The 57,435-nt window shown below is 70.0% G+C and carries 50 protein-coding genes and 1 tRNA gene (2 of these 51 cut by a window edge); 16 read left to right on the top strand and 35 right to left on the bottom strand.

Annotated elements, in window-relative coordinates:
• Positions 1–373 carry the 3' portion of a putative RNA methyltransferase gene (locus tag ABZ795_RS18620; protein WP_357531246.1) on the top strand. Its footprint begins 509 nt before the window's first position, so the window shows 373 of its 882 coding nt (coding positions 510–882); its start codon lies off the left edge, out of view; the stop codon is at positions 371–373.
• Here the strand turns inward: ABZ795_RS18620 and ABZ795_RS18615 are convergent.
• The 11 genes from ABZ795_RS18615 to ABZ795_RS18565 form a co-directional block, all read right to left on the bottom strand.
• A complete protein-coding gene (locus ABZ795_RS18615; RefSeq protein WP_327022798.1) occupies positions 370–1,050 on the bottom strand; it encodes a DUF4272 domain-containing protein in 681 nt (226 codons plus the stop codon). The two genes, ABZ795_RS18620 and ABZ795_RS18615, sit on opposite strands and share 4 nt — an antisense overlap.
• Positions 1,051–1,158: 108 nt before the next feature.
• Positions 1,159–2,439, bottom strand: a complete 1,281-nt coding sequence (locus tag ABZ795_RS18610) for a thymidine phosphorylase (protein WP_357531245.1) — start codon at positions 2,437–2,439, stop codon at positions 1,159–1,161.
• Between the two features lie 136 nt (positions 2,440–2,575).
• Entirely contained in the window at positions 2,576–3,280 is a 705-nt protein-coding gene (locus ABZ795_RS18605) for a cytidine deaminase (RefSeq protein WP_357531244.1), read from the bottom strand.
• A 15-nt stretch (positions 3,281–3,295) separates the two neighbouring features.
• A complete protein-coding gene (locus ABZ795_RS18600; protein WP_357531243.1) occupies positions 3,296–4,576 on the bottom strand; it encodes an ABC transporter permease in 1,281 nt (426 codons plus the stop codon).
• A gap of 3 nt (positions 4,577–4,579) precedes the next feature.
• Positions 4,580–5,902 carry an ABC transporter permease gene (locus ABZ795_RS18595; protein WP_327022802.1) on the bottom strand — a complete coding sequence of 441 codons (1,323 nt, stop codon included), beginning with the start codon at positions 5,900–5,902 and terminating at the stop codon, positions 4,580–4,582.
• The gene (locus ABZ795_RS18590; protein ID WP_357531254.1) at positions 5,899–7,521 is read right to left on the bottom strand and encodes an ABC transporter ATP-binding protein; all 1,623 of its coding nucleotides are present in this window, start codon (positions 7,519–7,521) and stop codon (positions 5,899–5,901) included. The genes ABZ795_RS18595 and ABZ795_RS18590 overlap by 4 nt, the downstream gene beginning before the upstream one ends.
• Before the next feature lie 256 nt (positions 7,522–7,777).
• Positions 7,778–8,842 carry a BMP family ABC transporter substrate-binding protein gene (locus ABZ795_RS18585; protein WP_327022803.1) on the bottom strand — a complete coding sequence of 355 codons (1,065 nt, stop codon included), beginning with the start codon at positions 8,840–8,842 and terminating at the stop codon, positions 7,778–7,780.
• Between the two features lie 861 nt (positions 8,843–9,703).
• Positions 9,704–10,045: a hypothetical protein gene (locus tag ABZ795_RS18580; RefSeq protein WP_357531242.1), complete on the bottom strand. Its 342-nt coding sequence runs from the start codon at positions 10,043–10,045 to the stop codon at positions 9,704–9,706.
• 47 nt (positions 10,046–10,092) lie between these two features.
• Complete coding sequence (locus tag ABZ795_RS18575; RefSeq protein WP_357531241.1) at positions 10,093–10,947, bottom strand: sugar ABC transporter permease; 855 nt, start codon at positions 10,945–10,947, stop codon at positions 10,093–10,095.
• Positions 10,947–11,963, bottom strand: coding sequence for a sugar ABC transporter permease (locus ABZ795_RS18570; RefSeq protein WP_357531240.1), 1,017 nt, complete (start codon positions 11,961–11,963; stop codon positions 10,947–10,949). Before ABZ795_RS18570 ends, ABZ795_RS18575 begins: the two co-directional genes overlap by 1 nt.
• Positions 11,964–12,104: 141 nt before the next feature.
• Positions 12,105–13,406 carry an extracellular solute-binding protein gene (locus tag ABZ795_RS18565; protein WP_327022807.1) on the bottom strand — a complete coding sequence of 434 codons (1,302 nt, stop codon included), beginning with the start codon at positions 13,404–13,406 and terminating at the stop codon, positions 12,105–12,107.
• 331 nt (positions 13,407–13,737) lie between these two features.
• On the opposite strand from ABZ795_RS18565, the gene ABZ795_RS18560 reads away from it, so the two are divergent.
• Entirely contained in the window at positions 13,738–14,817 is a 1,080-nt protein-coding gene (locus ABZ795_RS18560; RefSeq protein ID WP_357531239.1) for a LacI family DNA-binding transcriptional regulator, read from the top strand.
• A gap of 153 nt (positions 14,818–14,970) precedes the next feature.
• Positions 14,971–16,602, top strand: coding sequence for a glycoside hydrolase family 13 protein (locus tag ABZ795_RS18555; RefSeq protein ID WP_357531238.1), 1,632 nt, complete (start codon positions 14,971–14,973; stop codon positions 16,600–16,602).
• A 78-nt stretch (positions 16,603–16,680) separates the two neighbouring features.
• Here the strand turns inward: ABZ795_RS18555 and ABZ795_RS18550 are convergent, their stop codons facing one another.
• From ABZ795_RS18550 to ABZ795_RS18530, 5 genes are read right to left on the bottom strand one after another with little or no spacing between them, the layout of a single operon-like run.
• Positions 16,681–17,115, bottom strand: coding sequence for a hypothetical protein (locus tag ABZ795_RS18550; RefSeq protein WP_357531237.1), 435 nt, complete (start codon positions 17,113–17,115; stop codon positions 16,681–16,683).
• Between the two features lie 60 nt (positions 17,116–17,175).
• Positions 17,176–18,099, bottom strand: a complete 924-nt coding sequence (locus ABZ795_RS18545) for a YhjD/YihY/BrkB family envelope integrity protein (RefSeq protein WP_357531236.1) — start codon at positions 18,097–18,099, stop codon at positions 17,176–17,178.
• Positions 18,100–18,154: 55 nt separating this feature from the next.
• Complete coding sequence (locus tag ABZ795_RS18540) at positions 18,155–18,724, bottom strand: 2'-5' RNA ligase family protein (RefSeq protein ID WP_327022812.1); 570 nt, start codon at positions 18,722–18,724, stop codon at positions 18,155–18,157.
• 35 nt (positions 18,725–18,759) lie between these two features.
• Positions 18,760–19,785: a tryptophan--tRNA ligase gene (gene trpS, locus ABZ795_RS18535; RefSeq protein WP_327022813.1), complete on the bottom strand. Its 1,026-nt coding sequence runs from the start codon at positions 19,783–19,785 to the stop codon at positions 18,760–18,762.
• A 33-nt stretch (positions 19,786–19,818) separates the two neighbouring features.
• On the bottom strand, positions 19,819–20,811 hold the full coding sequence (locus ABZ795_RS18530) for a CBS domain-containing protein (RefSeq protein WP_357531235.1): 993 nt from the start codon (positions 20,809–20,811) through the stop codon (positions 19,819–19,821).
• Positions 20,812–20,890: 79 nt separating this feature from the next.
• Between ABZ795_RS18530 and galE the strand changes: the two genes are divergently transcribed.
• On the top strand, positions 20,891–21,874 hold the full coding sequence (galE, locus tag ABZ795_RS18525; protein WP_357531234.1) for a UDP-glucose 4-epimerase GalE: 984 nt from the start codon (positions 20,891–20,893) through the stop codon (positions 21,872–21,874).
• The gene (gene galK / locus ABZ795_RS18520) at positions 21,871–23,040 is read left to right on the top strand and encodes a galactokinase (protein ID WP_357531233.1); all 1,170 of its coding nucleotides are present in this window, start codon (positions 21,871–21,873) and stop codon (positions 23,038–23,040) included. Before galE ends, galK begins: the two co-directional genes overlap by 4 nt.
• A gap of 147 nt (positions 23,041–23,187) precedes the next feature.
• Here galK and cysN read toward each other — a convergent pair whose 3' ends face one another.
• The 9 genes from cysN to ABZ795_RS18475 form a co-directional block, all read right to left on the bottom strand.
• The gene (gene cysN, locus ABZ795_RS18515; RefSeq protein ID WP_357531253.1) at positions 23,188–24,441 is read right to left on the bottom strand and encodes a sulfate adenylyltransferase subunit CysN; all 1,254 of its coding nucleotides are present in this window, start codon (positions 24,439–24,441) and stop codon (positions 23,188–23,190) included.
• Between the two features lie 80 nt (positions 24,442–24,521).
• Positions 24,522–25,433: a sulfate adenylyltransferase subunit CysD gene (cysD, locus tag ABZ795_RS18510; protein ID WP_327022817.1), complete on the bottom strand. Its 912-nt coding sequence runs from the start codon at positions 25,431–25,433 to the stop codon at positions 24,522–24,524.
• 74 nt (positions 25,434–25,507) lie between these two features.
• Complete coding sequence (locus tag ABZ795_RS18505; RefSeq protein ID WP_327022818.1) at positions 25,508–26,326, bottom strand: inositol monophosphatase family protein; 819 nt, start codon at positions 26,324–26,326, stop codon at positions 25,508–25,510.
• A 91-nt stretch (positions 26,327–26,417) separates the two neighbouring features.
• Entirely contained in the window at positions 26,418–27,008 is a 591-nt protein-coding gene (pth, locus tag ABZ795_RS18500; RefSeq protein ID WP_327022819.1) for an aminoacyl-tRNA hydrolase, read from the bottom strand.
• Positions 27,009–27,109: 101 nt separating this feature from the next.
• Positions 27,110–27,817, bottom strand: coding sequence for a 50S ribosomal protein L25/general stress protein Ctc (locus tag ABZ795_RS18495; protein WP_327022820.1), 708 nt, complete (start codon positions 27,815–27,817; stop codon positions 27,110–27,112).
• A 302-nt stretch (positions 27,818–28,119) separates the two neighbouring features.
• A complete protein-coding gene (locus tag ABZ795_RS18490) occupies positions 28,120–29,100 on the bottom strand; it encodes a ribose-phosphate diphosphokinase (RefSeq protein WP_013731491.1) in 981 nt (326 codons plus the stop codon).
• 63 nt (positions 29,101–29,163) lie between these two features.
• Positions 29,164–30,729, bottom strand: a complete 1,566-nt coding sequence (gene glmU / locus ABZ795_RS18485) for a bifunctional UDP-N-acetylglucosamine diphosphorylase/glucosamine-1-phosphate N-acetyltransferase GlmU (RefSeq protein ID WP_327022821.1) — start codon at positions 30,727–30,729, stop codon at positions 29,164–29,166.
• Between the two features lie 34 nt (positions 30,730–30,763).
• Positions 30,764–30,834 (bottom strand) — tRNA-Gln (locus tag ABZ795_RS18480).
• A gap of 155 nt (positions 30,835–30,989) precedes the next feature.
• Entirely contained in the window at positions 30,990–31,730 is a 741-nt protein-coding gene (locus ABZ795_RS18475) for a helix-turn-helix domain-containing protein (protein WP_357531232.1), read from the bottom strand.
• Between the two features lie 136 nt (positions 31,731–31,866).
• Here ABZ795_RS18475 and ABZ795_RS18470 point away from each other — a divergent pair, with 136 nt between their 5' ends.
• Both ABZ795_RS18470 and ABZ795_RS18465 read left to right on the top strand, forming a co-directional pair.
• Positions 31,867–32,820 carry an acyl-CoA desaturase gene (locus ABZ795_RS18470; protein WP_357531231.1) on the top strand — a complete coding sequence of 318 codons (954 nt, stop codon included), beginning with the start codon at positions 31,867–31,869 and terminating at the stop codon, positions 32,818–32,820.
• Positions 32,821–32,933: 113 nt separating this feature from the next.
• Positions 32,934–33,617: a TetR/AcrR family transcriptional regulator gene (locus tag ABZ795_RS18465; RefSeq protein WP_357531230.1), complete on the top strand. Its 684-nt coding sequence runs from the start codon at positions 32,934–32,936 to the stop codon at positions 33,615–33,617.
• A gap of 13 nt (positions 33,618–33,630) precedes the next feature.
• Here the strand turns inward: ABZ795_RS18465 and ABZ795_RS18460 are convergent, their stop codons facing one another.
• The 6 genes from ABZ795_RS18460 to ABZ795_RS18435 all read right to left on the bottom strand — a co-directional run bounded on the left by ABZ795_RS18460 (position 33,631) and on the right by ABZ795_RS18435 (position 39,833).
• A complete protein-coding gene (locus ABZ795_RS18460; RefSeq protein ID WP_327022825.1) occupies positions 33,631–34,104 on the bottom strand; it encodes a DUF4383 domain-containing protein in 474 nt (157 codons plus the stop codon).
• Positions 34,105–34,370: 266 nt separating this feature from the next.
• Positions 34,371–34,826 carry a DUF4383 domain-containing protein gene (locus ABZ795_RS18455; RefSeq protein ID WP_327022826.1) on the bottom strand — a complete coding sequence of 152 codons (456 nt, stop codon included), beginning with the start codon at positions 34,824–34,826 and terminating at the stop codon, positions 34,371–34,373.
• A gap of 137 nt (positions 34,827–34,963) precedes the next feature.
• Positions 34,964–36,766 carry an ABC-F family ATP-binding cassette domain-containing protein gene (locus ABZ795_RS18450; RefSeq protein WP_357531229.1) on the bottom strand — a complete coding sequence of 601 codons (1,803 nt, stop codon included), beginning with the start codon at positions 36,764–36,766 and terminating at the stop codon, positions 34,964–34,966.
• A gap of 202 nt (positions 36,767–36,968) precedes the next feature.
• The gene (locus ABZ795_RS18445) at positions 36,969–37,916 is read right to left on the bottom strand and encodes a 4-(cytidine 5'-diphospho)-2-C-methyl-D-erythritol kinase (protein ID WP_327022828.1); all 948 of its coding nucleotides are present in this window, start codon (positions 37,914–37,916) and stop codon (positions 36,969–36,971) included.
• Between the two features lie 103 nt (positions 37,917–38,019).
• A complete protein-coding gene (gene rsmA, locus ABZ795_RS18440) occupies positions 38,020–38,883 on the bottom strand; it encodes a 16S rRNA (adenine(1518)-N(6)/adenine(1519)-N(6))-dimethyltransferase RsmA (protein ID WP_357531228.1) in 864 nt (287 codons plus the stop codon).
• Between the two features lie 56 nt (positions 38,884–38,939).
• Complete coding sequence (locus tag ABZ795_RS18435) at positions 38,940–39,833, bottom strand: TatD family hydrolase (RefSeq protein WP_357531227.1); 894 nt, start codon at positions 39,831–39,833, stop codon at positions 38,940–38,942.
• Between the two features lie 271 nt (positions 39,834–40,104).
• Here ABZ795_RS18435 and ABZ795_RS18430 point away from each other — a divergent pair, with 271 nt between their 5' ends.
• Both ABZ795_RS18430 and ABZ795_RS18425 read left to right on the top strand, forming a co-directional pair.
• The gene (locus ABZ795_RS18430) at positions 40,105–42,954 is read left to right on the top strand and encodes a hypothetical protein (RefSeq protein WP_357531226.1); all 2,850 of its coding nucleotides are present in this window, start codon (positions 40,105–40,107) and stop codon (positions 42,952–42,954) included.
• A 129-nt stretch (positions 42,955–43,083) separates the two neighbouring features.
• Positions 43,084–43,935, top strand: coding sequence for an alpha/beta hydrolase (locus tag ABZ795_RS18425; protein WP_357531225.1), 852 nt, complete (start codon positions 43,084–43,086; stop codon positions 43,933–43,935).
• Positions 43,936–43,990: 55 nt separating this feature from the next.
• Here ABZ795_RS18425 and metG read toward each other — a convergent pair whose 3' ends face one another.
• Positions 43,991–45,793: a methionine--tRNA ligase gene (metG, locus tag ABZ795_RS18420; protein ID WP_357531224.1), complete on the bottom strand. Its 1,803-nt coding sequence runs from the start codon at positions 45,791–45,793 to the stop codon at positions 43,991–43,993.
• A 140-nt stretch (positions 45,794–45,933) separates the two neighbouring features.
• Here metG and ABZ795_RS18415 point away from each other — a divergent pair, with 140 nt between their 5' ends.
• Positions 45,934–46,827, top strand: coding sequence for a hypothetical protein (locus ABZ795_RS18415; RefSeq protein ID WP_357531223.1), 894 nt, complete (start codon positions 45,934–45,936; stop codon positions 46,825–46,827).
• A gap of 16 nt (positions 46,828–46,843) precedes the next feature.
• Here ABZ795_RS18415 and rsmI read toward each other — a convergent pair whose 3' ends face one another.
• Positions 46,844–47,695 (bottom strand): 16S rRNA (cytidine(1402)-2'-O)-methyltransferase, encoded by an 852-nt coding sequence (gene rsmI / locus ABZ795_RS18410; protein ID WP_357531222.1) that lies wholly within the window; start codon positions 47,693–47,695, stop codon positions 46,844–46,846.
• A gap of 192 nt (positions 47,696–47,887) precedes the next feature.
• Here rsmI and ABZ795_RS18405 point away from each other — a divergent pair, with 192 nt between their 5' ends.
• Positions 47,888–49,474: a phospholipid carrier-dependent glycosyltransferase gene (locus tag ABZ795_RS18405; RefSeq protein ID WP_357531252.1), complete on the top strand. Its 1,587-nt coding sequence runs from the start codon at positions 47,888–47,890 to the stop codon at positions 49,472–49,474.
• Positions 49,475–49,806: 332 nt separating this feature from the next.
• Here the strand turns inward: ABZ795_RS18405 and ABZ795_RS18400 are convergent, their stop codons facing one another.
• Positions 49,807–50,022, bottom strand: coding sequence for a hypothetical protein (locus ABZ795_RS18400; RefSeq protein WP_357531221.1), 216 nt, complete (start codon positions 50,020–50,022; stop codon positions 49,807–49,809).
• Positions 50,023–50,354: 332 nt separating this feature from the next.
• On the opposite strand from ABZ795_RS18400, the gene ABZ795_RS18395 reads away from it, so the two are divergent.
• From ABZ795_RS18395 to ABZ795_RS18375, 5 genes are all read left to right on the top strand, one after another.
• Positions 50,355–51,011 (top strand): 4'-phosphopantetheinyl transferase superfamily protein, encoded by a 657-nt coding sequence (locus tag ABZ795_RS18395; RefSeq protein ID WP_357531220.1) that lies wholly within the window; start codon positions 50,355–50,357, stop codon positions 51,009–51,011.
• A 109-nt stretch (positions 51,012–51,120) separates the two neighbouring features.
• Entirely contained in the window at positions 51,121–52,161 is a 1,041-nt protein-coding gene (locus ABZ795_RS18390) for a hypothetical protein (RefSeq protein ID WP_357531219.1), read from the top strand.
• 271 nt (positions 52,162–52,432) lie between these two features.
• Complete coding sequence (locus ABZ795_RS18385) at positions 52,433–54,109, top strand: extracellular solute-binding protein (RefSeq protein WP_357531218.1); 1,677 nt, start codon at positions 52,433–52,435, stop codon at positions 54,107–54,109.
• A complete protein-coding gene (locus ABZ795_RS18380; RefSeq protein ID WP_357531217.1) occupies positions 54,109–55,113 on the top strand; it encodes an ABC transporter permease subunit in 1,005 nt (334 codons plus the stop codon). Before ABZ795_RS18385 ends, ABZ795_RS18380 begins: the two co-directional genes overlap by 1 nt.
• Positions 55,110–56,033: a carbohydrate ABC transporter permease gene (locus ABZ795_RS18375; RefSeq protein WP_357531216.1), complete on the top strand. Its 924-nt coding sequence runs from the start codon at positions 55,110–55,112 to the stop codon at positions 56,031–56,033. Before ABZ795_RS18380 ends, ABZ795_RS18375 begins: the two co-directional genes overlap by 4 nt.
• Here the strand turns inward: ABZ795_RS18375 and ABZ795_RS18370 are convergent.
• On the bottom strand, positions 56,023–57,435 hold the 3' portion of the coding sequence (locus ABZ795_RS18370) for a DUF4132 domain-containing protein (RefSeq protein ID WP_357531215.1). 1,014 nt of this gene lie beyond the right edge of the window; only the last 1,413 of its 2,427 coding nucleotides appear in the window; the start codon falls outside the window, past its right edge; it ends in the stop codon at positions 56,023–56,025. The two genes, ABZ795_RS18375 and ABZ795_RS18370, sit on opposite strands and share 11 nt — an antisense overlap.

The raw sequence follows: 57,435 nt of genomic DNA, 5'->3' as shown, positions 1-57,435 counted from the left end.
GCTGCTGAACGTCTTCGCCCCCCGCAACGGGCCGGAGTTCCGCCGGGTCATCGACCCGGCCGGGCGGCTGCTGGTGGTCACCCCGACCGCCGAGCACCTGACCGAACTGGTCGACGCCCTGGGTCTGCTGCGGGTCGACCCGGCCAAGGTGGACCGGGTGGCGGCCAGCCTGGGGGACCACTTTGTCGAGGAGTCCAGCACTGTGCACCGGCAGGAGCTGACCCTGTCGCATGCGGAGGTGGCCACCCTGGTCGGCATGGGGCCGAGCGCCTGGCACGCCGACCCGGCGGGGTTGGCCGACCGGATCGGGGGCCTGGGTGAGCCGGTCCGGGTGCGGATGGCGGTCCGGCTGGGGGTGTACCGCCCCCGCTAGGTGGAGAGATCCACCTCTTCCCAACCCGGGGGTTCGTCGTGGTACGGCCCGCGCAGGATCACCGCCCACTCCAGGGCCCATCGTCGCTGGCCGATCGCGTTGGCGTCGACCAGGCCGGGCAGCACCCCACCGGCCCGGTCCACCTCCAGGTAAGCCCAGTCCAGGCAGTAGTGCAGGTCCAGCAGGGCCGCCGCGTCCGCCGGATGTTGCGGCGCGGTCAGGATGCGGGAGCGCCACTGCGGGAAGGTCTCCCCCTCGACGATGTTCGGCAGTCGCTCCACCAGCCGCTCGTCCACCGCCAGGGTGGGGTCCAGCTGCTTGGTCAGGCCGAGCACCCAGGCCAGCGAGAACACCGCGTCGTGGTGCAGGACGAACGAACGGTGGTCCCCCTTGGCCCCGGTGACGAACTGGAACTCCGGCGGGGTGACCATCTCCACCAGGTGCGAGGCCAGCAGCCAACTCATCGCCGCCCGGGCCGGCATGCCGAAGCAGCGGGCCAGGATCAGATGCAGTACCGCGATCCGCGCCTCGATCTCCACGGTGGGCCGCAGCTCGATCCGGTCGCCCGGCTCCCACACCAGCGGAAACTGCGGAGGTGGCAGCGGCAGCCCCAACCGGGACAGCTCCTCCAGGCTCGCCTCACGCACTTCCCGGGGGTCCGGGGCAGGAACGATCACAGCAAGATCCCTGTCTGCTAACGGCCTCGCGGCGCCGGCGGGCCCCCCTGGCCTGCGAGAGTAGCGGCCCGAATGGTCGGGCACCATGGGTCAAGAGGGCGGGTCGACTCACTCGATTCGTTCGATCACCAGCGGGGTCGATGCCGGTGGCTGCGCCGCCACGGTCACCGCCGAGGCCGCCTGCGCCAGTGCGGCCGGGATGCTCTCGGCCCGCTCGGCGCGCAACTCGTACAGCGGCTCGCCGGCCCGCACCGGGTCACCGGGGCGCTTGTGCAGCACCACCCCCGCGGGCACGCTGACCGGGTCCTCCTTGCGGGCCCGGCCGGCACCCAGTCGCCAGGCCGCAACCCCCATGGCGTACGCGTCGATCGCCGCCACGTACCCGTCGGAGTCCGCCCGGACCACCTCCACCTCGGGGGCCTGGGGCATCGGGGCGTCCGGGTCGCCACCCTGGGCGCGGATCATCGCGCGCCACACGTCCATCGCCCGCCCGTCCCGCAGGGCGGCGGCCGGATCGGCGTCGGTCAGCCCGGCGGCGTCGAGCATCTCCCGGGCCAGGGCCAGGGTCAGTTCCACCACGTCGGCGGGGCCGCCTCCGGCGAGCACCTCGACGGACTCGGTCACCTCCACCCCGTTGCCGATGGTCAGGCCTAGGGGGGTGGACATGTCGGTGAGCAGGGCCACGGTCTTCACCCCGTGCGCGCCACCCAGTTCGACCATGGTCCGGGCCAGTTCCCGGGCATCGTCGACGGACTTCATGAACGCGCCGGAGCCGACCTTCACGTCGAGCACCAGGGCCCCGGTGCCCTCGGCGATCTTCTTGCTCATGATCGAGCTGGCGATCAGCGGAATCGCCTCCACCGTGCCGGTGACGTCGCGCAGCGCGTACAGCTTGCGGTCGGCCGGGGCCAGCCCCGACCCGGCGGCGCAGATGACCGCGCCGATGTCGCGCAGCTGCGCGATGAACTCCTGGTTGCTCAGCGCGGCCCGCCACCCGGGAATGGACTCCAGTTTGTCCAGGGTGCCGCCGGTGTGCCCCAGCCCTCGGCCGGACAGCTGCGGCACGGCCGCACCGCAGGCCGCCACCAGCGGGGTCAACGGCAGAGTGATCTTGTCGCCGACCCCACCGGTGGAGTGCTTGTCGACGGTGGGCCGGGCCACCGAGGACAGATCAAGCCGCTCACCGCTGGCGATCATCGCGGCGGTCCACCGGGCGATCTCCGCCGGGGTCATCCCGTTGAGCAGGATCGCCATGGCCAGCGCCGACATCTGCTCGTCGGCCACCGCCCCCCGGGTGTACGCATCCACCACCCAGTCGATCTGCGAGTCGGAGAGCACCCCCCCGTCCCGCTTCACCCGAATAACATCAACCGCCGCAAACCCACTCATCAGACAGCTCTTCCCTAGTCGCATGGTGATACCGGTTCGCCCACCGCACCCACCGAGGGGATGGGCCGACCGGGACCGGCGGAGGGATCAAGCCTGACCGCCCGGAGCCGGTCCCGGTCGGCCCATCCCCCCAAGCTCAGCCACCCCAACGATCCGGAATCTCCGCCGGCGACTCACCCTCACCAGCCCAGAAGATCGCGCCGGAAGCGTCCACCACCACGACCCGAGGCGTCCGCGCCAACCCCCAGCTGATCGCCTCAGCCGGATCGCCCCAGCTCGGCCCCTCCTCCAGCACCCCGGTCTCGGCCCCCGCGTCCTCGCCGGAGGACCGTTCCCAGTACGCCGTCCAGATCTGCTGCCCGGCGGACAGGTCGGGGTGTACGAAGACGGTGCCCCGGCCACGCCAGGCGGCCAACCGGGCGGGTACCTCCGGCACCGACTGCTCGCCGGTCACCGCCTCCAGGTCGCCCACGTCGAAGGCGTGCGGCAGCAGTTCGGACATCGGCAGCGGGCCGCTCCTGGCCTCGATCAGGCAGTCCGGTCCACCCTGTTCCCAGAGCAGCTGCCGGCACCGTCCGCACGGCATCAGCGGCTCACCGGTGGCGTCGACGCAGGACAGCGCGACGATCCGGCCTCCCCCGGTGGCGTGCAGGGAGGAGACCACCCCGCATTCGGCGCAGAGCACCACGCCGTACGCGGCGTTCTCGACGTTGCAGCCGACCACGATCCGGCCGTCGTCGACAAGCGCCGCCGCTCCCACCGGGAAGTTCGAGTACGGCACGTACGCGTGCCGCATCACCTCGGTGGCCGCGGCCCGCAGCCGCCCCCAGTCGATCTCCATGGTCTGCTCCCTGGCTCAGCCCTTGATGTACGGCTTACCGTCCGCGGCCGGTGCCCGCACCCGGCCGACCAGTCCGGCCACCGCCAGGATGGTCGCAAGGTACGGCAGCATGGCCAGGAACTGGCCGGGGATGATGCTGTTGATCGCGCCCAGGTAGGTGGCCAACTGGTCGGCGAAGCCGAAGAAGAGGGCGGCGAGCAGCGCCCCGGTCGGACTCCACCGGCCGAAGATCAGCGCAGCCAGGGCGATGAAGCCCTTGCCGCCGATCATGTTCTTGGTGAACGAGTAGAGCGCCAGGGTGTACGAGGCACCGCCGATGCCGGCGATCGCCCCGGCCAGGATCACGTTGCGGTAGCGCAGCCCGAGCACCTTCACGCCGAGGGTGTCCGCCGCCGTCGGGTGCTCACCGACCGAACGGGTCCGCAGCCCCCACCGGGTACGGAACAGCGCGATATGGATGACGAGCACCAGCAGCAGGGCGAGGTAGAGGAAGATGTTGCCCCGGAACAGCGCCGGGCCCAGCAGCGGGATGTCCGACAGCAGCGGGATCTCCCAGTTGCTGAACCGGGGGGCGCTGTTGTAGCGCTCCGAGTTGGTCTGCATCAGCCGCTCGTAGAGGAAGCCGGTGATGCCGAGCGCCAGCAGGTTCAGCACGATGCCCATGACCACCTGGTCGACCAGGTATTTGATGGAGAAGACGGCCAGCAGCAGCGAGATGAAGGAGCCGCCGATCGCGGCGGCGACCAGACCGACCCAGACGTTGCCGCTGATGCTGCCGAACAGCGCGCCGCTGAACGCCCCCATCAGCAACTGCCCCTCGATGGCCACGTTCACCACGCCGGACCGCTCGCAGAGCACCCCGGCCAGCGCGCCGAAGATCAGCGGCAGGGCCAGCAGGAAGGTGCCCCGCACGATGTTCACCAGGGGCATGAAGTTCTGCCCGGCCGGCGCGGCGGAGACCTGCCAGCACAGGAAGGAGAGCACGAAGGCGACCAGGCCCACCGCGAGCACCGGGAGGAACCAGCGCTTCGGCAGCCGGGTGAGCATCGCCGCACCGGCGGCCAGGGTGATCAGCCCGAAGACGATCGCACCGACCGTGCCGTTGACCTCCAGCGCCGCTCCGGCGGCGTCCTCGCTGAGGGTGAAGTGGGCCTGCTCGCCGGTGGCCAGGGCACCGAACAGCACCGTGGCCAGCAGGCCGAGCGCCAGCAGCACCACACCGACCTTGCGGGTACGGGTCCAGAATCCCTCGTCGACCGAGGCGACCGCGACGTCGGGAACAGCCATGGTGGACATGCCTCACCAGCCCTTCGCGAGGCTCGTCTGGAGCCGGGCGGCGCGGGCGGCCCGGAGCTGGAAGATCGCCTTCACCAGGGCGGGGGCGGCGATGAAGATGACGATCAGCGCCTGAAGCACGGTGACGAGTTCCAGCGAGATCCCGGAGTACGACTGCATCCGGTTGCCGCCGGCCTGCAGTGCGCCGAACAGCAGCGCGGCCATTGCGACGCCCCACGGTTTCACCCGGCCGAGCAGGGCGATCAGGATGCCGTCGAAGCCGATCTGGGCGATCACCAGGGGGGTCAGCGCGGCGGCCGTGGTGCCGAGCACCATCTGCGAACCGCCGAGCCCGGCGAGGATCCCGGCGAAGACCATGACCAGGACGTAAGTACGGGTGACGCTGATGCCGGCGGTCCGGGCCGCATCCGGGTTGGCCCCCACCGCTCGCAGTTCGAAGCCGAGGGTGGAGCGGTTGAGCAGCCAGGCGACCGCCCAGGTGGCCAGCACCGCCAGGAAGATGCCGGCGTGCGCCCGCAGCGGCTCGCCGAAGAGGCGGGGCAGTTGGGCGGAGGCGTCCACCGGCCGGCTGATCGCGTCGGTGCGGTTCGGGTCCTGCACCCCGTTCTGCAGGATCAGCCAGGTCAGGAAGTAGACCGCGATGTAGTTGAGCATGATCGTATTGATCACCTCGTGGGCGCCGGTTCGCGCCTTGAGGATGCCCGGGATGAAGCCCCAGATGGCGCCGCCGAGCGCGCCGGCGAGCACCGCGACCAGCAGGTGCAACCCGGGCGGCAGCGGCAGCAGGAAGCCGGCCAGGGCGGCCAGCACGACGCCCATGACGGCCTGCCCCTGGGCCCCGATGTTGAACAGGCCGCCCCGGAAGGCGAGCGCCACCGACAGGCCGGTGAAGACCAGGGGGGCGGTGTACGTGAGGGTCTCCGAGATCGGATGCAACGCGGCGGTGAGGGTGGTCGCTCCCGGATCGAAGACGGAGCCCTTGAACAGGTTCGCGTACGCCTCACTGACCAGGGTCCAACTGGAGTTGATCGCGTCCGAGGGGCGGGCCGTGATGTAGGCGTAGGTGGCCAGCACGTCCGGATCGGAGATGATCATCAGGATGGCGCCGACGACCATCGCCAGCACCAGCGACAGCACGGTCACCGTGAAGGTGTTGGCGGCCCACAGGTTCTCCAGGAACAGCCGTCCCAGGGTGGGCCGCGGCTCCGGGCTGGTCGGCGTGGTGGCGGCCTCGGCCTGCTCGGTGTTGTCGAGCGCGCTGTGGGCGGCCTGCTCCGGGCTCGCCGGCTCCTTGTCCGGGGAGCCGGGCTGAAGGTTGTCGGTCATGCCTTCTCGTCCTCGTTGCCTGGCCCCTCGGGACCGGAAGCCACCTCGTCCGTGGTCGCCGTGACGTCGCGGTCGGTGGTCGCGGTGACGCCCCCGCCGGAGACAGTGTCGGCATCGGTGGTCGCGTCCCGGCCGTCGGCGACCGGGTCGGCCCCGGGTGCTTCACCCTCGGTGCCGGGCATGATGCCGGCCATCAGCAGGCCGATCTCCTCGCGTGGGGTGTCCGGGCCGACGATGCCGATGACCCGGCCGCGATACATCACCGCGATCCGGTCGGCCAGCCCGATCACCTCGTCGAGTTCGCTGGAGACCACCAGCACGGCGGTGCCGATGTCCCGCTCGCGGATGATCCGGCTGTGGATGAACTCGATCGAGCCCACGTCCACCCCCCGGGTGGGCTGGGCGGCGATGAAGAGCTTCAGAGGCCGGGACAGTTCCCGGGCCACGATCACCTTCTGCTGGTTGCCGCCGGAGAGGGTGCCGACCGGCGCCTGGGCAGACGAGGTACGAACGTCGAACTGCTCGATTCGCTCCTTGGCCGACCTGGCGATCGCCTCCGGCTTGATCGACAGGCCCCGGCCGAACGGGGGCCGGTCGTAGATGTCCAGGACCAGGTTCTCCGCCACGGAGAACTCCTTGACCAGACCGTCCACGCTGCGGTCCTCCGGGACGTAGCCGACGCCCGCCCGCAACACCTTCTTGGTCGACCAGCCGTCGACGCGCTTCCCGTCGAGGCTCACCGTGCCGGCGAGCACCGGACGCAAGCCCATGATCGCCTCGACCAGTTCGGTCTGACCGTTGCCCTGCACTCCCGCGATGCCGAGCACCTCGCCTGCGCGTACCGTCAGGTCGACACCGTCCACCGCGCGGATCTGCCGGTCGTCGTCGACGACCAGGCCGGCGACCTCCAGGACCGGCTCACCGGCGGTGGCCGGGGCCTTGTCCACGGTTAGTCGGACGGTACGGCCGACCATCAGGGCGGCCAACTCGTCGCGGCTGGCCTGCGGGGAGGCCGTGCCCACGGTCCTGCCGCGCCGGATCACGGTGATCCGGTCGGCGATCGCCTTCACCTCGCCGAGCTTGTGGGTGATGAAGACGATCGACTTGCCGGCGGCCTTGAGCGACCGCATCACGGCGAGCAGTTCCTCGGTCTCCTGCGGGGTTAGCACCGCGGTCGGCTCGTCGAGGATGAGCAGGTCCACGTCGCGGGTCAGCGCCTTGACGATCTCCACCCGCTGCTGCACACCCACCGGCAGGTCCTCGATCACCGCGTCCGGGTCGACCCGCAGGTTGTACCGCTCGGACACCTCGGCGACCTCGCGCCGGGCCCGGCGCCGGTCCAGGAAACCGGCGATGCCACCGCGCACCTGCTCGGCACCGAGCATGACGTTCTCGGTGACGGTGAAGACCGGTACGAGCATGAAGTGCTGGTGCACCATGCCGATGCCGGCCGCGATGGCGTCGGAGGGGCCGCGCAGCTTCAACGGCTTGCCGTCGACCAGAATCTCGCCCTCGTCCGGCTGGTAGAGCCCGTAGAGCACGTTCATCAGGGTCGACTTGCCGGCACCGTTCTCGCCGAGCAGGGCGTGAATCTCTCCAGGCTCCACCGTCAGATCGATGTGGTCGTTGGCGACCAGATCACCGAACCGCTTGGTGATGCCGCGCAGTTCGAGTCTCAGCGCAACCTCCTGGAGTGCGAAGCGATGGTGCAGCGTAGCCGCTGACGACCGGGGTGTGACGCCGACCCGGACCGGGGTGCGCCACCGGCCGCCCCGGCAGCGGGGGTTACCCGCCGCCGGGGCGGCCGGATCATGCTGTGGCTCGGCTGGCCGCCCGCCTGCGGTGATCGTCCCATCGCAGGCAGGCGACCAAGGGTCACTTCGGCTGGGCGGCCGACTCGACCTTGACGGTGCCGGCGACGATGTCCGCCTTCAGCTTCTCGACCTCGGCCTTGAGCTCGGCCGGGACCTTGCTGTCGAACTCGTGGAACGGGGCGATCGAGACGCCGTTGTTGGCCAGGGTGCCGACGAAGCCCTCCTCGGCGTTGAGCTTCTCGCCACCGGCGGCCTTGAGCACGGCGTCCTTGACGGCGTCCGGCATGTTCTTCACCACGGTGGTCAGGATCGCCGCGCAGTTCTGGGTGCTCTCGCAGCCGTCGACGTCCACCCAGATGGCGGTGTACTTGCCGCCCGAGGCCTGGGCCGCGGCGGTGGTGCCGAGGCCGGCGCCACCGGCGACCGGCATGATGATGTCCGCGCCCTGGGCGACCAGCGCGTCGCTGACCTTCTTGCCGTCGTCCTGCTTCTCGAAGGTGTTGGCGAAGGAGCCGTTCTGGGTCGCCTTGTTCCAACCGAGGGCCTGGACGTTGGCGCCCTTGGCCTTGTTGTAGTGGGCGACGCCGTCGACGAAGCCGTCCATGAAGATGGTCACCGGCGGGATCTTCACGCCGCCGTAGGTGCCCACCTTGCCGCTCTCGCTCATGCCCGCGGCTACGTAGCCGGCGAGGAAGGCGGCCTGCGCGGTGTCGAACTCCATCGGGAAGACGTTGGTCACGCCCGGGTTGGCGTCGACGATGCCGAACTGCTGGTCCGGGTTCGCCTCGGCGATCTTCTTGGTGGCGTCGCCCATCAGACCGCCGACGGCCAGGATGAAGTTGCAGTCCTGGTTGACGTACTGGGTGAGGTTCGGCTCGTAGTCCGCCTCGGCCTTGGAGGCCACGTACTTGATCTCGATGTTGCTGTTCGCGGCCTTGGCGGCCTCGAGGCCCTTCCAGGCCGAGGTGTTGAACGACTTGTCGTCGATGCCGCCGACGTCGGTGACCATGCAGGCGCTGAACTTCTCGCCGCCGGAACCGGCGTTGTTCTCCTCATCCGGAGCCTCGCCACAAGCGGCGGCGCTCAGTACGAGCCCACCCGCCGCGATGACCGAGGCAATCCGCATCCCACGCACCGAGCGCAAGACGTCTCCCTTCCCATTGCACACCGCGTGGTTGCGGTGGCTGCCCTTGAACCGGCCTGCGCTGTGCTGCCGGCATCCCACGTTACGGACGCAGAGCGTACGCCCACGCCCGCCTACCCAACGACAATCGTGCAGGACTGTTGGAGCCCCGTTACCCAGGCGTAATTCTCGGGTGGGGAACATCACGGGTTCGGCGGTCTCCGTCGGAGGTCTACAACGCGCGACAGTCGCGGACCCCTGATTCGGGCAGTTGACTGGTCGGTGGGACACGGGGCGTGCGGATGAGCCGGACGGCAGTCGGCTTCCAGGGGAATCGTCCCTGGTAGAAGCGGGTATGAACCGGTCGGCGACCCCAGCGGACAACTCCGGCCCACCACCGGTCGCCCCGGCGTGGCCCCGGCGACCGCTAACGACGAATCGGAGATAATTCCCCTGCCGCCCATTGAAGGGTATGTCGCGATATCGGGGGCTGCGACACCGACTTCAGGGGGTCGACGACGATCTGCGACGCCGGGTTCGAGGCTATCGACGTACGCTTACCGGTCTGCGCGTAGCGCCAATTATCGCTGGATGTGTCCCGCCCGAATGCGGAATTCGACTATCTGCGAAGCGGGCATTCACCGCCGCTCTCACCCCGACCGGGTTCACCGGGCCGGCACAAGCGCCGCCGACCGGGCGCGAGGCCCCATCCGGCACAAAATCCCAGGCCACACCGGCAGGTACTGCCGCACGGCAAGGGACACCATCGGGCGGTCGGGGTCCGGGCCGCCCTCGGGAATGAGTGATGCGAAGTCAAATGGGATCGGTCGGCCGACCCCTGCGGGCCGGCCGACCGATTTTCGATCAGCGCCAGAAGACCGCCACTGCCGCGTTGACCAGAGTCAGTGCCACGATGGCGAGGAAATGACCACGGTTGACGTCGGCCCGCTTGCGGGAGAAGAAGACCATCACGAAGATCGCCAGAGAGATCACGAACTTGACGACGAGCTTCGCCGGATCCGGCTCGTCACCGTCGCGCAGCGGGGCCGCCAGGCCGGTGCCGCTCAGCAGCTGGATCACCGCGCCCCAGAGCATGGCCGCGTTGATCCGGAGCTTGCCGCTGATGTATTGCGCGATCGCACCACCCAGCAACAGCGCGAACCCGATGAGGTGGATGTAGAGGAGGATGAGTCGGAGTGCTTCCATCCGCCTATCCTGCCCTATCAACGACGGTTCGTAGTAGAGCCACCTGGTCAGCCCTTCGTGCCACCGGCCGTCAGGCCGGAGACCAGGTGCTTCTGGGCGAAGAAGAAGACCAGCCCGGCCGGGACGGTCACCAGGACGGCGGCGGCCGTCAGGTACTCCCACTGCGGGTTGAACTGCGGCACGAACTGCTGCAACCCGTACGCCAGGGTGAACTTGTCGTCGGTCTGGATGAAGGCCGAGGCGTACGCCACCTCACCCCAGGCGGTGAGGAAGGTGTAGAAGGCGGTGACCGCCACGGCCGGACGGGCCAGCGGCAGCACCACCCTCCAGAAGGTGGCGAAGGGCCCGCAGCCGTCCAGGGCCGCCGCCTCGTCCAGGGAGGTGGGGATGGAGTCGAAGTAGCCCTTCAACATCCAGGCGCAGAAGGGCACCGCGATGGTCAGGTACGCGATGATCAACGCCGGCATGGTGTTGATCAGGCCCAACCGGGCCAGGATCGTGTAGATCGGCACGATCAGGATGGCCACCGGGAACATCTGGGTTACCAGGAAGACCAGCATCAGCGGACGGCGGCCCGGGAAGTTGAACCGGGACACCGCGTAACCGGTGGTGGCCGACAGGAAGATGCCGATGCTCATGGTGAAGGCCGCGACGATCACCGAGTTGAGGAACCAGCGCGGGAAGTTCGTCTCGGTCAACACGTAGCTGTAGTTGGCCAGGGTGGTGTCCCGGAACAGGGTCAACTCGCTGCTCTGGATGGCGTACCCGGGCTTGAGGGAGGAGAGCAGCACCCAGGCGATCGGGCCGATCGCGATCAGCGAGGCCAGGATCAGGGTGCCGTGCAGCAGTACGGACATCGCCGGGCTCCGCCGGCTGCGACCCGGACGAACGACCTTGCCCATCACCACACCTCGCCTTGCTTGCGCAGCACCCGCCGGTAGAACACCGAGAACACCAGCAGGATCGACAGGATCAGTACCCCGTACGTCGAGGCCAGGGAGTAGTTGCGGATGCCCTCGAAGGCGGCCCGGTAGGCACCGGTCACCAGGATCTCGCTCTGTCCGGCCGGTTGTCCCTCGGTGACCAAGAAGATGATCGGGAACATGTTGAAGGTCCAGATGGTGCCGAGCAGCACCACGGTCATGCTGACCGGACGCAGCCCGGGCAGGGTGATGTTGCGGAATCGCTGCCAGGCCGAGGCCCCGTCGATCTCGGCCGCCTCGTAGAGCTCGCTGGGGATGGTCTGCATCCCGCCGAGCAGGGCGACCATCATGAAGGGCACCCCCAGCCAGACGTTGGTGACGATGGCGGTGAGCAGGGCGGTCCACCGGTCGGCGAACCAGGAGACCGGATCGATGCCGAGGGCGGTCAGCAGCGCGTTGGCCAGGCCGAAGCGCTCGTTGAAGATGAACTTCCAGGCGAAGGCGCTGACGAAGGCCGGCACCGCCCAGGGAAGCACCAGCAGCACCCGGTAGAGCGAGCGGGCCCGCATCGGGCGGTTGAGCATGGTGGCCAGGCCAAGCCCCAGACCGAAGTGGCAGGCCACACAGACGAAGGTCCAGATCAGGGTGACGCCGGTCCACTGCCAGAACTCGCCGACCTCACCGGTGAGCACCCGCACGTAGTTGTCCAGGCCGACGAACTCCCACTTGTTGGGGTTGTCGGTGCAGACCTCGCCGCCGGTGATCGACTTGGTGCAGATCTCGGCGACCTGGTTGGCCTCGGTGAGGTTGGTGAAGGAGAGCCAGATCCCGCGGAACAGCGGGTAGAAGATCAGTACCGCCAGGACGATGACGACGGGCAGCACCATCGCCCAGGCGTACCAGTGCTTCTCCCAGCTGCGGCGCAGCCGGGAGGGACGAGCGGGTCGGCCGGGCGGCGTCGTGGGCGGCGCCGGGTCGGCTGTCACGGTGGTCATCCAGCTGCGCTCCAGAGCAGAGGGTTCGGCCGGATCGGCGGCCGTGCCGGTCGCCGATCCGCTGCCGGGTGCCGAAGGGTCACCGGCGCATCACCGGTGGGCGGGGCGGGCCCGAGAGACCCCGGGCCCGCCGAGGGTGGATCAGAGTCCGTAGCCGGGTACGACCTCGGCCTTGTACTTCTTGGCGACGTTGTCCAGCGCGGCCTTGGGGTCCTTGTTCTGGATCAGGACCTCGGTGGCCATCTGGTCGAGGGGGCCGAAGAACTGGCCGGCCTCGGGGATCCAGGGGCGACCCACGGCGGCCTCGTTGACGGCCTGGAAGGCGGCCACGACGGGGTTGTTCTTGACCGCGTCCACCTGGTACGCCGAGGTGCGGGTGGGCAGCACGCCGAGCTTCTCCGACAGGAAGGCCTGCGACTCGGCGGAGGCCATGAACTTCACGAAGGCGACGGCGGCGTCGATCTTCTCCGGTGGCATGCCGGACCAGATCACGTAGTTGTGGCCACCGACCGGGCCACCGGCGCGGGCGGAGCCGGCCGGCACCGGGGCGATGCCCAGGTTCTCCAGGCCGCCGAAGTCCGGCGCCGAGGAGACGTTGTTGACCTCCCACGGCCCGTTGATGATCATGGCGACCTTCTGCTCCTTGAACAGGGTCATCATGGTGCCGTAGGCGTCGTTGGCGGAGGGCTTGGCGGCGGCCCCGCTGTCGATCAGGTCCTTGGCGATCTTCAGCCCGGCGGCGTTCTGCTCCGAGTTGATGGTGATCTTCTTGGCCTCGGCGTCGACCAGGTCGCCCCCCTCGCCGTACATGAAGGGCAGCATGAAGTAGCCGGCCGGGTTGAGGTACACGCCCTCGGCGTCGGTTGAGTCCTTGATGGTCTGCGCGGCGGACTTCAGCTCGGCCCAGGTCTTCGGCGGTGCGCTGATGCCGGCCTTGCTGAGCAGGTCCTTGTTGTACATCAGCGCGAGGCTGTCGGTGACCTGCGGGACCCCGTAGGTCTTGCCGTCGTACTTGTTGGAGGCCAGCGGGGTCGCCAGGAAGTCGTCGGCGTCGCTGAGCAGCTCCGAGCCGTCGAGGGCGTAGAGGTAGCCGAGGGAGGCGAACTCGGGCACCCAGGCCACCTCGGCCCGCAGGATGTCCGGGGCCCCGGTCTTGGCCTGGGCGGCGGTCTTGAACTTGTTCTGGGCCTCACCGAACGGGACCGACTGGTAGTTGATCTTCACGTTCGGGTAGGTCTGGTTGAACTTGGCGATCAACTCCTTGAACGCCGGGCCCTCGTTCTGCGGGTCCGAGGTGTCCCACCAGGTCAGTTCGGCGGTGAGGGCGGCGGGGTCGGCCTTGGGCTGCTCCTCGGCCGCCTTGTCCTCGCTGCCGCACGCGGCGACGGTGAGGGCGAGACTGGCGGAGGCGAGTACGGCGATCCCCCTGGCTGTGCGACGCATGTTCGCTCCTAAGTTGCCTGCCGGGTAACGGCGGGGACAGTAGCAAGAGTTTTCGTAACTCGAAACCCCTTGCGAACACGGCTGCAACAACCGTGCCCCATCCGCAACCCGACCAGCCGACAAGCCGTCGCCAGTCGGGGCATTTCAGTACGCGGATGATTGACCGATCAAGCAGTCCCGATCACCTTGGGCGAACGGAAGTTAGCTGTACGTCCCACTGGGCGACCGGAGGAGGGCGCGCGATGGCGGCCTTTTCCAGCGGCCGCTGCTCGATTATGCAAGTTCTTGCCGCCTACTGCGCAAGAAGTTGGCCGTAAGCTACAGTGCCGCCATGCGCGCTCGTTTGTCCGACATCGCTCAACAGGCCGACGTCAGCGAGGCCACGGTGTCGCGGGTGCTCAACGACCGCCCCGGCGTGGCACCCGAGACCCGGCAGGCCGTCCTCACCGCCCTGGACGTGCTCGGCTACGAACGCCCCGCCCGGCTGCGCAAGCGCAGCGCCGGGCTGGTCGGCCTGGTGGTGCCGGAGCTGGACAACCCGATCTTCCCCGCCTTCGCCCAGATCATCGAGTCGGCGCTGGCACCCACCGGCTACACCCCGGTGCTGTGCACCCAGACCCCCGGCGGGGTCCGCGAGGACGAGTACGTCGAGATGCTGCTGGATCGGCAGGTCTCCGGCATCGTCTTCGTCTCCGGCCTGCACGCCGACACCGCGGCCGACCACGACCGGTACCGGACCCTGATCGCCCGGCCACTGCCCATCGTCATGATCAACGGGTACGCACCCGGCATCGCCGCACCCTTCGTCTCGTGTGACGACCGGGAGGCCGCTGAGCTGGCGGTGGCCCATCTGGTGGCCCTGGGCCACCGGCGGATCGGCCTGATCACCGGGCCGGACCGGTTCGTGCCGGTGCAACGCAAGGTGAACGGATACAAGGCGGCGATGCAGCGCCTGGTCGGGGTCGAGGACGACGAGTTGGCCGAGCTGACCGAGCTGTCCCTGTTCGGAGTGGAGGGTGGCGAGGCGGCAGCCGGGCGACTGATCGAACGCGGCGCCACCGGCATCGTCTGCGGTTCCGACCTGATGGCCCTCGGCGCGATCCGGGCCGCCCGCCAGCGGGGCCTCTCCGTACCCGGTGACCTCTCCGTGGTCGGCTACGACGACTCACCGCTGATGGCCTTCACCGACCCACCGCTGACCACCATGCGCCAGCCGGTCGCCGCGATGGCGGTGGCTGCGGTCCGGGCGCTGGTGGACGAGATCAACGGGCACGGCGCCCCGCACTCGGAGTACCTTTTCCGGCCCGAACTGGTGGTCCGCGGCTCGACCGCGGTGGCCCGGGCGGACACCACCCCCGCCCAGGGTGACCCCCCGCGTCCGACCCCGCCGGCGTTGCCGGTCCCGGCCTGACACCCAGCGCCTACCACTGACCCTCGGTCATTTCTTGCGCAAGGTCTGCTTGACTCTTGCAGAGCCGGCCCGGCATTCTGCTCAGACACCCGCGCGTCCCACCGTTGCCACGCCGGGTGCCGCCGTCCCGCGCCACAGAACGGGGAACACCCGATGACCGTCAGCAATCCCTCGCCGCTGACCTCCGATGCCGGCTGGTGGCGATCCGCCGTCGTCTACCAGGTCTACGTCCGCAGCTTCGCCGACGCCAACGGGGATGGCATCGGTGATCTCCAGGGCATCCGGCAACGCCTGCCGTACCTGCGTGAGCTGGGCGTGGACGCCCTCTGGTTGACCCCCTTCTACACCTCCCCGATGGTCGACGGCGGATACGACGTCGCCGACTACCGGGACGTCGACCCGATGTTCGGCACCCTCGGCGACTTCGAGGCGATGATCACCGACGCGCACGCCCTGGGCCTGCGGATCATCGTCGACATCGTGCCCAACCACACCTCCGACCAGCACCCCTGGTTCCAGGCGGCGTTGGCGGCCGGCCCCGGCTCACCGGAACGCGAGCGGTACCTCTTCGCCGACGGCAAGGGTGAGCACGGCGAGCAGCCCCCGAACGACTGGGAGAGCATCTTCGGCGGCCCGGCCTGGACCCGGGTGCCGGACGGCCAGTGGTACCTGCACCTGTTCGACCCGGCCCAGCCCGACCTGAACTGGCGCCATCCCCAGGTACGCGCCGAGTTCGAGGAGGTCCTGCGGTTCTGGCTGGACCGTGGGGTGGACGGGTTCCGCATCGACGTGGCCCACGGCATGATCAAGGCCGAGGGGCTGCCGGACGTCGGCTTCAACTCGATGACCACCGGCCGGCGGCAGTCCGAACTGCTCGGCAAGGGTCGGCTGCCCTACTTCGACCAGGACGAGGTGCACGACATCTACCGCGCCTGGCGGCCCATCCTGGACAGCTACCCCGGGGGCCGGATGGCGGTGGCCGAGGCCTGGGCCGAGACCCCCCAGCGGCTGGCCCGCTACATCGGGCCGGACGAGCTGCACCAGGCCTTCAGCTTCGACTTCCTCGACGCCACCTGGTCGGCCGACTCCTTCCGCAAGGTCATCGACACCGCCCTGGCCGAGTCGACAATCGTCGGCGCCCCCACCACCTGGGTGCTGTCCAACCACGACCGGCAGCGGCACGTCACCCGCTACGGCGACGGCGAGGTAGGGCTGCGTCGGGCCCGCGCGGCCGCGCTGCTGATGCTCGCCCTGCCCGGCTGCGCCTACCTCTACCAGGGCGAGGAGCTGGGTTTGCCGGAGGTGCTCGACCTGCCGGACGAGCTGCGCCAGGACCCGGCCTTCCTACGCACCGGCGAGAGTCGGGACGGCTGCCGGGTGCCGATGCCGTGGAGCGGCGAACTGGCCCCGTACGGCTTCGGACCGGCCGGTAGCGAACTGAGCTGGCTGCCAGCCCCGGCTACCTGGGGTGCGTTGTCGGTGGCCGCCCAGACCGGGGTGCCCGGCTCGACCCTGGAGCTGTACCGGGCGGCGCTGCGGATCCGCCGTACCCATCCCGCCCTGGCCGGCACCGGCGGCATCACCTGGCAGGAGGCCGACCCCGGGGTGCTCGCCTTCACCCGGTCCGCTGGCGACACCGTGCTGACCTGCGTGGTCAACCTCGGGGACGCCCCGGTACGGATCGAGGGGTACGGCACCCCCCTGGTGGCCAGCGCGACGGTCACCGAGCAGGACGGCGGGCACCTGCTGGACATCGACACGGCTGTCTGGTTCGAGCGCCGCTGATCGGGTAGTCCGTCAGCAACCTGGTCGTCCGGCGTGCTGCGCGCCGCCGGACGGCTGGGGCTGACGGCCCTCGGGTGCTCAGCCGCTGGTCAGCCGGGCGGCGATGCGGGCGAACCCGGCGCGCAGCTCGGCTGCGTCCGGGGTCGGCAGGGGGCCGGTGTCCCGATCCTCCTCCTCCGCCAGGTCCTCCTCGTCGATGGTGTCCTCGTAGTCGCCGTAGAGGTCGGCCCGCTCCGTCTGGACCTCCTCGTCCTGGGCGGCCAGTTGGGCGGTGGCTATCTCGCCCCGGATCTGTTCCACGGAGACCGCAGGTATCAGCGGCTCGACCACCGCCATCAGCGCCCCGTCGGCGACCACCGCCTCGGCCAGGGCCATGGCGTGTTCCCGCTCGTACGGGCCGCAGACCACCGGTTCCCACTCGTCGTCGTCACCGAGCGGACCGAAGGTGATGATCCACGGCAGGTCGCGCATCGGCGAGTCCCCCGGCAGGTCCAGCGTCACGAGTACCCCCACGGGGTCATCATCGTCGCTGCCCGGCCCGCACGCGGCAGCTTCGGCACATCGACAACGACCTCAGCCGGTCCCGCCCGGGAGGCCCGGATCGGTGTCCGAGTCGAATTCCACCCGTCGGCCACCCCGGGCCAGGTCCACCACCCGGCCGCGCCGGCTGGTCGCGGCCAACGCCGCCCCGAAGAGCACCAACTGGTTGAGCAGATACAGGTAGACCAGCAGACCCACCGCGGTGGCCACCACGGTGTACGCCGGATTGTGCTCGACCCGCCCCACCCAGAACCGACCGACCGTGTTGAGCAGGGTGATGCCGACCGCGACCACCAGCACCACCGGCCGCAGCCGCGCCCGGCTCATCTGCACCCTGGGCACCACGATCAGCAGCAGGGTGGCCAACACCGCGTTGATCAGCACGCTGAGCACCGCACTGATCGTGGTCAACCCGACCGACCCGGTGCTGCGCAGCAGGAAGCGCAGCAGGGACTCCAGGGCGTCCACCGCCGCCACCGAGGCACCCAGCAGCACGAAGACCACCAGCAGCACCCCCAGGTCGACGAACCGGCGGACCACCAGGTTGCCCGGATGCTGGTTGAGACCGTGGATCAGCCGCTGCGAGGACCGGATCGCCTCCACCCACCCGATCCCGGTCAGGATCAGGATCAGCAGACCCACCACCCCGACCGTGCCACTGCTCTCGGCCACCTGGGCCGGGTCGAGGAAGGGCAGATTCTCCCGCAGGAAATCCTCCGCCGCCGCGCGTACCTCGTCGTTGTCGTCGAGAAGCGCGCCGAAGGCCGCGTACGCCACCAGGGCCAGCGCGAAGACCGCGAAGAAGCCGTAGTACGCGATCGCGGCGGCCAGCCGACCACCCTGAAGATCGGTGTAGCGCACCCCGGCCCGCCACAGGTGCCCGAAGGCCGGCCAGCGCTGCCGGGCGGCGCTGAGTCGGCGGTCGATGCCCGCCTCGACCCGACCCAGGAGGTTCACCTCGTCATCCTCGCCGTTCGCCGGCCGCCGCGCTCGCCGCTTGGCGACCGAAGGTTCAACCGCCCAGCCGGAAGTCCCTACGGGGCTGGAACCGCGCCTCGCCGCTGTGCGAGAACAGGGTGAAGTGCTCCACCTCGAACATCGCCGAGAAGTCCGCCAGGTCCTCGTACGCCTTGTCCAGGGCCTCCGGTGCGACATCCTGCGCCACGGTCACATGAGGGTGGTACGGGAAGCGGAGTTCCCGTTGCAGCTCAGGAGCGGCGTTGATCGCCGCGGCCAGCAACTCGCACTCGCTGATCCCGGCGGCGACCGCCACGAAGACCACCTGGGTCACCGGCCGGAAGGTGCCGGTACCCCGCAGGTGCAGGGTGAAGGGCAGGTGGGCCGCGGCCACCCCAGCGAGGTGCCGCTCCACCGCGGGCAGCGCGGACACCGGGATCTCGGTCGGCCCCAGCAGGGTGACATGGGCCGGAACGGTGTTCGGGTCACCGGCCGCCAACCGACGCCGGGTCAGCGTGCCGCCCCACGGCTCGGGGATGTCTACCGCGATGCCGATCTGGACGGTCTCGCCGGCCTCCGGCGCCCCGCTGCCGTGATCCACGTTCCGCGCCACTCCTTCGGCCACCGACCTGTCCGGATCACCCGCGCTGTCGCGGACGACTACTCGCCGCGTACCGGCGGGAAGAAACCCACCCGCTCGTACGCCTTGAGCAGGGTCGGCGTCGCCAACCGCCGGGCCTTCTCCGCACCCACGGCGAGCAGCTTGTCCAACTGTGCCGGGTCGTCGAGGTAGGAGCGGGTGCGCTCCTGGATGGGGGTGACGAACTCCCGGACCACCTCGGCGAGATCCTTCTTCAGATCGCCGTAGCCCTTGCCGTCGTACGCCGCCACCAGGTCGTCGATGCTCCGCCCGCTCAGCGCCGAGAAGATGGTCAGCAGGTTGGAGATGCCCGGCTTGGTCTCCTCGTCGAAGACGATCTCCCGACCGGTGTCCGTGACCGCCGAACGGATCTTCTTGGCCGAGCGGGCCGGATCGTCCAGCAGGTCGATGATGCCGGCCGGCGAGGAGGAGGACTTCGACATCTTCGCCGTGGGGTCCTGCAGGTCGGTGATCTTCGCGGTGGCCTTCACGATGTGCGGGGCGGGCACCGTGAAGGTCGACCCGAAGTGGGTGTTGAACCGCTGCGCCAGATCCCGGGACAGCTCCAGGTGCTGACGCTGGTCCTCGCCCACCGGCACCGCGTTGGCCTGGTAGAGCAGGATGTCGGCGGCCTGCAGGATCGGGTAGGTGAACAGGCCCACGCTGGCCCGCTCGTTGCCCTGCTTCTGCGACTTGTCCTTGAACTGGGTCATCCGGCTGGCCTCGCCGAACCCGGTCAGGCACCCCAGCACCCAGGCCAGCTGCGCGTGCTCGGGCACCTGCGACTGCACGAACAGGGTGCACCGCTGCGGGTCCAACCCGACCGCCAGCAGCTGGGCGGCGGCCACCCGGATGCGCTGGTGCAGCACCTTGGGATCGTGGCCCGCCGTGATGGCGTGCAGGTCGACCACGCAGTAGACCGCCTCGTGCGACTCCTGCAACGCCACCCAGTGCCGCACCGCGCCCAGATAGTTGCCGAGGTGGAACGAGTCGGCCGTCGGCTGGATGCCGGAGAAGACGCGCGGGCGGGCGGGTACGTCGGACATGCCGGCAATTCTGTCAGCATCGCCCGGCGTACGTCATGACGGGCTGGCGGGTCCGGTCCGGTCGGCGGGGCGGTCCACCGATCTGCGCTGTTCGGGCAGGCGGCCGACGGTGACCGCGAGCCGGGCCACCCGGCGCCCCTCCAGGCTCAACACCCGCAGCAGCCACCCCCCACCCGCCCCGGCCGGATCGGGCACCGGAACCTCGTCACCGGGCCTGGGCAGCCGGCCCAGGGCGGCCATCACGAACCCGCCCACCGTCTCGTACGGCCCGACCGGCAGCACCACCGAAGTGCGTTCGGCGAAGTCGGCCAGATTCAGCCGACCCTCCACCACCGCCGGCAGACCGGCAAGCGTCGGCTCCGGCAGCTCGGCGGACTCGTCGTGGATCTCACCGACCAGTTCCTCGATCAGGTCCTCGCAGGTGACGATGCCGGCCGTACCGCCGTACTCGTCGATGACCACCGCCAGGTGGTGCCCCTCCCGCCGCATCTCGGTCAACGCGGCCAGCACCCGCTTGCTGGCCGGCAGCCGCTTCACCTCCCGGACCAACTCGCCGACCTTCGTGCTCGGCACCCGGTCCGGATGCCACAGCACGTCGCGCAGATGCACGAAGCCGACCACGTCGTCGTGGGTGCCGTCGACCACCGGGTACCGGGTGTGCGTTCCGGCCCGGACCAGGGGTTCGGCCTCGGCGAGGGTCAACGCCGCCGACAGGAACACCACCTCCGTACGGGGCATCATCACCTCCCGGACCAGACTCGCCCCGGCCACCAGCACCTCGTCGATGATGCGTCGGCCCACCGGGTCCAGCACGGTGTTCGCGGCGACCAGATCGCGCAGCTCCGCCTCGCTGATCCGCTCCCGGCCGGCGGTCGGACCCGTACCGAGCAGGGCGGTGACCAGCCGGAGCCCACCGTCGACCGCCCGGACCACCACCCGGGCGACCCCCCGGGCCAGCCGTCCTGGCTCGCGGCGGGGCTGGGTTGGCCGCCACCGCCGGGATCCGCGCCGACGCGCTGCCCGCATGACAGTGATGGTAGTCAGCGCGGCGGCCGTAGGCTGTCCATACGCGGCCACACTCAACGGGCCAGGCAGGAGGACCGAGGTGAAACTGCTAGTCACCGGCGGTGCCGGCTTCATCGGCAGCGTGGTTACCCGGATGCTGCTCGACGCCGGTCACCAGGTCGTCGTCCTGGACGACCTGCGCACCGGCCACCGGGAGGCCCTGGCCCCGGAGGCCACCCATGTCGAGGCGGACATCCACGACGCGGCGCGGGTACTCACCCCGCAGGCCGGGTTCGACGGCGTGTTGCACTTCGCCGCACTGATCGCCGCCGGTGAGTCGATGGTCGCCCCGGAGCGGTACTGGCACAACAACACCGTCGGCTCCCTGGCCCTGCTGGACGCGGTCCGGGCGGCCGGGGTGCCCCGGCTGGTCTTCTCCTCCACCGCCGCCGTCTACGGCAACCCGATCGAGCTGCCCATCGTCGAGACGGCCGTCAAGGCCCCCACCAACACGTACGGGGCGACCAAGCTGGCCGTCGACATGGCCCTGACCTCCGAGGCGATCGGGCACGGCCTGGCTGCGGTCTCGCTGCGCTACTTCAATGTCGCCGGCGCCTACCTGGACGGTGATGTCGCCCTGGGTGAACGGCACGACCCGGAGACCCACCTCATCCCGATCGCCCTGGAGGTGGCCGCCGACCGGCGGGAGAAGCTGCAACTGTTCGGCGACGACTACCCCACCATCGACGGCACCTGCGTACGCGACTACATCCACGTCGCCGACCTGGCCCGGGCCCACCTGCTGGCCCTGGACGCGGCCCTGCCGGGGCAGCACCGCATCTACAACCTCGGTAACGGCAGCGGTTTCTCCAACCGGCAGGTGGTCGAGGTGGTCCGCGAGGTAACCGGCCATCCGGTGCCGGTCGAGATGGCGCCCCGCCGCGAGGGCGACCCGGCCGAGCTGGTCGCCTCCGCCGAGCTGGCCCGCGCCGATCTGGGCTGGCAGCCGCAGAAGCCGACCCTGCACGACATGGTCAGCGACGCCTGGGCCTTCTACCGCACCCACCGACTGGCCCAACCGTGATCGACTCCGGCCGAAAGGTCGCCGACCGCGCCACCGCCGGCTTCCACCAGGTGTACGCCGAGCCGCCCGCCGGCCGCTGGGCGGCTCCCGGCCGGGTCAACCTGATCGGCGAGCACACCGACTACAACGACGGCTTCGTGCTGCCCTTCGCGCTCCCCCTGCGTACCGTCGTCGCCGCCGCGCCCCAGCCGGGTGAGACCTGGAGGGTCTGGTCGGAGCTGACCGGCGAGACGGTCGACTTCGGTGCCGCGCAGGTCACCGGTGCCGGCCGGATCACCGGCTGGGCCGGCTACGTGGCCGCCATGGTCTGGTCGCTGCGCGAAGCGGGCCACCGGGTGCCCGGCGCCCGCCTGGCGATCGCCTCCGACGTACCACTGGGCGCCGGCCTGTCTTCCTCCGCCGCCCTGGAGGCCGCCGTGCTGGCCGCCCTGGTCGACCTCGGCGGCCTGGACCTGCCCCCCGAGGCCCAACCCCGCCTCGCCCAACGGGGCGAGAACCACTACGTCGGGGCCCCCACCGGCATCATGGACCAGTCTGCGGCGATCCGCTGCCGCGCCGGGCACGCCCTGTTCCTGGACTGCCGCACCGAGCAGGTGGAACACATCCCCTTCGATCTGGACGCCGCCGGGCTGGCCATCCTGGTGATCGACAGCAACGCCCCGCACCGCCACGTCGACGGCGAGTACGCCGCCCGCCGCGACAGCTGCGAGAAGGCCGCCGCCCTGCTCGGGGTACCCGCGCTGCGAGAGGTGTCGACCGAGGGCCTCGACGCGGCCCTGGCCCGGCTACCCGACGACGAGACCCGCCGCCGGGTACGGCATGTGGTCACCGAGAACCAGCGGGTGTGCGACACCGTGGACCTGCTACGAGCCGGACGGATCCGGCAGATCGGTCCCCTGCTGACCGCCTCGCACACCTCCATGCGTGACGACTTCGCCATCACCGTGCCCCAGGTGGACACCGCCGTCGAGGCGGCACTCGCCGCCGGGGCGCTGGGCGCCCGGATGACCGGCGGCGGCTTCGGTGGCTGCGTCCTGGCCCTGGTCGAGGCCGACCAGTCCGCCCCGGTCGCCCAGGCCGTCACCACCGCGTACGCCCAACGTGGCTTCACCGTCCCCACCCACACCACCGTCACCCCCACCGCCGGCGCCACCCGCCTCGACTGACCCGCCCACCCGCGCGCAGCCCGCAGCGCGTCATTACGCCCCGATGGGGGATCGAGTGGCTATCGGTGGCCCGGATGCCACTCGATCCCGCATCGAGCGCGATCTTGGGGTGACGGCAAGGTGCGTCGGGGGCAGGGCTGGCGGGGGTCAGGCGGTTTCGACGATCATGCCGGCGCCGACCGTACGGTTGGTGCTCTCGTCGATGATGACGAAGCCTCCCGTGGTGCGGTTACGGCGATACTCGTCGGCGAGCAGCGGGATGGTGGTACGCAGCCGGACCCGGCCGATCTCGTTGAGCCGCAACTCGCCCGCCGACTCGTCCCGGTGCAGGGTGTTGATGTCCAGGCGGTAGTGCAGACCGCGCACGATCGCCCGAGCCGCCCGGGTGGTGTGCTTGATCGCGTACTTGCCGCCGACCTGCAACGGGCGGCTCTCGTCCATCCAGCAGACCATCGCCTCGATGTCCTGGGCCACCGCCGGGGCATTGTTCGGACGGCAGATCATGTCGCCCCGGGAGATGTCGATCTCGTCGGCCAGCCGTACCGTCACCGACATCGGCGGGAAGGCCTCCGTGACCGGCCCGTCGGCGGTCTCCACGGAGGAGATCCGGCTGGTGAAGCCGGAGGGCAGCACCATCACCTCGTCCCCCGGCTTGAGCACCCCGGAGGCCACCTGACCGGCGTAGCCCCGGTAGTCGGTGACGACAGTGGACTGTGGGCGGATGACGTACTGCACCGGGAACCGGACGTCGACCAGGTTGCGGTCACTGGCGATGTGCACCCGCTCCAGGTGATGCAGCAGCGCCGGGCCCTCGTACCAGGGCATCCGCTCGGACCGGGTGACGATGTTGTCGCCCTTGAGCGCGGAGATCGGCACCACGGTCAGGTCCGGGACGTCCAGCTTCGCCGCGAACGCGGTGAACTCGTCGGCGATCCGGTCGAACACCTCCTGGGAGTAGTCGACCAGATCCATCTTGTTCACGCAGAGCACCAGGTGCGGCACCCGCAGCAGGGAGCAGAGGAAGGCGTGCCGGCGCGACTGCTCCACCAGACCCTTGCGGGAGTCCACCAGGATCAGCGCCAGGTCGGCGGTCGAGGCACCGGTGACCATGTTGCGGGTGTACTGAATGTGCCCCGGAGTGTCCGCGATGATGAACTTGCGCCGCGGGGTGGCGAAGTAGCGGTAGGCCACGTCGATGGTGATGCCCTGCTCCCGCTCGGCCCGCAGGCCGTCGGTGAGCAAGGCCAGGTCGGTGTACTCGTCGCCCCGGGCCGCGCTGACCGCCTCCACCGCGGCCAACTGGTCGGTGAACAGCGACTTGGTGTCGTACAGCAGCCGACCGATCAGGGTCGACTTGCCGTCGTCCACACTGCCGGCCGTGGCGAACCGCAGCAGATCCATGGGGCGGGCCTCCGACGCGGCCCCCGCACCGGCGGGGGTCGGGTCCGTAGCGTCGCCCGGCGTGATCGTCTCGGTGGTCATCAGAAGTAGCCCTCCCGCTTGCGGTCCTCCATCGCGGCCTCACTGACCCGGTCGTCCCCCCGGGTGGCCCCGCGCTCGGTGATCCGGGTCGCGGCGACCTCCTCGATGACCTTCTCGACGGTGTCCGCGTCCGAGCGGACCGCCGCCGTGCAGGAGGCGTCGCCCACCGTCCGGTACCGCACCCGGGCCTTGAAGCGCTCCTCACCGGCACGGGCCGACAGGAACTCGTTCACCGCGTAGAGCATCCCGTCACGTTCGATCACTTCACGCTCGTGGGCGTAGTAGATCGACGGCAACTCGATTCGCTCCCGGGCGATGTAATGCCATACGTCCAGTTCGGTCCAGTTGGACAGCGGGAACACCCGAATCGATTCTCCCGGATGGTGTCGCCCGTTGTAGAGCGACCACAACTCCGGTCGCTGGTTCTTCGGATCCCACTGGCCGAACTCGTCGCGGAAACTGAACATGCGCTCCTTGGCGCGGGCCTTCTCCTCGTCCCGGCGAGCCCCACCGAAAAGGGCGTCGAACCGGTGCTTCTCCACCGCGTCCAGCAGCACCGGGGTCTGGATCCGGTTACGCATCCCGTCCGCCGACTCCCGGACCATCCCGCTGGCCAGGGCCTCCGGCACACTGGCCACCACCAGTTGCAGACCCAACTCGGCCACCCGACGGTCGCGGTAGTCCAGCACCTCGGGGAAATTGTGGCCGGTGTCGACATGCATCACCGGGAACGGGATCTGCGCCGGGGCGAACGCCTTCTGCGCCAGCCGAAGCATGACGATCGAATCCTTGCCGCCGGAGAAGAGCAGCACCGGCCGCTCCATCTCGGCGACCACCTCGCGCATCACGAAGATGCTCTCCGCCTCCAGGGCGTCCAGATGGGTGACCTGGTAGGCCGCGGTCACGGTCATGACATCGACTCGATTCGCTCGCTCATCAGCTTTCCAGACCTTTCCGGTCGGGGCACCAGGAAACTAGCGCCAGGCTACCCACCATGCCGCCGCAGCGCGGAAAGTAACCGACTGGCGAGATCCGCACGGCACACCAACAGATCAGGCAGACGGGGGTCCGCCTCGTTGTATTTCAGCGCAGAACCATCAATCCGGGAAGCATGCAGTCCGGTGGCCGTCGCCACAGCCACCGGCGCTGCCGAGTCCCACTCGTACTGGCCGCCCGCGTGGATGTAGGCGTCCACCTCACCGGTCACCACCGCAGCGATCTTCGCGCCGGCCGACCCCATCGGCACCAGTTCCGCCCCGACCTCCTCGGCCAGGGCGGTGAGGAACGCCGGAGGTCGGCTCCGACTGGCCGCCAGACGCAACCGGCCCGCACCACCGACCGACACGGACGGGTACGCCGGCGGCTGGTCGGTCGCCAACACCCGCTGCTGGGCCGGCAACCCGACAGCACCCGCGATCAGGCCGTGCGAAGCCTGCGCGTCACGCGCCCACAGGGCCACATGAACCGCCCAGTCCGTACGCCCCTGCTCGCTGAACTCCCGCGTACCGTCCAAGGGGTCGATGATCCACACCCGGTCCGCGGTCAACCGGGACCCGGGCGCCGCCTCGCCCTGCTGGGCGGCGGCCCGCCGGGAGCCCTCGTCCTCCTCGGAGAGCACCGCGTCACCCGGACGCCACTTCGCCAACTCGGCCCGGATCAGCTCATGCGAGACCTTGTCCCCGGCCGACTTCAGCGCGGCGGGATCCTCGAACCCCGTCTCCGCGCGGAGGCCCACCAGCGCCTCGCCCGCCCTGGCCGCCAACCAGCGAGCGAACTCTCCGTCGACCATCGGAGGACTGCTCATGTCCTGCGCTCTCCCGTCGCAATCCGGCTACGTCGAACAGCCGCCCCGCTCGGCCACGAACCGACACTATCGGCCGGCCGCCCCAGAACCCTCAGGCGCCGTGATAAGCATTCTGCGTCGGCTCGACACCTTTGGTGATCACCGACTCCACCACATCGGCGGCCCGATCCACCAGGAAATCCAACTCCTTGCGCTCCGCCGCGCCGAAATCCGACAACACGTAGTCCGCCGGATCCTGCCGTCCCGGGGGGCGGCCGATGCCGAACCGCACCCGCACGTAATCCTTGGTGGCCAGCGACTTCGACATCGAGCGCAGCCCGTTGTGCCCGCCCTCGCCCCCGCCCCGCTTCACCCGCACCTGGCCGTACTCGATGTCCAGCTCGTCGTGCACCGCGATCACCTGAGCCGGCGGCACCTTGAAGAACTGGGCCAGGCTGGCCACCGGACCACCGGACAGGTTCATGTACGTCAAGGGTTTGAGCAGCACCAGCTTCGGCCCACCGAAGCCCAGCCGCGCCTCGGCCACGTCCGCCATCGCCCGCTTGTACCGGCCGAAGGTCGCGCCCAGCCGACCAGCCAACAGATCGGCCACCATGAAACCGACATTGTGCCGGTTGCCCGCGTACTGCCGACCCGGGTTACCCAGCCCGACCACCAGCCACGGCCCGGTCTCCTCCGTCACCGCCCGTCCCTCCGTCATCCGCACCCGCCAGGGCTACCCCGATATACGCCGACAGGCGCCCCCGGAAACCGGGGACGCCTGTCGCACAGCTTACGAACCGATCAGGCCTCGGTCTTCGCCTCGGCCGTCTCCTCGCCACCGGCAGCCGCCGGCTCACCGGCCTCGGCACCCTCGGAGGACTCGGCGGCCTCCTCGCCGACCCCAGCCTCGGCCTCGGCGTCGGCCACCTCGACCTCGGGCAGGGTCGCCTCAAGCTGCTCGGCGGTGGGGGCCGCGGTCACCGTGGCGACCGTCTGCTCCGGGTCACCGGCCAGCTCCACGCCCGCCGGCAGGTCGACATCCGCCGCGGTGACCTGGGCACCCGGCTCGGCACCCTCGATCGAGGCCTCCAGGTGATCCGGCACCTTGGTCGCCTCGGCGGTCACCGACACGGTGTCGTGGTCGTGCACGATCAGGGTGTCCTTCGCGGCCTCACCGGTCAGCTCGACCGGCACCTCGACGGTGACCTTCTCGCCCCGACGCACCAGCAGCAGGTCGACGTGCTCGAAGGTGTCCTTGATCGGGTCACGCTGAATCGCCTTCGGCAGGGCCAGGGCCTGCGTGCCGTCACTCACCTCGATCGCGAAGAGCTGGTTGGCACCACCCTTGCGGATGGCCGCCGCGAACTCACGCGCGGGCAGCGCGATGTGCTTGGGCTTCTCGCCATGCCCGTACAGCACGGCGGGCACCTTGCCGGCCCGGCGGGTACGACGGGCACCACCCTTGCCGAACTCGGTACGGGGCTCGGCGCTGATCTTTACCTCGGACACGGGAAAACTCCTGATGCTTCGCGGCAGCTTGTCGTCTGGCGGTGCTGGGCGGGGGGCTCGCAGGGGCTCATGCGTCAGCAGACTGCCCGGAGCACCGCGTCGATCACGGTGCCTCCGTGCGGCGCTTCTCAGCGGCCCGCAGGGCACCCTCGCCGTGGCAACCGCACCAGTCTACCCGAGAGGAATCCCGAAGTTCCGGCAGTCCCCGTACCACCGCCACCGACCGGCCCGCAGCGTATTTCCGCCGCCACCGGCCCGGGATGAATCCGGACGAGTCGACCGACCCGTCCGGATCCCGTCGATCAGCTGAGCCCACCGAACAGGGTCGTCACCGAGCCGTCGTCGAACACCTCACGGATGGCCCGCGCCAGCAGCGGCGCGATGGACAGCACGGTCAGCTTGTCGAGTTGCTTCTCCGGCGGCAGCGGCAGGGTGTTGGTCACCACCACCTCGCTGATCGGGCTGTTCTTCAACCGCTCCGTCGCCGGGTCGGAGAGCAGGGCGTGGGTGGAGGCCACGATCACGTCCGCCGCGCCGGACTCCTTCAGGATGTCCGCCGCCTTGCAGATCGTCCCACCCGTGTCGATCATGTCGTCGACGATCAGGCAGACCCGACCCTCGACCTCACCGACCACCCGGTTCGCCACCACCTGGTTCGGCTTCAGCGGATCCCGGGTCTTGTGGATGAACGCCAGCGGGCAGCCACCGAGCCGGTCGGTCCACCGCTCGGCCACCCGCACCCGACCCGAGTCCGGGGCGACCACCGTCATCGGCCGACCGGCGTACCGGCGCTCCACGTACTCGGCCAGGATGTCCATCGCGAAGAGGTGATCCACCGGCCCGTCGAAGAAGCCCTGGATCTGCGCGGTGTGCAGGTCCACCGTGAGGATCCGGTTCGCCCCGGCCGTCTTCAGCAGATCCGCGACCAGCCGGGCCGAGATCGGCTCCCGGCCCCGGTGCTTCTTGTCCTGCCGGGAGTACGGATAGAACGGCAGAACCACGGTGATGCGCTTGGCGGAGCCCCGCTTCAACGCGTCGACCATGATCAGGGTCTCCATGACCCAGGTGTTCACCCCGTGCGTGACGGACTGCACCACGAAGGCGTCCGAACCACGTACCGAGTCCTTGAACCGTACGAAGATCTCGCCGTTGGCGAACTCGTACGCGTCGGCCGGCGTCGGCGCTACACCGAGCACCTCGCCGATCTCCTTGGCCAGCTCCGGAAAGCCACGTCCGGAAAAGAGCATCAGGCTCTTGCGGTTTTCGGCGACGATGCTGCCCATGGGCCCGTCTGCTCCCGTTTTAGGTCGGTGGTACCCGGCCTGGAGGTGGTAGCCGGCCGGGGACTATTCGGTTGCAGTATCTCCCGCCTCGGTCACGGTTCCCACCGACTCGGCAGCACCGTGGATTGCCTCACCTTCACTTGCGGGCGGAACCTGGGACGGAGCACCCTGCAAGGCCCGCTCGGCCGCCTCCGCGGAAACCGTCCCGGGCCGGTTGCGGGCCACCCAACCACCGATGTTGCGCTGCTGCGCCCGCGTCACCCCCAGAGCACCCGGGGGTACGTCCGTGGTGATCGCACTGCCCGCCGCGACGTACGCCCCCGGCCCCACCTCGACCGGCGCGATCAGGTTCGTGTCGCAGCCCACGAAGGCGCCCTCGCCGATCACGGTCCGGCTCTTCTTCACCCCGTCGTAGTTCACGAAGATCGTCGCCGCGCCGATGTTCGCCCGCGCCCCGATCGTCGCGTCACCCACGTACGACAGGTGTGGCACCTTGGCCCCCGCACCCACCTCGGAGTTCTTCACCTCGACGAAGGTGCCGACCTTCGACTTCTCGGCCAACCGGGCATCCGGTCGCAGATAGGCGTACGGGCCGACGCTGGCCCCCGGGCCGACCTGGGCACCGACCGCGTGGCTGCGCAGCACGGTCGCCCCGGCACCCACCACCGTGTCGATCAGGGTCACGTCCGGACCGACCACCGCACCACTGCCGACCACCGAACCGCCCAACAACTGGGTGTTCTGATCCACCACCGCGTCGCGGTCCAGCGCCACCGTCACGTCGATCCAGGTCGTGGCCGGATCCAGCAGGCTCACCCCGGCCCGCATCCAGCCCTCGTTCACCCGGTCCCGCAGCAGTCGCCGCAGCCCCGCCAGCTCCACCCGGTCGTTGCAGCCCAGGGTCTCGGTGTGGTCGGCCGCCCGGTGCACCGCCACCGGCTCCCCGGCCGAGACCAGCAGACCGAACACGTCGGTCAGGTACTCCTCGCCCTGATCGTTGTCGGTGGAGAGCTTGCCCAGCACGTCCCGCAACCGACCGGCGTCGAAGGCGTAGATGCCGGCGTTGATCTCCTTGATCGCCTGCTGACCGGTGGTGGCGTCACGCTGCTCGACGATCTGCTCCAGCCGACCCGCCTGGTCCCGCACGATGCGGCCCAGGCCGGTCGGATCCGGCACCTCGGCGGTCAGCACGGTGGCCGCGGCCCGCTCCCCCTCGTGGGTCGCCACCAGGGCGGCTACCGTCTCCGGGCGCAGCAGCGGCACGTCACCGTTGAGCACCACCACCGTGCCGGTGGTCTCCGGCGCCGCCTCCAACGCGATCCGCACCGCGTGCCCGGTGCCGAGCTGCTCCGCCTGGTGCACCGCGGTGGCCTCCGGGGCCACCTCGGCCAGGTGCGCCCGGACCTGGTCCGCGCCGTGCCCCACCACCACCATGGTCCGCTGGGCCCCCAGCGGCTCGGCGGCGCTCAACACATGACCGAGCAGGGTACGACCAAGCAGCGGATGCAACACCTTGGGCAGGGAGGACTTCATCCGCTTGCCCTCACCGGCGGCGAGCACGACGACGGTACGGAGTTGGGGCTCGGACACGACGTGGCTCCCGTCGGACGCGGACAGTCTCGCGGCCATGCTAACCAGACAATCCGTTGCCGATCAGCGGAAGCTCCCGGGAGAGGATTCGAACCCCTACAATCAGGACCAAAACCTGACGTCCTGCCATTAGACGACCCGGGAAGGCCTGGAGCGGACGAACCTGAGTCCGCCGGACCCCTACACCTTAGCGCCCCGCGCTCGCAGCACCATCGCTCATCCCCTTCATGATCCCCTCAATTTTCCAATACAGCCGCCGCGACCGGGGCACCTCGACGCTCAGGCAGCCCCGATAAGTGTCAGCCGTGTTCAAACGCACCGTTGTCGGTCGATGTCGCTTCAACGAGGTGCGCTGGAAGGCTTCCGGCGCCACCCCGACCCGCTCCGCCCACCACCTGACCGCCTTTTCGGCATCGGCGGTCTCGTTGGATCGACACCCGGTAGCGCAGCGCCGCACGGTGTTCCCCCAGTGCCTCCACGAACCGCAGGAGCAGCTCGATGAGCGCCGGATCGCTGTTGACGAAGCGAACCCGGCGGTCGTGCGGTCGCCAGGGTTTGGTCTTGAGTCCCTCCGCCCAGTAGAGCGCCGCCCCCACCAGCACCACCTCGCGATATCGCAGTTCCTTGACCCAGGCGGCGGCAGTCGCGACGGTGGCCGCCCGCGCGGCCTCCCTAGCCTGCCGATGCTCCCCCCACTGTGCGTCGGTCATGGCCTTCGAGTGGGCTTGGCGGCGTTCCCGCTCCTGCTCCGGGTCGCGGGCCAACGGCAGGTGCCGCACCCAGAGGTACGCCGTCGACCTGCTGACGCTCAACTGTTGCGCGATCTCCGGTACGGAGTGCCCCGTCGAGCGCAACGCGAGGGCCTCGGCCCGCAGGTCGTCCTTGGCGTTGGGTCGTCGGCTCCGCTCCGGCGGCGGTACGCCGCGCAGCAGCGCGTACACCCGGTTGCGGCCCAGCCCGGTGCGGGCCCGGATCTCCCGCACGGAGAGGTGCTCCTCGGCGCGCAGGCGGCGCACCTCGTCACTCTGGGGGTCGGCCATGCGGCGCAGGCTAGGCCCTGGGTACGACAACTTTCGCATCGGATCTCGTCGCTGTCTGATGTGATCTACCGGGCCGGTAAGTTACGGTGACGTAGCCGTAGATTCGCGTTTTACCGCCGTACCTGTGTGAGGTTCCATGTCCACTGCCCTACTCGACTCCGGCCCGAAACCGCTAACCCAGGGTGCCCAGTCGCGCGGGATCCTCGTCGCGCTGTGGGCCTTTGTGGTGATTCCTTTCCTCGCGTTGTTCGCCGCCGTACCGGTGGCCTGGGGTGGTTGGCTCAGCTGGGTCGACGTGGGTGTCGCCGCCTTCTGGTACGTGGTGTCCGGCCTGGGTATCACGGTGGGCTACCACCGGTACTTCACCCACGGCTCGTTCAAGGCGAAGCGGTGGCTGCGGGTGGCCCTGGCCGGTTCCGGTTCCCTCGCCGTGCAGGGCGACATCATCCAGTGGGTGGCCGACCATCGTCGCCACCACGCCTTCTCCGATCTGGAGGGTGACCCGCACTCGCCGTGGCGCTTCGGCACCAGCGTGTGGGGCCTGACCAAGGGCCTGTTCCACGCCCACATGGGCTGGCTGTTCGGCCGTGAACTGTCCAACCGGGAGCGTTTCGCCCCGGATCTGCTCAACGATCGGGACATCCGGCGGGTCGGTGAACTCTTCCCCGTGCTGGTGATCGTCTCGGTGCTCGGTCCGGCGCTGATGGGTGGGCTGCTGACCTGGTCCTGGCAGGGTGCCTTGACCGCGTTGTTCTGGGGCGGCCTGGTCCGCATCTCCCTGCTGCACCACGTCACCTGGTCGATCAACTCGGTGTGCCACGTGTACGGGGAACGGCCGTTCATGATGCGCAACGGTGACCGGGCGTCGAACTTCTGGCCGTTGGCCATCGTGTCCTTCGGGGAGAGCTGGCACAATCTGCACCACGCCGATCCGACGAGTGCCCGGCACGGGGTGCTGAAGGGTCAGATCGACATCTCGGCCCGGGTCATCTGGCTGTTCGAGAAGGTCGGCGCGGCGTGGGATGTGCGCTGGCCGAAGCCGGAGCGGCTGGCGGCGAAGCTGGCCAAGCCGGCTGACCAGACGGTCTAGCCCGCGAGCCGACCCGCCACCAGAAAGTTACCTGGCAGTATGTTCGGGTGACCGGGCAGAAGACAGGAAGCATTCCCCAACAGGGCGTCACCGAGCGCCAACGAGGTGACGAGATGGCCGAGGTTCCCAGCGGGGGAAGCGACAAGCGGCGGCGTACGGTGCGCGCCGCGTCGACCAAGCCGACCTCGCGGGTACGCATGTCGGCCGCGCAACGGCGCGAGCAACTGATCGCGATCGGTCGGCAGATCTTTGCCGAGCGGGGTTTCGACGCCACCTCCATCGAGGAGGTGGCGTCGCGCGCCAAGGTGTCCAAGCCGGTGGTCTACGAGCACTTCGGTGGCAAGGAAGGGCTCTACGCGGTGGTCGTGGACCGGGAGGTCCGGTCCCTGCTGGACCGGATCACCACGGCGTTGACCGCCGGCAATCCGCGCGAGTTGCTGGAGCAGGCGGCCTTGGCCCTGCTCGGCTACATCGAGGAGGAGACGAGCGGGTTCCGGGTGCTGGTACGCGAGTCGCCGCTGCTCTCCGCGACCGGCAACTTCAGCAGTGTGATGAACGATGTGGCGCATCAGGTGGAGCACATCCTGGGTGCGGAGTTCTCCAGCCGGGGCTACGACCCGAAGCTAGCGGAGTTGTACGCGCAGGCCCTGGTGGGCATGGTCGCGTTGACCGGCCGTTGGTGGTTGGAGGTGCGTAAGCCGCGCAAGGAGACGGTGGCGGCGCACCTGGTCAACCTGTCCTGGAACGGCTTGTCGCACCTGGAGGCGAAACCAGGGTTGATCAGCGCGGGACGCTGATCAACCCTGCACCTCAGCGGCGGTGGCTCTCGGCGACGGGGTGATAGCGGCGGTTGCGTTCGGCCTCGGCGTGCTCCGGCGGCCCCACCTTGTCGTAGAGCCCGGTGCCGAGCAGGATCAGGCCGAAGAGCAGCGACACGACCACGGTCGACATCGAGAAGTTCAGGAAGTTGGCGCGGGTCTGCAGGAAGGACATCATCAGCAGACCGGTGATCAGGAAGACGGCTCCGGCGGTCAGGTTCATGTAGTGACCCAGGTTGCCGCGCCGGGAGGCCCCGATGATCAGCACGATCCCGAAGATCACCGAGACGAGCGAGAAGGCCAGGTTGGTCCGCAGTCCCAGGGCCCAGTTGCTGTCCCGGGCGAACAGCGGTTCACCCCAGGTGGAGGCGGTACCCCATACCCCGAAGGCCAGGATGTAGAGCCCGATCAGGCCGGACAGCACCCGGTAGAACAGCCGCGCCGGGTGGTTGATGGGAATGTGCATCGGCCCTCCAGGCCACCAGGAACAATCCCGACAATTGTCCCCCTCCCACCCCACCCCCGTCAGCCATTTCCCCACCCACGGCCCGCGCGGCAACGACGACCCGCAACCATGACGGGTTTCGCCGGAGCCCGACCCGCGCAGGGATCAAGCCTGACCGCCCGGAGCGGGTCGGGCTCCGGCGAAACCCCACCGCAAGCAGGTCAAACCCCAGCGAAACCCACCGCAAGACGGTCAGGCCCAAGCCGAACCCAAACCAGGAACCAGACTCAGAGCACGAGCCGAGCCTTCTGCCAAGCCTCGTGCTCCTCGTCCGTACCCACCTTGCTGTACATGCCGACCATCAGCAGGGTCAGGCTGAGCAGCATCAGCACGACGACCGTGGCCACGCTGAAGTTGAAGATGTTGGCCTCGGTGCGGATGAAGGCCAGCCCACCCAGGCTGACCACCATGATCAGGTACGCGCTCCACTGGTTGATCAGCACGTCCAGGTTGCGGCCGATCGCCGTACCGGCCAGCACGGCGGCGCCGAAGATGAGGCTCAGCAGCGAGAGGCCGAGGTTGGTCCCCTGCCCGAGCACCCGGGTGTCGCCCTGCCCGAAGAACGGGTCGCCTGCGCTGGCGAAGAAGCCGAGCACACCGAAGATCACCAGGTACAGACCGATCAGCCCGCCGATCGCCCGGTAGATCGGCCGCGCGGGGTGGTTGACGGGGGTGTGGGCCATTTCTGTGTCTCCAAGGCCGTTGGGTCAGGGTCTTCGGGCGATTCTCCCGCACCCTGTGGTGTGACGCCGCACACGGGGTCCCCGGCAGGCGGCGACGCCGCCGGTCGTCCGGTCCCCGGGCGGGGTAGGCGGGTGGCTCAGCCGGCCGGGATCTCCTCGGCCAGGGCGAGCCAGGCCAGCTCGATCTCTTCCCGTTCCGCGCGTACCTGGTGCAGTTGGGCGTCCAGTTCGGCGACCTTGGCGTAGTCGGTGGCGTGGGTGGCCAACTGGTCCAGCAGGGTGGCTTCCTTCTGCTCCAGCTTGCCGACCTGCCGTTCCAGTCGGGTCAGTTCCTTGCGGGCCTGTCGCGCCTCGGCGGCGCTCATCGCGCTGGTGGCGGTGGAAGCGGGGGTCGGCGCGGCGGCCGGGGCGGTCCCGGGGCGGTCCCGGTCTGCGGCGCGGCTGAGGTACTCCTCCACCCCGCCGGGCAGGTGCACCAGCCGCCCGTCGCCGAACATGCCGTACGCCGTGTCGGCCACCCGCTCGATGAGGTACCGGTCGTGGCTGGCCACCACGATGGTGCCGGGCCAGGAGTCGAGCAGGTCCTCCAGGGCGGCGAGGGTGTCCGTGTCGAGGTCGTTCGTGGGCTCGTCCAGCAGCAGCACGTTGGGTTCCCCGGCTAGCAGGCGCAGCATCTGCAACCGGCGGCGTTCGCCTCCGGACAGGTCGCCGACCGGGGTCCAGAGCCGCCGGTCGTCGAAGCCGAAGACCTCGGCGAGTTGGGCGGCGGAGATCTCCCGGTCACCCAGGCGTACCCGGCGGGCGACCTCCTCGACGGCTTCCAGGACGCGCAGTTCGCTGGGGAGTTCCCGCAGTTCCTGGGAGAGGAAGGCGGGTCGCACCGTGGAGCCGGTGACCAGCCGGCCGCCGTCGGGGCGGGTGATGCCGGCCAGCATCCGCAGCAGGGTGGTCTTGCCGGCACCGTTGGCGCCGAGGATGGCTACCCGGTCGCCGGGGCCGACCTGCCAGGTGGCGTCCTCGAGGATGGTCTTGGGGCCGGCGTGCAGCCGGACGTGCTCCAGGTCGTACACCTGCTTGCCGAGCCGGGCGGTGGCCAGGCGTTGCAGGGAGGTGGTGTCGCGCGGGGGTGGCACGTCGGCGATGAGGGCGTTGGCCGCGTCGATGCGGAACTTCGGCTTGGAGGTCCGGGCGGGTGCGCCTCGGCGCAGCCAGGCGATCTCCTTGCGGAGCAGGTTCTGCCGGCGGGCCTCGGTGGCGGCGGCCACCCGTTCGCGTTCGACGCGGGCCAGGGTCCAGGCCGCGTAGCCGCCCTCGTAGGCGCGGACGGTCTGGTCGGCCACCTCCCAGGTGGTGGTGCAGACCGCGTCGAGGAACCAGCGGTCGTGGGTGACCACGACGAGGGCGCCCTTGCGGCCGAGCAGGTGCCGGGCCAGCCAGTCGACGCCGCCGACGTCGAGGTGGTTGGTGGGCTCGTCGAGGATGAGCAGGTCGGCCTCGCGGACCAGCAGGGCGGCCAGGGCTACCCGGCGGCGTTCGCCACCGGACATCGGTCCTACCGGCGTGTCCAGACCCAGGTAGGGCATGCCGAGCCCGTCGAGGATGGCGCGTACGCCGGCGTCACCGGCCCATTCGTGCTCGGCGCCCATGCTCTCGGCGAGCCATTCGGTGCCGAGCACGACGTCACGGACGGTGGCCTCGGGGCTGAGGGTGAGGTTCTGGGGCAGCCAGGCGACCCGCAGGTCACGGCGGTGGGTGACCCGGCCGTCGTCCGGTTCCTCGGCGCGGGTGAGCAGCCGCAGCAGGGTCGACTTGCCGGCACCGTTGAGCCCGACCACGCCGATCCGGTCGGCGTCGTCGAGGCCGAGGGAGACGTTGGTGAGCAACGGCCCGGCAGCGCCGTAGCCCTTGGACACCCGGTCCAGGTTGACGATGTTGGCCACGAACCCACCTCTCATGATCAAGGCGTCCCGGTGCCGGCGGGCACCTGGGGACGCCTGACTCTCAGGGTACGCGGAGCGCCACCGCCACCGCCCACGGCCGGTACCGATGATCGCGCTCGTTCTGGGATCGAGTGGTCTCGACTCGCTACGAGGCCACTCGATCCCGGATCGAGCGCGATCTGGCAGGTGGCCGGAAAGCAGGTCAGGTGATGCGGGCGCCGTGGACCGGGCCGTGGGCGGTGCGGGCCTGCCGGCACACCTCGGCGGCGGTCAGCTCGGCGGCGATCCGTTGCGCGTCGGCGGCGTCGAGGGCCAGGAAGACGCAGGTGGGGCCGGAGCCGGAGACGATGCCGGCCAGGGCCCCGGCCGCCTCCCCGGCCTTCAGGGTGGCCGCCAGGGAGGGGCGCATGGACAGCGCGGCGTCCTGGAGGTCGTTGCCGAGGGCGCCGGCGAGCACCCGGGGGTCGCGCTGGCGCAGGGCGGCCAGCAGGGCGTCCGTGCTGCCCAGGGCCGGTCCGGCCGCCCCGGCCTCGCGCAGCCGGTCGAGTTCGCGGTACGCCTGGGGGGTGGACAGGCCGCCGTCGGCGATGGCGACCACCCAGTGCCAGGAGGTGGGGCGGGCCAGGACGGGGCTGATCGCCTCGCCCCGGCCGGTGCCGAGGGCCGTGCCGCCGTGGATCAGGAAGGGCACGTCCGAGCCGAGGTCGGCGGCGATGCCGGCCAGTTCCTCGCGAGACAGGCCGGTGCCCCAGAGGGCGTCGCAGGCGACCAGGGTGGCGGCGGCGTCCGCGCTGCCCCCGGCCAGGCCGCCGGCCAGGGGGATCTGCTTGCGCAGGTGCAGTCGGGCGTGGGGCATCACCCCGGCGTACCCGGCCAGGGCGTGGGCGGCCCGGATGACCAGGTTGGAGTCGTCCAGGGCGAGTTCACCGGTGCCCTCCCCCTCCATGGTCAGGGTCAGGGTGTCACCCCGTCGGGCGGTCAGCTCGTCGTAGATCGAGATCGCGTGGTAGACGGTGTTCAGTTCGTGGTAGCCGTCCCGGCGCAGCGGGCCCACCCCCAGGTGCAGGTTGACCTTGGCGGGCACCCGTACCTTCACCGGCCCGCTGGCCCCGCGCCGCTCGTCGTCCTCCGGTCGCCAGGCCTCGGTCACCGGGTGCCACCCCGCCCGTACGACGGCACGAACGACTTCTCCACGATCAGCTCCTCGGCGGTTGTCAGGCGGCCGGTCCCGCGTCGGCGTCAGCCTACTGGGCTCAGGAGGTACCGCTCTGGGCCGACGCGGCCACCGCGGCGAACTGTTCGACCGTGAGGGATTCCCCCCGGGCGCCGGGGTCCACTCCGGCGGCGGTGAGCGCCGCGGCGGCCCGGTCGGCACCCCCGGCCCAGCCGGACAGGGCGGCCCGCAGGGTCTTGCGACGCTGGGCGAACGCGGCGTCCACCACGGCGAAGACCCGCTCCCGGGGTACGTCGGTGCGGGGTGGTTCGCGGCGGGTGAAGGCGACCAGACCGGAGTCGACATTGGGTACCGGCCAGAACACGTTAGGTGGCACCTTCCCGGCGGCGCGGGCGTGGGCGTACCAGGCGAGTTTGACCGACGGAACCCCGTACACCTTCGAGCCGGGGCCGGCGACCAGCCGGTCGGCGACCTCCTTCTGCACCATGACCAGTCCGTGCCGGAGGCTGGGCAGCACGGCCAGCAGGTGCAGCACCACCGGCACGGCCACGTTGTAGGGCAGGTTGGCCACCAGGGCCGTCGGGGCCGGGTCGGTCAGTTCGGCACCGGTGATTCGCAGCGCGTCGGCGTGGTGCACGGTGAGCCGGGTGGCGTACGGGCCGGCGTGCCGGGCGGCGGTGTCCGGCAGCGCCGCGGCCAGGGTCGAGTCGATCTCCACGGCGTGTACGTGGGCGGTGGCGGGCAGCAGGCCCAGGGTCAGTGAGCCGAGCCCCGGCCCGACCTCCAACGCCACGTCCTCGGCGGCTAGCCCGGCGGCGGCGACGATCCTGCGCACGGTGTTCGGGTCGTGCACGAAGTTCTGCCCGAACCGCTTGGTGGGGGCGACACCGAGCCGGGCGGCGAGGTCCCGGATCTGTGCCGGTCCGAGCAGGTCTGCGGCCATAGCCCGACAGCCTACGGGTAGCGCAGGGCCCGCTATTACCGCCTCGTGGAGGACGATCAGTGCCAGGGGCCGAAGGCACGCTCGCCGGTGGCGGAGATTGCGGCGCACAGGTCGTCCAGGTCGGCACCGATGGTGGCGGCCAGGGCCCGCACGGTCAGCGGGATGAGGTACGAGGCGTTCGGTCGTCCCCGGTACGGCGTCGGGGTGAGGTACGGCGCATCCGTCTCGACCAGGATCTGGTCCAGCGGGGTCAGCGCGGCGGCTTCGCGCAGCGAGGCGGCGCTGGCGAAGGTGACCGTCCCGGCGAAGCTGAGCAGGAATCCCCGGCGGACACATTCGGCGGCGAACTGGGCGTCGCCGGAGAAGCAGTGCATCACCACGGTGTCCGGGGCACCCTCGTCGTCGAGGATGCGCAGCACCTCGTCGTGGGCCTCCCGGTCGTGGATGACCAGGGTCTTGCCGTACCGCTTGGCGATGGCGATGTGGGCCCGGAAGCTCTCCTCCTGGGCGGCCCGGCCCTCGTCGCCGGTGCGGTAGTGGTCCATCCCGGTCTCGCCGATGCCGCGTACCCGGTCCCGGGCGGCCAGCGCCTCGATCTCCCGCAGCGCGGCGTCGAGGTCGGCCAGCCGGGGTGCCTCGTTGGGGTGCAGCGCCACCGTGGCCAGTACGGCGGGATGCCGGTCGGCCACCTCGGCGCCCCACCGGGAGGAGTCGACATCGACGCCGACCTGGACCAACCGGTCGACCCCCACCGCGGCGGCGACCTCGATCGCGGCGGCGACCGGGTCGGCGGCGTCAGCGGCGCCTGGCACCCCGACCTCGCTGACGGTGATGTCCAGGTGGGTGTGGCTGTCGAGCACCGGCCGGGGCAACGGCTCGGGTGCGGGCGGGAACTCACCGGCGCGGCGGGCCGCGCGCTGGCTGCGGGACTCGGTCATCAGCGACAGCATCACACATCCGGGTGCTCCGCCCGTCCACCACCCGGTGTTCGCCAGCGGTCCCACCGTCACGGGTGACCGCAGGAAACGAGGTCGGGCCGTCCCCCTCGGACGGCCGGCACGGGCTCGTCCGATCTGTCCATTAGGGACAGCATGAGGCGGCTGCGGTGGATAACGTCGACGCTTCGGCGTCATCCGCCGAGGCATTCGGAGGTCCACCGTGATCCGCAGAAGACTGCTTGGCGCCCTGACGGCCTTGGCCGTCGGGACCGCAGGCGTTGTCATGACCGCCCCCAGCCCGGCACAGGCATACGGGTTGAGCACCCTCGTTCCCAGCACCTGGGCCTGGACCGATTCCACCGCACCTCACACCTCGTTCGTCGACCAGCGGGCTGACATCCCGGTCGGCCGCTGGCTGGCTGACGAGAGGAAGCCCCGCACGTCTCGCGCCTACTTCACTTTCGACCTGACTCCGCTGCATGGCCGAGTGGCACACGAGGTCACCTTCTTCGCCCGGGAGAAGGTGGTCACCGACTGCACCCGCTCGGCGCCCGTCCAGCTCTGGCGGACCGCCCCGGTCACCTCGACCACCTCGTGGAAGAAGCCACCGAAGGAACTGGAGCTGATCACCACCCTGTCGCGGCCGGTCGAGGAGTCCTGCCCCGGAGGCTACCTGCGGCACGACCTGATCGAGACACTGCGCGCCGCGCTGGAGCGAGGCGACGAGACGCTGACCCTCGGCCTACGCCTCGCCGCGTCGAGCGAGCGGGACAAGCGGCTGGGCCGCTGGCTGGCGCCGCTGCCCGGGATCACTGTGCGTCACAACGCGGTGCCCACGGTCAGCGAGCTGGGCCACTACCCGAACGGCGGGTGTGGCACCGCCGACGCACCGGTGCCGGTGAACCGGCGGTCGGCGGTGTTCCAGGCGAAGGTGACCGACCCCGACCAGAACGATTACGCCCGCGCCACCTTCGCCGCATGGCCGGTGGCCACACCGGAGCAGCGGATGGAACGCGGTGGCATCGGATACAACAGTGGCATCTTCCGCACCGAGTGGGACACCAGTGGCTATCCGCACGACGCGATCATCGCCTGGGCGGCCCGTGCCGACGACGGCCACGACCAGTCCGAATGGTCCGCTCCGTGCCACGTACGGGTGGACGGGGTGGCACCGGCGCAGGCGCCGACCGTCACGTCGGCCGACTATCCGGAGGGGCGGGTGTTCCCGGGGCACGGTGGGCCGGGAGTTTCGGGCACTTTCGTATTCGGCTCACACGCCGACCCCGACGTGACCCGCTACCAGGTCTACGACGTCTTTGTCGGGATACGCGAAACCATCGACGCGCCCAGCCCCGGTGCCGCCGTCAGCTACACCTGGACTCCGCGCCGCAGCGGGTCGCACTCGTTCGAGGTGCGGGCCATCGACGCGGTGGGCAACTCCTCGCCCGTGCGGCGGTACGAGTTCGTCGTCCGGGACACCGCGCCATCGGTCGAGGTCCAGATCGGGGGCGTCGGGCTGCCGAGCACCGTGACGATGCGCTCGCCGGTGGCCGAGGTGACCAGCTTCGGTTACCGGGTCGATGAGGGCACCGAGGTCCGGGTGCCCGCGACCGGTGCGGCCGCCGGCGTCGCGCTGACCTTCCCCGAACGCGCCACGTACCAGTTGGTCGTCTCGGCGTACGTCGGCGACGCACTGTCCGGGGTGCGCACCGAGTCGATCCGGGTCTCTGACGCACCGGCCGTGGGGTCGGCGGACTTCGCCTTCCCGGACCGCGACGGGGTGGTGGGCCAGGAGGGCAGCTTCACCTTCCGGCCACGCACCACGGATGTGGCGGCGTACCGCTACAGGATCAACAACGAGGAGGAGGCCCGGATCGAGGCGGGGCCAGCCGGTGTCGCGACGCTGACCTGGGCGCCCTCCGAGGCAGGCTGGCACGTTCTGTGGGTACGGTCGGAGCGGGCCGACGGTTCGCTCTCTGAGGTCGAGCAGTACGAGTTCAGCGTGATCGACAGCCGTCCGGCCGTCTACTCCGGCGACCTGGTGAGCTGGCCGCGCACGGACGGCGCCGGGCTCCCGACGGAGTTCTGGTTCGACAGCGGCATGGACGGGGTGACCGAGTTCGTCTACCGCTTCGACGGCGAGCCGGAGCAGACCGTCGCGGCGGAGTTCGGCAGCGCGCGGGTGATCTGGACGCCGCAGTGGGGCGGCGAGCACGAGGTGACCGTACGCGCCCGGTACGCCTCGGGTGAGCTGTCGCCCGCGACCCGGTGGCCCTTCAGCATCTGGTCCGGACCGGTGGCCCGGTCACCGCAGTACGACGGAAACACCCCCTCCGGTCGGGTGGGTCAGGAGGCGACCTTCACCCTGCGGCCCGGCTTGCCGGACGTGCAGCGGTACACCTACCGCTTCGACGGCGGCCAGGAGCAGACGGTCGAGCCGGCGGCCGACGGCTCCGCCACCCTCACCTACACCCCGGGGCGTGCCGGCTACCAGACCCTTGAGGTCACCAGCGAGCACCCGGGTGGCACCACCTCCGAGACGCGCAGGTACTCCTTCGTCGTCAAGAGCAACGAGGTCTCGGTGTCCGGGTATTACCACGAATGGAGCCCTCGGGGCGGCATCGGGGTGCCCGGCCAGATGTCGTTCCACTCGGAGCTGTTCCCGGAGGTGGTCGAGTACCTCTACCGGGTCAACGACGGTCCGGAGCAGACGGTGGCCGCCAACACGCAAGGGCGCAGCACGTCGGTGGCCGTCACCCCGGACCGCAACGGCAGCAACACCCTGTACGTGCGGCAGCGGTTGCGGGACGGGTACCTCAGCCCGGTCGCCGAGTACGTCTTCCTGGTGGGGACGGCGCCGCTGGTGGTGTCGCCGGAGTACCCCAACGGGCAGTGGGGTGGTGGCGCCGGTGTCGCCGGGCAGTTCACGTTCAGCGGCGGCACCACCGGCATAGTCGAGTTCGAGTACCGGATCGGTGCCGAGCCGCCGGTCACGGTGCCGGCGGTGAACGGAGCGGCGACCGTGACCTGGACCCCGCCGAACGCCGGCACCTACCAGATGTCGGTACGGGGCCGTACCGGCGACGAGACCTGGACGGACACCACGAACTACCAGGTCTACGTGCAGTACTGACGACCGATCGGGTCGGTTGAGGTTCAACCGGTGGCCCCGGTTTCGCTTCTGCGGGACCGGGGCCACGCATATCGGTCGGCGGGAGGGGAATGCGCGAGCGACCGCGTCATGGCGACCGTAGGAGTGGAGATGCCCTTCATCACCGTCGGTACGGAAAACTCCGCACCGATCGATCTGTACTACGAGGATCATGGGTCCGGTCAGCCGATCGTGCTGATCCACGGGTTCCCGTTCAGCGGATCGACCTGGGAGAAGATCTCCGGGCCGCTGCTCTCGGCCGGATATCGGGTGATCACCTACGATCGGCGCGGTTTCGGCAACTCGGCCCAGCCCTCGTTCGGGTACGACTACGACACCTTCACGGCCGACTTCGACATCCTGATGACGGAGTTGGACCTGCGTAACGCGATCCTCGTCGGCCACTCGATGGGCACCGGGGAGGTGACCCGCTACCTGGGTTCGTACGGCTCGGAGCGGGTGGATCGGGCGATTCTGCTGGCGCCCCTGGCGCCATACCTGACGAAGGCCCCGGACAATCCGGAGGGGGTCGACCCCAGCCTGCTGGAGGAGTTCAAGCAGGCGATCATCGACGACCGGTTCGCCTATCTGACCCAGTTCTGCAACGACTTCTTCAACTACGCCGAGAATCGGGGCACCCTGGTCAGCGATGAGGCGTACCGGGCGCACTGGGACATCGGTGCCCGGGCCTCGGCGATCGGCACCCACGACTGCGTGGACTCCTGGGGCACGGATTTCCGCAGCGACGTGTCCCGCATCGACGTGCCCGTGCTGATCGTCCAGGGCGACCAGGACCGGGTGTTGCCGTACCCCAAGACCGGTCAGCGGTTGCAGCCGATGCTGTCGGACAGCCGGCTGGTCACCCTCAAGGGCGCTCCGCACGGCACCCCGTGGACCAACGCCGACCAGGTACTCCAGGCGATCATGGAGTTCATCGGATCGCCCGTGCGGGCCCGGGCCTGACCGGCCCGGAAGACGGGCGCGGCCCCGGTGCGGGGGTCGCGCCCGTCACGCGATCTCAGCCGCCGAGCCGGGCCAGTTCCTCGTCCACGATCGAGGGGTCCAGCTTGCGGAAGACCGGCTTGGGCGCCGCGAGGGGCCGACCCACCTCGAGGGGTACGGACTCCCAGCGCGCGCCCTGGGTGTAGTCCCCGGTCAACACCGGGTACGCGGGCCCGCCGTCGAGGTCCTCGACCTGCTCGATGACCGGCATCGGGGCGTGCACCCCGGTGCCGCCGAGCAGCTCGTGGACCTTCTGCGCGGAGTGCGGCAGGAACGGGGTGAGCAGCGTGTTGGCGTCGCTGACCACCTGGAGGGCGACATGCAGGATGGTGCCCATCCGGGGCTTGTCGGCCTCGTCCTTGAGCTTCCAGGGGGCCTGCTCGGAGAGGTACCGGTTGGCCTCGGCGACCACCTTCATCGCCTCACCGATGGCCTGCTTCTGCCGGTGCCGGGCGATCAGGTCACCCACGGTGGTGAACCCGGCGCGGGCCACCGCCAGCAGCGCCTCGTCGGCCTCGGTGAGGCCGTTCGGGTCGACCGCCGGGATCTGGCCGAAGTTCTTCGCCGCCATGGAGATCGACCGGTTGACCAGGTTGCCCCAGCCGGCGACGAGTTCGTCGTTGTTGCGGCGGAGGAACTCGGCCCAGGTGAAGTCGGTGTCGTTGCTCTCCGGGCCGGCCACCGCGATGAAGTAGCGCAGCGCGTCGGCGTCGTAGCGCTCCAGGAAGTCCCGGACGTAGATGACCACCCGACGGGAGGAGGAGAACTTGCGCCCCTCCATGGTCAGGAACTCGCTGGAGACCACCTCGGTGGGCAGGTTGAGCCGCCCCAGCTGCCCCGGTTCGCCGTCCCGGCTGCCCTCACCGGAGTAGCCGGCCAGCAGGGCCGGCCAGATGACCGAGTGGAAGACGATGTTGTCCTTGCCCATGAAGTAGTACGCCTGGGCGTCCTTCCCGGCCCCGTCGGTGGACCACCACCTGCGCCAGGCTTCCGGGTCGCCGGTGCGGCGGGCCCACTCGATGGAGGCGGAGAGGTAGCCGATCACCGCGTCGAACCAGACGTAGATCCGCTTGTCGGTGCGCTCCCGCCAGCCCTCCAGCGGGATCGGCACCCCCCATTCCAGGTCACGGGTGATGGCCCGGGGCTGGAGGTCGTCCAGCAGGTTGCGGGAGAACCGCAGCACGTTGGGGCGCCAGCCCTCGCGGGTGTCCAGCCACTGGCGGAGCACCTCGGCCAGGGCGGGCAGGTCGAGGAAGAAGTGCTCGGTCTCGACGAACTTGGGGGTCTCCCCGTTGATCTTCGACTTGGGGTTGATCAGGTCGATCGGGTCTAGCTGGTTGCCGCAGTTGTCGCACTGGTCGCCGCGGGCGCTGTCGTACCCGCAGATCGGGCAGGTGCCCTCGATGTACCGGTCGGGCAGAGTACGGCCGGTGGAGGGGGAGATCGCCCCCATGGTGGTCTTCGGGACGATGTAGCCGTTGCGGTACATCCCCTCGAACAACTCCTGCACCACGGCGTAGTGGTTGCCGGTGGTGGTGCGGGTGAACAGGTCGTAGGAGAGACCGAGGCCGTGCAGGTCCTCCACGATCACCCGGTTGTACCGGTCGGCCAGCTCCCGCGGGGTCAGCCCCTCGGCGTCGGCCTGCACCTGGATCGGGGTGCCGTGCTCGTCCGTGCCGGAGACCATGAGCACGTCGTGTCCGGCCATCCGCATGTACCGGGCGAAGACGTCGGAGGGAACGCCGAAACCGGAGACGTGGCCGATATGGCGGGGGCCGTTGGCGTACGGCCAGGCCACTGCCGCGAGAACGTGACTCATGCCGAGCAAGCCTAGTGACCCGGCACCGACGGCAGCGAAGCAATAGGGGGTGCTGGGGGCCGCGCCACCCCGATCCCGTGTCCGATTTGTCATCGACACGCTGTCTGAGCTGCCGTCTGTGGCGAAACTGCGGGTGTCGAATGAACCGCGTGACCGGCAGCAGAGCCACCCGTGACCACGACGAAAGTCCTCCCCCGAACCCCCGGCCCGATCCGGGCCCGCGTACCCACCCGGTGGCACCCCAGCCCCGGGCGGTGCCGCCGGGGCGGTCCGAGCGCCCACCACCTGCGGGGGTCGCCGGGGTGGAGGTGGAGCCCACCACCGGAGCGCCGGTGGAGGCGCTGCCCCGGCGGGTTCCGCTGCGCTCCGCCGGGCGCGGTGGGCACCGGGCCGGGACCGGCGCGGCGGAGGACACCTTCTGGGCCCCGATCGAGCAGGTGCACTGGGACGGCACCCCGGTGCGACCGGAGGCGCACGGATCGGTCCGCCCCTGGTGGCGCCCCTCCTGGCCGGCACGGCGTCGTCGCAGGCGGTCGAGTCATCCGCCGGACCCCCTGCCCGGGTTGACCGTGCTGGTCGGGTTGACCTTGACAGCGGCCTTCTTCGCCTGGGTCAGCGCCGGCCCGTTCTGGCTGGCGGTCGGGCACGGCAGGACGGGAAGTGTGGTGGTGACCGACTGCACCGGCGGCGGGTTGTCCCAGCGCTGCCGGGGCAATTTCGTGGCCACGGACGATCGGTTCCGCAGCTACGGGGTCCGGGTCAGCGGGGTGCCCGAGCGGCTGGCCACCGCCGGCACGATCCTGCCCGCCCGGGTCACCGGCCCACAGGCCGACATCGCGTACGCCGACCAGGGCGCCGGGGCGCACCTGCGCTGGGTGCTGGGCCTGCTGGGGGTGCTCGGCTGCGCCGCCGGCATCGCCCGGTGGACCGGCGCCACCCGACTGCCCGACCCGGCGGCCCGGCGCTGGGCGGTCGCCACCAGCTTCGGCGGCCCGCTGGTGATCACCCTCGGCTTCCTCCTCGCCGCCTGGTGAGGCCGGCGAGGGGCCCTTACGCCTGGTGTACCAGGGTGTAGATATCGCGCCGACGCAGGCCGAAGGCGGTCGCCACCTCGGTTATCGCATCACGGCGGGTCAGGCCGGCGGCTTCCCGGTCGGCCACCGCGGCCCGCAGGGTGTCGTCGTCCGGGCGGCTGGCGGCTGCCGCCGGGGCGCCGCCCACCACCAGGGTGATCTCGCCGCGTGGTTCGCCGTCGGCGGCCCAGCGGGCCAACTCACCCAACGGGCGACGCAGCACCTCCTCGTAGGTCTTGGTCAGTTCCCGGCACAGGGCGGCGGGTCGGTCGGCACCGAAGGTCTCGGCCAGGTCGGCCAGGGCGGCGGTGACCCGGTGCGGCGCCTCGAAGATGACCAGGGTCCGCTCCTCGGTGGCCAGCGCCCGCAACCGCGATCGGCGGGCACCCGGGCTGCGGGGCAGGAACCCCTCGAAGCAGAACCGGTCACTGGGCAGCCCGGACAGGGCCAGGGCAGTGGTGACCGCGCTGGGACCGGGTGCGGCGGTGACCGGGACCCCGGCGTCCAGGGCGGCCCGGACCAGTCGGTAGCCCGGGTCGGAGACGCTGGGCATGCCGCCGTCGGTGACCAGGGCGACGAAGCTGCCGGCGGTCAACTCCTCGACCAGTTCGGGGGTACGACGCTCCTCGTTGCCCTCGAAGTAGGAGACGATCCGCCCGGGGATGGACACCTCCAGGTCGCGGGCCAGCCGGACCAGCCGCCGGGTGTCCTCGGCGGCTACCACGTCGGCCGTGCCGAGCACCTCGCGCAGCCGGGCGGAGGCGTCGGCGGGGTTGCCGAGCGGCGCACCGAGCAGAACCAGGCGGCCAAGATCGGACATTTCACCCACGGATCCGCACTCCTTCATCGATGGTCGTACCGGAATCGGGGACGATGTACGCCACCGACCCCGTTGGCAGCCTACGATCGCCGGGTGACGAGTGCGTCGACAGCACACAGCGCGAGCGCCGACCAGCCGCAGCCGGAGGCCGGGCCCTCCACCGCCGGGGTGACAGACCGGGCCGAGGGGGGCATACCGGCGATGGTCCGTCGCCGACTGGCCACCGTCGAGGCGCAGCTGGACGGCCGATCGTGGCTGGCCACGGCGGTGGTGGTGGCGATCGCGGCGATCCTCAGGTTCACCAACCTCGGCCACCCGCCAGGCAAGATCTTCGACGAGATCTACTACGCCCGGGACGCCTGGGCGCTGGTGGACAAGGGCGTCGAGTGGAACTACAAGGACGGCGGACCGTCGTACGTGGTCCACCCGCCCCTAGGAAAGTGGTTGATCGGCCTGGGCGAGTGGGCCTTCGGCTACTCCGATGTCGAGCACGGCATCTCCGTGCCCGGTCAGATCTTCACCACCTCCCCCGAGTTCGGCTGGCGCTTCTCGGCCGCTCTCATCGGCACCCTGTCCGTGCTGCTGCTGATCCGCATCGGCCGCCGACTGTTCGGCTCCACGGTGCTCGGCTGCGCCGCCGGTCTGCTGCTGGCGGTCGACGGGTACCACCTGGTGCTGTCGCGTACCGCCCTGCTCGACATCTTCCTGCTCTTCTTCGTGCTCGCCGCCTTCGGCGCCCTGGTGCTCGACCGGGACGCCACCCGGCGCCGCTGGACCCGGGCTCTGGAGGCCGGGCTCGATCCGACCGCCCTGGGACGGGCCGGTCGCCCGCCGGGCGGCTGGCGCAACTGGCCCTGGTGGCGGCTGGCCACCGGGGTGCTGCTCGGCTGCGCCTTCGCGGTGAAGTGGAGCGCCCTGTTCTTCGTGCCGGTGTTCGCCCTGCTGATGCTGCTCTGGGATGTCGGCGCCCGCCGGTCGGCCGGGGTGCCCCGGCCCTGGCGGGCCACCCTGCTCGACGGGTTCCCCTGGATGGTGCTCGCCGGGGTGCTGATGGCGGTCACCTACGTGGCCACCTGGTCGGGCTGGCTGCTCAGCAACGAGGGCTACTACCGGCTCGCGGAGCGGTATCCGCAGGCCGGGCTCAGCGACACTCCGATCATCGGCCCGCTGTGGAACCTGGTGCAGTACCACCAGGCCGCCCTGGGCTTCCACAACCAACTGGACGACCCGCACAAGTACCAGTCGTGGCCGTGGCAGTGGCTGCTGCTGGGTCGGCCGGTGGCCTTCCACTGGGTGCAGCCGCAGGGCGGCTGCGGGGCGGCGGGATGTGCCGAGGAGATCCTGTTGCTCGGCACGCCGCTGCTGTGGTGGTCGTTCCTGCCGGCGCTGGCGGCACTGATCTGGCTGGGCCTGGCCCGGCGGGACTGGCGGGCCGCCGCGATCCTGCTCCCGGTGGCCGGTGGGCTGCTGCCCTGGTTCTGGTTCGCTCTCGACGGCCGGACGATGTTCTTCTTCTACGCCGCACCGGCCGTGCCGTTCCTCGTGCTGGCGGTGGTCTACGTGCTGGGGGCGATCGCCTCTCCGGCCGGGTTGAGCGGAACCCTGCCGGTCGATGGCGCACACGAGGAGGCGAGTCGAGATCGCCGGATGATCGGGGCGGTGATCGCCGGGGCGTACGTGGCCCTGGTCGTGATCTGTTTCGCGTACTTCTATCCGATCTTCGTGGGCCAGAACATCCCGTACACGGAGTGGTCGGCCCGGATGTGGTTGGGCAATCGCTGGATCTGAGCGCGTCCGTGTGGTCCCGGGCCGGCCCGGGACCACACGGACCTGCCGGCAGGTGGACCCTGATCGACGAAAGGCCCGCACCTTCGGGTGCGGGCTTTCGGATTCTTCCGAGCAAAAGGACGCGCCCCGATCGCCTGCCACGGGGGAAGCGGGCGATTGGGGCGCGCACCAGAAGCTTAACCACCCATGACCAGCGGCACAACGGGGCGGCACGGGTTAGATTTCCGACCGGCCTCAGCCGGCCGCGTCACCAACCCGCGCGGTCACTGTCGTATGACTGATCGCAGTCGAGGGGGTCGCTCGTTCAGGGGGCCACCGCAGGGGCGATGGACTCAGAACCTCCTGGGTCGGCGGGGCAGCCAACCGAGGAAGCGGCCCTGCAGGGAGGTCGACCCACACCGGTGCAGATCCTCGGTGGCAGCAGCCAGGCAGGCGGCCAGGTAGACGCTGAGCATGGCGGGATCCGCCGCGTACTCGGACAGCAGCCGAGCACGCTTCTGCTCACACGGCCAGTCCGCGCCACAGGTGCCGCAGGTCCAGCCGGGCACTACCGGCGCATGATCACCTAGCGTCGTCGCTACCGCGATCGTGCTCGTCTGAACCCTCCCGACCTCCGAGCGATCCGCACCACCCGTCATCGCGCTCCTCTCCGCCTCGCTTGGACAACCAGGTCGACTTCCGCCGTGGTTCATCGACCGAAGTCACGGCCTCGCGCACAAACAACAGCGCACAGGGAGGTGGCGGTGTTACATCCTTGCGGTACGTTCACCAGCCATGGCCGCCACGACCCGCCACACCCCACCCCCACCCTTCACCGTCAGATCGATGCCTGACGGTTTTATCGGGATCGCGCCGAGGTCACGACGACAGGGAGCCGACGATGCGTGATCTGCTGCCGCCGACGGTCGCGGTGGCGGTGGCCGAACCGGCCGACTGGACCGGCGAGCTGTACGACGCCGAGGCCGCCTGTCTGGGGGAACGGGCGGTGGACAGCAGACGCCGCGACTTCACCGCCGGACGGGTCTGCGCCCGCCGGGCGATGACCATGCTGGGTCTCCCGGCGGTCGCCGTACCTGCCGCCGCCGACCGGTCGCCGGTCTGGCCACCGGGCACGGTCGGCACCATCACCCACACCCAGGGCTACTGCGCCGCGGCGGTGGGGCGGGACACCGAGATCCGGGCGGTCGGCATGGACGCCGAGCAGCACCGCGACCTGGGCCCGGAGGTCGGTCGGCTGATCTGCCTGCCCGAGGAGCAGGACCTTCTGGCCCGGTTGCCCTCCGGGGTCTTCTGGTCGGCGGTGGTGTTCAGCGCCAAGGAGACCGTCTACAAGATCTGGCATCCGATCGTCGGTGACTGGCTCGGCTTTCACGACGCCCTGGTGGTGTTGGACCCCGCCACCGAGACCTTCACCGCCCGGATCACGCCAGCCAAGATCGACGCCGCCACGGTCCCCCAACCCCCTTCGGTGATCATCGGCCGGTTCACAGTGGAGGCGAATCTGGTCCGTACCGCCGCCACCCTGCCACCGCTCTAGGCCACCGGTCGATGTCGACCGATCGGAGCAGGACATCGACCGATCGGTGTCGTCGATGCGCGGTAGCGTCGAACGGTTCCCGTCCCGCTTCTGGTGTCCTAGGAGTACGGTGAGTCACCCCCAGCCCTCAGACGGACCGCAGGACCCCCAGGAGCGACCTCCCAGCGACCCCTGGGCGCCGCTGCATCCCGGGGAGCCACAGGAGGGCACCTGGGCGGGCTACTCCCCGGACGACTCGGACTACCTGTGGGCCACCCCGGAACCGCCCGGCGACACCCTCTCCCCCGCCCACCCGCCTGCCTCCCCCGCTCACCCGCCGGCACCGGTCTACGGCACACCCCAGCCCACCTCGGGCACGCCGTACACCGCTCAGCCCACCTCGGGCACGCCGTACCCTCAGCCCACCTCGGGGGCGCCGTACCCGCCGGATCGGCCGACCTCACCGCCCGGGCCGTCCCACGGCCCCTATCCGCCGGGGTTCGGCTCCCCCGCCGGGCCGACCCCGCTCGGTGGTGCCTACCCCCCGGGAGGTTCCGGCCATCCGACGGCCCCGGTCCGTCCCGGCGGCCGCAAGAGCCTGGCCGCGGTCTCCACGCTGGTGGTCATCGCGGTGCTCGGCTGCATCGGCGGGATCACCGCAGTGCTCCTCGCGTGGTGGCAGCTCATCGACGAGACCAATGAAGTGCTGCAGGATCCACCGAGCGCCTCCGCCCCGCAGCAGCCCGGCACGCCGGCCACCGAGGGCCCGACCTTCAACATGCGACCCGGCGACACCCTGGTCCTCACCGACGACCAGGGCACGGTCGAGATAACCGTGACGAAGTTCCATCTCGTCAGCAACTGTCATCCCTCAGCCCCCGCGCCGGAGAAGGGGAAGCTGCTGATCGCCGAGGTGACCGCGAGGGTCACCAAGGGCACCGGCGCGATCGACTCGGCCGACTTCCACTGGACGGCCGCCGACGGCAACACCACCGACAACGGCCTGATCGGCTCCATCTACGGGTGCAGCGGCCATTTCAAGGACGACGGCAACGACCTGCCGGCCGGCAGCACCCGCAAGGGCCAGGTCGTCTTCGACGTCGCCGACACCAACGGGGTCCTGGAGTACCGCGATCCGGCCAAGGCCCTCGGGTCCTGGAAGCCGGAGTAGGCCGCTCGCCTCCGGATAGGCGAAGGTGACATGGCACCACCGAGGCCATCACCGGGTCCCAGGTGTGCCGCCACCGCTGAACCAGGTCAATTTCCGGACCCTGTGAAACTGCCAGTGAATGCCGTCGCACGCTGCGCAGCCTGATCGGACACCGGGGCGGCAGGTCGCCTCTTGTTAGGGCGCACGAACGTCGATTAGTTTGTTTACCATCCAGACGAACTATTCCCCGAGCGAGTCTACTCACCCCTCAGCCCTTCTCGAAGGGAGTCCGATGACACGGCACAACCCCGGCGTGCCGACCTCGCGCCGTAACTTCCTCAGCCTGTTCGGCCTCGGCGCGGTCGCCGTCGCCGGAGGTCCCCTGCTGGCCGGTTGCTCCGAGGCGCCGGCCGGCAGCGGCAACGCCCAGAACCTGGACGCCTTCGGCCACCTGCTGCCCACCCAGAAGGACCTGACGGGCAGCATCGCCCCCGACATCGTCGGCACCCGGCCGGTTCCCGACGGCTACACCAGGTACCCGGCCAACCTCGTCGACCTGATCACCGAGAAGCCCGGCACCAGCGGCAAGGAGATCACCGCGATGACCCCGGCCTGGGGTCCCGCGCCGCCCGGGATCGGCCAGAGCGCCTACCTGCAGGCGGTCAACGACGAGTTGGGCGTCCCGGTCAACTTCACCATCCAGGACGGCATCACGTACGCCGACAAGCTCAACGCCATGCTCGGCGCCCGCGACGTGCCCGACCTGCTGTGCATACCCAGCTGGGAAATCGACAAGATCCCGCGGTTCGCCGAGGCGATCGGGGTGTTGTTTGAGGACCTGACCGACCACCTGAAGGGCAACGCGGTCGAGGCGTACCCGATGCTGGGCACCTTCCCGACCGGGGCCTGGCGGCACGCCATCTGGAACGAGCGGCTGGCCGCCGTGCCGAACCCGACCGACGGGCCCTTCGCCTGGGTCATGTTCACCCGCAAGGACCTGCTGGACGCCCGCAGCCTGACCATGCCCACCACGCTGGAGGACCTGCTGACCGTCGCCAAGGAGGTCACCGACCCGGCGCGCAAGGTGTGGGCCTTCAACGACGTCTTCGCGATGATCCAGATGTACCACAAGGTGCCGGGGGCCAAGCAGGGCTGGCGGCTGCGCTCCGACGGCACCCCCGAGTCCAAGTACGAGACCCCGGAGTTCCGTCAGGCCCTGGAGGTCATGGCGAAGATCTACCAGGACGGCCTGGTGCACCCGGACATCGTGGCCAGCCGGGGTGCAGACGCCAAGCAGTTGTTCGCCAAGGGCGGCAACATCGTCTTCATGCAGGACGGTTTCGGCTTCTGGCAGGGCGGCCAGGCCGAACACCAGAAGGTCAACAAGGCACTGAACATCCAGCCGGTGCCGAACTTCTCCGCCACCGGCGGCGACCCCCTGGTCTGGGGCAGCGACCAGCCGATCTCCTACACCTTCGTGAAGAAGGGTCTCGGCGAGGAGCGCGTCAAGGAGCTGCTGCGGGTCATCAACTGGTGTTCGGCCCCGCTGGGTAGCCAGGAGGCCCAGCTACGCGACTTCGGGGTCGAGGGCAGGCACCACACCCGTACCCCGAACGGGCCGGTCAAGACCGACCTGGCCTTCAAGGAGATCAACAACCAGTACTTCTTCATCAGCGGTCGCAACCCGACCATCGGTCCCTTCGCGGACACCCCGAACTACGTGCGGGACGCCCTGGCCTACTCCAACGCCACGGTCGGTTACCTGGAGAAGGACCCCTGGGCCGGGGTGAAGCTGGAGATGCCGGCTGCCTTCAAGGCCAACCAGGTGCCGACGGAGGACAAGTTCACCGACGTGCTGCGGGGCCGCCGCCCCCTGTCTGATGTGGACTCGATCCTGCAGGAGTGGAAGGCCGCCGGCGGGGAGGCGGCACGCCAGTTGCTAGCCGACTCGCTGCCCAAGGCTGGCTGATGAGCAGCACCGAAACCACCCGCCGGGCCGGGTCCGACCAGACCCGGCCCGGCGGGGCCACCCCCCGACGCCGACGCCTGCCGCTGCGCACCCGGCTGCGCCGGGACTGGCAGATGCTGGCCATGATCGCGCCCGGCTTCGTCATCCTGCTGATCTTCAGCTACCTGCCGATCCTGGGTAACGTCATCGCCTTCCAGGACTACAACCCGTACGTCGGCAGCAATCCGCTGGAGGCGTTCGTCAAGAGCAACTGGATCGGCTTCGGGCAGTTCCAACTGCTGTTCGCCGATCCGGCGTTCTGGCACGCCTTCCGCAACACCCTGGCGATCACCGCGTTCCAGCTGGTGTTCTTCTTCCCGCTGCCGATCCTGCTGGCGATCGTCCTGCACAGCCTGCTCTCCAGTCGGCTGCGCGGCTTCATCCAGACCGTCGTCTACCTGCCGCACTTCTTCAGCTGGGTGCTGGTGGTCAGCTTCTTCGTCGCCATGCTCGGCGGTGCCGGACTCCTCGCCCAGACCATGCGCGAGGCCGGGATGGAACCGTGGAACGTGATGACCAACCCGGACACCTTCATCCTCCTGGTCACCCTCGAGGCAGTCTGGAAGGACGTCGGCTGGGGCACGATCGTCTTCCTGGCCGCCCTGTCCACCATCGATCAGAACCTGTACGAGGCGGCGGCGGCGGACGGTGCCGGCCGGTGGCGCCGGTTGTGGCACATCACCCTGCCGGGCCTGCGTCCGGTGATCGTGCTGCTGCTCATCCTGCGCCTCGGTGACGCCCTCTCGGTCGGCTTCGAGCAGTTCCTGCTGCAACGCGACGCCGTCGGTAGGCAGGCCTCCGAGGTGCTGGACACCTTCGTCTACCACTTCTCCATCGCCACCGGGAACTACGGCTACGGCGCCGCGGCCGGGTTGTTCAAGGCCGCCGTCGGGCTCTGCCTGATCCTGGCCGCCAACAAGGTGGCACACATGCTCGGCGAACGAGGGATCTACTCACGGTCATGACCGCCACCTTCCTGCGGAAGCCACCCGGAACCCGTCCCCGCCGCCCGGCCTGGGAGGAGCCGCCCAGCCCACTGGGTCAGGGAGCCAAGGCCGTACTGCTGGGCCTGCTGGTGCTCAGTGTGCTGTTCCCGCTCTGGGTGATCCTGGTGACCAGCCTGTCCTCCCGGGAGACCATCGCCGAGGCCGGGGGCCTGGTGGTCATACCCCAGGGGATCGACACCTCCGCGTACGCCACCATCTTCGCGGGGGGCGCGGTCACCCGGGCCCTGTGGATCAGCACCCTGGTCACCGTCATCGGCACCATCCTGGCGTTGACCATCACCGTGCTCGCCGCGTACGGGCTGTCCCGGCCCGGGTCCCTCGGCTACCGCTGGCTGCTGGCGTACTTCCTGCTGCCGTTCCTGATCTATCCGCCGCTGGTGCCGAAATATCTCGTGGTCACCGGGCTGGGGCTCAAGGACACCATCTGGGCGTTGATCCTGCCGCCCGCGATCAGCGTCTTCAACCTGGTCGTGGTCCGGGGCTTCTTCCAGGGCATCCCCTCCGAACTGGTGGACAGCGCCCGCATCGACGGGGCCAGTGACTTCCGCACCCTGACCCGGATCGTGCTGCCACTGGCCCGGGCGGTCATCGCGGTGGTCGGCCTGTTCTACGCGGTCTCCTACTGGAACGTCTGGTTCGACGCCCTGCTGTTCATCGACCGCAACGACATGTACCCGATCCAGCGGGTGTTGCAGAGCTACCTGCTGGCCGGTCAGGCACCGACCAACTCCGGTGCGGCCACCGGCGTCACGATGCCACCCACGGAGGCCATCAAGATGGCCGTCGTCGTGCTCACCGTGACGCCGATCGTCGCGGTCTACCCCTTCATCCAGCGGCACTTCGTCAAGGGCGTCCTGATCGGCGCCATCAAGGGCTGACCGGTCCGGCGAGCTTGATCTGCCGGGTGATGGTCGGATCGGTGATCTCGGCGTCCTTGGCCAGCAGCATCGCCTTGCTGAGGATGACGGCGAGCAGACCGTCACCCTCGAAGGGCAGGAACTGCTGCTCCTGCACCCGGCCCGTGGCACGGTCGGGCACGATGCAGAGGTAGGCGTCGTTCGGGCTCATCAGGATGTTGCCCGACCCCAGGTGGATCCGGTACGTGCGCAGGTCACCGTCGACCACCAGGAACCGGCCGTCGATGCGGGCCCGCTGCCCCACCGCCAGCCGGGGCAGCAGCCGGGCCAGCAGGTCGCGGCGGGTCTCGGCCGTCGCGGACAGCTCCCCGAAGCTGTACGAGGACCAGTAGTCCCGGAATCGGCCCTGCGGGCCGCCGTCGGACCAGGTCGGGTCGTTGCCGACGCTGGCCACCCCGACGAACAGGTCGACGTCCCGCATGATCTCGCTGAACACCAGCGGCGGGATCTGGTCGAGCGGCAGGGGCTCGCTCGGCCGGGCATTCGTCCACCGCCCCGGCGAGTAGCCGCCACCGTCGGCGTGCGACCAGTTCTGTGCGGCGGCGATCGGGTAGAAGCGCACCTGGTCGGTGACGAGCCGCAGGTACGAGCCGCTCTCGGTGGTGTCGGCGCCGTAGTCGTCGCCGATCCCCTCCACCCAGTACTCGGCGCGCAGACCCCAGCCGGGCAGTTCCCGGAAGGTCGGCGGGTACGAGTCGTCGACCATCAGCCGGAGCCGGTCGGTCCAGCCCCGGATCGCGGCCAGCGCGTGGAACTGATGCTGCCGCAGGATGTGCCCGGCGAACCGGTTGGAGTAGGTGCCGGTGGTCTCCTCGGCCGGGGTGAGCAGGTAGACCTCCCGGTGCGCCTGCTTGAACGGCTGAACGACCCGGTGCCGCTCCAGCCACTCCCGCCAACCGACCACCTCCGGCACCGGCCGCCCGATCGGATGCCAGATCCGCACCTGCGCGTCGTCGGCAACGGCGACCGGACTGTCGTCCACGGTGCGCAGCGCACCGTCGGCCCACCCACACGGCACCCCGTCGACCAGCCAGAGCAACCGGCGAGCCAGCACGCCGACCAGCGGATGATCCAGGTAGCGCTGCCGCCACACGCCGAAGGTCCAGCTGCGTTGGGCCAGGAACAGCCCGTCCAGCCGGGCCGTCTGCGCGGCCAGCATCCCGCTGATCTCCTTGGCCAGGCCCTTCAGCTCGGCCAGTTGTGCCGGGTGGTCCCGGCGTACCGAGGCCGGTGGGCTCTTCACCTGACGGCCGGACTCGTTGAACCAGGCCAGGGTGACGCTGGTGCCGGCGATCAGCAGCTCGGCCCGGCAGCCGCCGAGGGTCATCTCGTGCCGACCCACCCCGGTCAGGCCGTAATCCGG

This window comes from Micromonospora sp. NPDC047134, from assembly GCF_040643455.1.
In the GTDB taxonomy this organism is placed as follows: domain Bacteria; phylum Actinomycetota; class Actinomycetes; order Mycobacteriales; family Micromonosporaceae; genus Micromonospora.
The sequence above is the reverse complement of the archived record's forward strand: the minus strand, read 5'-3'. Positions and strand labels throughout refer to the sequence as shown.

What these genes read in the sequence shown, in the direction of transcription:
- ABZ795_RS18425 (WP_357531225.1), top strand. Translation starts at nt 43,084, where the DNA reads ATGCCCTTCATCACCGTCGGTACGGAAAACTCCGCACCGATCGATCTG.
- ABZ795_RS18395 (WP_357531220.1), top strand. Translation starts at nt 50,355, where the DNA reads ATGCGTGATCTGCTGCCGCCGACGGTCGCGGTGGCGGTGGCCGAACCG.
- ABZ795_RS18455 (WP_327022826.1), bottom strand. Translation starts at nt 34,826, where the DNA reads ATGGCCCACACCCCCGTCAACCACCCCGCGCGGCCGATCTACCGGGCG.
- cysD (WP_327022817.1), bottom strand. Translation starts at nt 25,433, where the DNA reads ATGACCGTGACCGCGGCCTACCAGGTCACCCATCTGGACGCCCTGGAG.
- ABZ795_RS18555 (WP_357531238.1), top strand. Translation starts at nt 14,971, where the DNA reads ATGACCGTCAGCAATCCCTCGCCGCTGACCTCCGATGCCGGCTGGTGG.
- ABZ795_RS18415 (WP_357531223.1), top strand. Translation starts at nt 45,934, where the DNA reads ATGAACCGCGTGACCGGCAGCAGAGCCACCCGTGACCACGACGAAAGT.
- ABZ795_RS18465 (WP_357531230.1), top strand. Translation starts at nt 32,934, where the DNA reads ATGGCCGAGGTTCCCAGCGGGGGAAGCGACAAGCGGCGGCGTACGGTG.
- ABZ795_RS18460 (WP_327022825.1), bottom strand. Translation starts at nt 34,104, where the DNA reads ATGCACATTCCCATCAACCACCCGGCGCGGCTGTTCTACCGGGTGCTG.
- ABZ795_RS18575 (WP_357531241.1), bottom strand. Translation starts at nt 10,947, where the DNA reads ATGGGCAAGGTCGTTCGTCCGGGTCGCAGCCGGCGGAGCCCGGCGATG.
- ABZ795_RS18505 (WP_327022818.1), bottom strand. Translation starts at nt 26,326, where the DNA reads ATGAGCAGTCCTCCGATGGTCGACGGAGAGTTCGCTCGCTGGTTGGCG.
- ABZ795_RS18530 (WP_357531235.1), bottom strand. Translation starts at nt 20,811, where the DNA reads ATGCGGGCAGCGCGTCGGCGCGGATCCCGGCGGTGGCGGCCAACCCAG.
- ABZ795_RS18595 (WP_327022802.1), bottom strand. Translation starts at nt 5,902, where the DNA reads ATGACCGACAACCTTCAGCCCGGCTCCCCGGACAAGGAGCCGGCGAGC.
- rsmA (WP_357531228.1), bottom strand. Translation starts at nt 38,883, where the DNA reads ATGGCCGCAGACCTGCTCGGACCGGCACAGATCCGGGACCTCGCCGCC.
- ABZ795_RS18565 (WP_327022807.1), bottom strand. Translation starts at nt 13,406, where the DNA reads ATGCGTCGCACAGCCAGGGGGATCGCCGTACTCGCCTCCGCCAGTCTC.
- ABZ795_RS18570 (WP_357531240.1), bottom strand. Translation starts at nt 11,963, where the DNA reads ATGACCACCGTGACAGCCGACCCGGCGCCGCCCACGACGCCGCCCGGC.
- ABZ795_RS18385 (WP_357531218.1), top strand. Translation starts at nt 52,433, where the DNA reads ATGACACGGCACAACCCCGGCGTGCCGACCTCGCGCCGTAACTTCCTC.
- ABZ795_RS18435 (WP_357531227.1), bottom strand. Translation starts at nt 39,833, where the DNA reads ATGCTGTCGCTGATGACCGAGTCCCGCAGCCAGCGCGCGGCCCGCCGC.
- ABZ795_RS18375 (WP_357531216.1), top strand. Translation starts at nt 55,110, where the DNA reads ATGACCGCCACCTTCCTGCGGAAGCCACCCGGAACCCGTCCCCGCCGC.
- ABZ795_RS18610 (WP_357531245.1), bottom strand. Translation starts at nt 2,439, where the DNA reads ATGAGTGGGTTTGCGGCGGTTGATGTTATTCGGGTGAAGCGGGACGGG.
- glmU (WP_327022821.1), bottom strand. Translation starts at nt 30,729, where the DNA reads ATGGCCGCGAGACTGTCCGCGTCCGACGGGAGCCACGTCGTGTCCGAG.
- cysN (WP_357531253.1), bottom strand. Translation starts at nt 24,441, where the DNA reads ATGGATCTGCTGCGGTTCGCCACGGCCGGCAGTGTGGACGACGGCAAG.
- ABZ795_RS18580 (WP_357531242.1), bottom strand. Translation starts at nt 10,045, where the DNA reads ATGGAAGCACTCCGACTCATCCTCCTCTACATCCACCTCATCGGGTTC.
- ABZ795_RS18475 (WP_357531232.1), bottom strand. Translation starts at nt 31,730, where the DNA reads ATGGCCGACCCCCAGAGTGACGAGGTGCGCCGCCTGCGCGCCGAGGAG.
- trpS (WP_327022813.1), bottom strand. Translation starts at nt 19,785, where the DNA reads ATGTCCGACGTACCCGCCCGCCCGCGCGTCTTCTCCGGCATCCAGCCG.
- ABZ795_RS18430 (WP_357531226.1), top strand. Translation starts at nt 40,105, where the DNA reads ATGACCGCCCCCAGCCCGGCACAGGCATACGGGTTGAGCACCCTCGTT.
- ABZ795_RS18600 (WP_357531243.1), bottom strand. Translation starts at nt 4,576, where the DNA reads ATGTCCACCATGGCTGTTCCCGACGTCGCGGTCGCCTCGGTCGACGAG.
- ABZ795_RS18490 (WP_013731491.1), bottom strand. Translation starts at nt 29,100, where the DNA reads ATGGGCAGCATCGTCGCCGAAAACCGCAAGAGCCTGATGCTCTTTTCC.
- ABZ795_RS18470 (WP_357531231.1), top strand. Translation starts at nt 31,867, where the DNA reads ATGTCCACTGCCCTACTCGACTCCGGCCCGAAACCGCTAACCCAGGGT.
- ABZ795_RS18405 (WP_357531252.1), top strand. Translation starts at nt 47,888, where the DNA reads ATGGTCCGTCGCCGACTGGCCACCGTCGAGGCGCAGCTGGACGGCCGA.
- ABZ795_RS18605 (WP_357531244.1), bottom strand. Translation starts at nt 3,280, where the DNA reads ATGGAGATCGACTGGGGGCGGCTGCGGGCCGCGGCCACCGAGGTGATG.
- ABZ795_RS18380 (WP_357531217.1), top strand. Translation starts at nt 54,109, where the DNA reads ATGAGCAGCACCGAAACCACCCGCCGGGCCGGGTCCGACCAGACCCGG.
- ABZ795_RS18560 (WP_357531239.1), top strand. Translation starts at nt 13,738, where the DNA reads ATGCGCGCTCGTTTGTCCGACATCGCTCAACAGGCCGACGTCAGCGAG.
- metG (WP_357531224.1), bottom strand. Translation starts at nt 45,793, where the DNA reads ATGAGTCACGTTCTCGCGGCAGTGGCCTGGCCGTACGCCAACGGCCCC.
- ABZ795_RS18585 (WP_327022803.1), bottom strand. Translation starts at nt 8,842, where the DNA reads ATGCGGATTGCCTCGGTCATCGCGGCGGGTGGGCTCGTACTGAGCGCC.